Origin of the sequence: Streptomyces sp. NPDC102406 (genome assembly GCF_044765725.1) — a bacterium.
GTDB lineage: Bacteria > Actinomycetota > Actinomycetes > Streptomycetales > Streptomycetaceae > Streptomyces.
Genome location: NZ_JBIWKP010000001.1, coordinates 1,509,447 through 1,566,649, shown reverse-complemented (window position 1 = coordinate 1,566,649; position 57,203 = coordinate 1,509,447). Strand labels below are relative to the sequence as shown.

Genomic DNA, 57,203 nt, shown 5'->3' with positions numbered 1-57,203 from the left:
CGGCCGCCAGGAGGGCCTGGCAGCGGGCGAGTTGGGCCTGGCCCTGCGGGTCGTACCCACGCTCGGCCCAGATGGTGAACTCCGCGACCGCCGCCCCGGCCCCCTCCAGGTCACCGGCGGCCACGGCCGCCTCGACGAAGCAGGGCACGGCGAGCATGCGGACCGCGAAGTGCCCGCGCCGCGGCCCGGGCCGCACGAGCGGGCCGAGCCTGGCCGCAGCCTCGGCCGCCCGGCCGCGGGCCAGATCGGCGCGGGCCAGGGCCCACTGGGCGAGGGTCGCCGCCTGGACGAGGCCGTGCCGGGCGGCGATGTCCTGCGCGGCCCCGGCGTGCCGGGCGACCGTCTCGGCGTCGCTGTCGAGGGAGGCGACCAGCGCGAGGATGGCGTGCTGGTGGGCCGCGACGTTGCGCTGCCCAGAGGCGCGCGCGGCCCGCAGCCCTTCCTCGGCGTGGGCGCGGGCGCGGGCGTGCCGACCCGCGCGCAGTTCGCCGTACGCGAGCAGTTCGAGCGCCCGGGGCAGCTCGGATCCGGCGTCGACGGCACGGGCGGCGGCCAGGGCCCGGCTGCCGAGGCGGCAGGCGGCCTCGACGTCCCCGGCGACGAGGGCCGCGGCCCCGGCCCGCAGCAGGGCCTCCGGTCCGCCCGCGTCGGCCGTCTCGGCGACGACGCGGCGCAGCGCGGCACGCCCGGCCGCGTAGCGGTCGTCGAGGGCCGCGGCCATGGCGAAGCCGTAGAAGCGGGCGGTGGTGGCTCCCGCCCTCGGCTCCCCGACGGCCTCGCGGTAGGCCTCCGCGTCGCCGAGCGCCCAGGACGCCTCCGCCGCGGCGAGCCGGGCGTCGAGGGCGCGGGCGCGGGGGCAGAGCCGGCCGGCGAGCTGGAGCAGGGCGCGGGCGTCGGCCACCGGGCCGTCGCGCAGGGTGAGCAGACCGCGTACCAGGGCGGCGCTCCCGCGGACCTCGTCCGGTGGCAGCAACTCCCCTGCCCGGTCGAGCAGTTCGCGGGCGCGGTGCGGCCGGCCCGCGAGCCGGGCCTGGTCCGCCGCGGCGACGAGCCGCTCCGCGCGGACGGCCGGGTCCTGGGCGAGGGCCGCGGCGTGCGCGAAGGCGGTGGCGCGCTCCCCGTGCGAGGGGCCCGGGAGCTGGGCGGCGGCGGCGAGCTCGGTGCCGAGTCCGCTGTCCGGGTAGGGGGCGGCGAGCACCTGGTGCAGCAGTGCGGCGGGCCTGGGCCGCTCCCCCGCGGCGGCCTCGGCCAGCGACCGGTGGGCGGCCCTGCGGTGCGCGGGCCGCGCCGCCTCGTACACGGCGCGGCGGCCGGGCAGCCGCAGCCGTCCGTCCTGGCCACGTTCCAGGCCCGCGCGCTCGGCGGCGTCGAGGGCCGCGGCGTCGAGCCCGGCCGCCGCCGCGGCCCGCAGTACGAGGGCCGCGTCCACATGCGGTCTCTCGGGGTCGCTCTCGTAGGCGGCGGCGGTCAGCAACAGGACATGTCTCGCGCTCACCCTGATCACGGTACGGGCGAACCGGAACGGCCGCGACGCCGGTTGGGAAAAGACCCAACCGGCGTCGCGCGACGCTGTGCTCACGCACAGCGGGTCACCGCGTCACGAGGTGTGCGGGCAGTTGCCCCGGTACTCCGCGATGGTCAGGCTCGCCGCGGGCAGCGGGCAGAGGAACTGCTCGTAGCGGGTGTCATTGTCGATGAACCGCTTCAGCCACGAGATGCTGTACTTCGCGATCGTGGTGTTGGACGTGTTCGGCGTGAAGTGGGTGGCTCCCCGCAGCTCCAGGTACGCCTTGTCGAGGGAGCTCGGCAGGTTCCGGTAGAACGGCTCGGAGTGCGTGGCGACCGGGGCGATGGTGTCGCCGTCCGCGCCCACGACCAGCGTCGGCGTCTTGATCTCGGGCCAGGTCGTGTCGAGGTTCCAGCCGGTGAGCGGGATCGCCGCCTGGAGCGAGGGCCGGCTCTTGGCGGCTTCGAGGGTGCCACCGCCGCCCATGGAGTGCCCCATGACGCCGAGCCTGGTGGTGTCGATGCGGCTGCGCACCGAGCTGCGCTGCGTCAGGTAGTCCAGTGCCGCGAGGAGTTGGCGGCCCCGGCTGTCGGGCTGGTCGGCCGTGGTGTTCGTGTCGATGGTGAAGACGACGAAGCCCTGCGAGGCGAGGCGCGGGCCCAGCCAGGCGATGGACGACTGGTACGCGGTGAAGCCCGGGGAGATCGCGACGGCCCCGAACGTGCCGTCGGCCGTGGACGACGGGTAGTAGATCGTGCCGCCGCCGAACCCGGAGACGCTCAGGGACGACACGGTGGTCTGCGAGACGGCGTACGAGCCGCGCGCGGCCTCGATGCTCGACTGGGTGGGGGCCGGGCCGCGTTCGTAGGGGTTGTCGGCGGCCTGGGCGGTGACGGCCTGCGAGGTGGCGAGGCCACCCATGGCCAGCAGCGCGGCAAGTCCCGTACGGATCAGACGGGTTCGCATCTTCTGCACGATGCGTTCCTCTCGGGGGGAGGGGGGAGGCGGCACCCGTCCCGGGGTGCCACCGTGGTCCTGACAGCGACCACGGTGGGGTCCGACCCGCATTTGTGCATCGGCGAAATCACCGGTTCCGGCCGCACGGGGCGACGAAACGCTACCGTACGGGGTGTTCTGCCCGGCGCAAGGCGCCCTTGACGTCACCGATCCGCAGATCCCCGAAGTGGAAGACCGACGCGGCGAGGACGGCGTCGGCGCCCGCCGCCACGGCCGGCGCGAAGTGCTCCAGGCGTCCCGCGCCGCCGGAGGCGATCACCGGTACGGAGACGTGCTTGCGGACGGCCTCGATCATCTCGATGTCGTAGCCGTCCTTCGTGCCGTCCGCGTCCATCGAGTTGAGCAGGATCTCCCCGGCTCCCAACTCGGCGGCCTCGTGCGCCCACTCGACCGCGTCGATGCCCGCCGAACGGCGTCCGCCGTGCGTCGTGACCTCGAACGCGCCCGACTCGGTGCGCCGCGCGTCCACGGACAGGACGAGCACCTGCCGCCCGAACCGCTCCGCGATCTCCCGGATCAGTTCGGGCCGGGCGATGGCGGCGGTGTTCACGCCGACCTTGTCGGCGCCGGCGCGCAGCAGCTTGTCCACGTCGTCGGCGGTGCGTACGCCGCCGCCGACCGTGAGCGGGATGAAGACCTGCTCGGCGGTGCGGCGCACCACGTCGTACGTGGTCTCGCGGTTGCCGGAGGAGGCCGTGATGTCCAGGAACGTCAGCTCGTCGGCGCCCTCGGCGTCGTACACCTTCGCCATCTCGACGGGGTCGCCCGCGTCGCGCAGGTTCTGGAAGTTGACACCCTTGACGACGCGGCCGTTGTCGACGTCGAGGCAGGGGATGACGCGTACGGCGAGACTCACTGTGCTTCTCCTGTGCGCGGGCGGAACGCCTCGACCTCCACCTCGACCACCAGGCTGGGGTCGATGAACCCGGACACGATGATCATGGAGGCGGCGGGCCGGACGTCGTCGAACAGCTCCTTGTGGGCGCTGCCCACGTCGTCCACGTCGCGGGCGTGGGTGAGGTACATCCGGGTCCGCACCACGTGTTCGGGGCCGAGGCCGAGCTCCTTCAGCGCGTCGAGGGCGACCCGGAAGGCGTTGACCGTCTGCTCGTAGGGCGTGCCCGCGTCGATCACGCCGTTGACCACGGACGTGCAGCCGGAGACGAGGACCAGCCCGTTCGGCAGTTCCACCGCGCGCGAGTAGCCGATGGTCTCCTCGAAGGGGCCGCCCGAGGGGTGGCGCCTTACCTCGTCGGAGGTCATACGGAGACCGCCTCCAGTGCCGCTTCCAGCGTGAACGCCTTCGCGTACAGCGCCTTGCCGACGATCGAGCCCTCGACGCCGAGCGGGACGAGCTCGGCGATGGCGCGCAGGTCGTCGAGGGAGGAGACGCCGCCCGAGGCCACGACCGGGCGGTCGGTGGCCGCGCAGACGGTGCGCAGCAGTTCCAGGTTCGGGCCCTGGAGCGTGCCGTCCTTGGCGATGTCCGTGACGACGTAGCGGGCGCAGCCCTCGGAGTTGAGGCGCTCCAGCGTCTCGTAGAGGTCGCCGCCGTCGCGGGTCCAGCCGCGCCCGCGCAGCGTCGTGCCGCGCACGTCGAGACCGACGGCGATCTTGTCGCCGTGCTCGGCGATGACCTTGGCGACCCATTCGGGGGTCTCCAGGGCGGCGGTGCCGAGGTTGACGCGGGTGCAGCCGGTGGCGAGGGCGGCGGCGAGGGTGTCGTCGTCGCGGATGCCGCCGGACAGTTCCACCTTGATGTCCATCGCCTCGGTGACCTCGCGGATCAGGGCGCGGTTGTCGCCGGTGCCGAACGCGGCGTCCAGGTCGACCAGGTGCAGCCACTCGGCGCCGGCGGACTGCCAGGCGAGGGCCGCCTCCAGCGGGGAGCCGTAGGAGGTCTCGCTGCCGGACTCGCCGTGCACGAGGCGGACGGCCTGGCCGTCGCGGACGTCGACGGCGGGGAGGAGTTCGAGCTTGCTCAAGGTGCTCACAGCGTTGCGATCCAGTTCTTCAGCAGCAGGGCTCCGGCGTCACCGGACTTCTCGGGGTGGAACTGCGTCGCCCACAGTGCGCCGTTCTCCACGGCGGCGACGAAGGGCTCGCCGTGCGTGGCCCACGTGACCTGCGGGGCCCGCAGGTGCGGGTTGTGCACTTCCAGCTCCCAGTTCTGGACCGCGTAGGAGTGCACGAAGTAGTACCGCTCGTCGGCGTCGAGACCGGCGAACAGGCGGCTGTCCTCGGGCGCGCGGACGGTGTTCCAGCCCATGTGCGGGACGATGTCGGCCTTCAGCGGTTCGACGGTGCCGGGCCACTCGTCGAGGCCCTCGCTCTCGACGCCGTGCTCGATGCCGCGGGCGAAGAGGATCTGCATGCCGACGCAGATGCCCATGACCGGGCGGCCACCGGCGAGGCGGCGGCCGACGATCCAGTCGCCGCGGGCCTCGGTGAGCCCCTTCATGCAGGCGGCGAAGGCACCGACGCCGGGGACGAGCAGCCCGTCCGCGTCCATGGCCTTGTCGTAGTCGCGGGTGATCTCCACGTCGGCGCCCGCGCGGGCCAGGGCGCGCTCGGCGGAGCGAACGTTCCCGAAGCCGTAGTCGAAGACGACCACTTTCTTCTGTGTCATGGCAGTGTTCAGTTCCAGTAGTCGAGCCGCAGCACGCCCGCGAGCAGGCACATGGCCGCGCTGAGGGAGAGCAGCGTGATGAGGCTCTTGCCCATGCCCTGCTTGGCGAACGAGTAGACGCCGCCGAGCAGGAACAGTCCGACGACGATGAGGACGGTCGCGAGGCCGTTCATGGTCAGAGGGCCCCCTTCGTCGAGGGGAGGATGCCCGCCGCGCGCGGGTCGCGCTCGCTGGCGTAGCGCAGGGCTCGCGCGAGGGCCTTGAACTGGCACTCCACGATGTGGTGCGCGTTGCGCCCGTAGGGGACGTGCACGTGCAGGGCGATCTGCGCCTGCGCGACGAACGACTCCAGGATGTGCCGGGTCATCGTCGTGTCGTACTCGCCGATCATCGGCGCCATCTTCTCGGGCTCGGTGTGCACGAGGTACGGGCGGCCGGAGAGGTCGACCGTGACCTGCGCGAGCGACTCGTCCAGCGGGACGGTGCAGTTGCCGAAGCGGTAGATGCCGACCTTGTCGCCGAGCGCCTGCTTGAAGGCGGCGCCGAGGGCGAGCGCGGTGTCCTCGATGGTGTGGTGGCTGTCGATGTGCAGGTCGCCCTCGGTCTTGACCGTGAGGTCGAAGAGGCCGTGGCGGCCGAGCTGGTCGAGCATGTGGTCGTAGAAGCCGACGCCGGTCGACACGTCGACCTTGCCGGTGCCGTCCAGGTCGATCTCGACGAGGACGGAGGTCTCCTTCGTCTTGCGTTCGACTCTGCCGATACGCCCTTCGCGCGTCATGCGCCACGCTCCTGATCGTTCATCTGGGCCTTCTTCACTTCGCGGGCCGCGTCCAGGAACGCGTCGTTCTCTTCGGGGGTACCGACGGACACCCGCAGCCGGCCGGGCACCCCGTTGTCGCGGATGAGGACACCGCGGTCGAGGACGAACCGCCAGACGGCGTGCGGGTCTTGGAAGACACCGAACTGGACGAAGTTGGCGTCGGCGACGGTGACGTCGAAGCCGAGCCCCTCCAGCTCCGCGACCACGCGGTCGCGTTCGGCCTTGAGCTGCTCCACGTAGCTGAGCAGTGTGTCGGTGTACTCCAGGGCGGCGAGCGCCGTGGCCTGGTTGACGGCCGACAAGTGGTAGGGCAGGCGCACCAGTTGCACCGCGTCGACCACGGCCGGGTGGGCGGCCAGGTAGCCGAGGCGCAGTCCGGCGGCGCCGAACGCCTTGGACATGGTGCGCGAGATGACGAGGTTGGGCCGGCCCTCGATCAGCGGCAGCAGCGAGTCGCCATGGCTGAACTCGGTGTACGCCTCGTCGACGATCACCATGGCGTCCGGTCCGGCGGCCTCGTACAGAGCGAGGACGTCCGCGGCGGCGACCGCGTTGCCGGTGGGGTTGTTGGGGCTGGTGACGAAGACGACGTGCGGCCGGTGCTCCTTGATCGCCTCGATCGCGCCGGGCACGTCGAGGGAGAAGTCGGGCAGCCGGGGGGCGCTGACCCAGCCCGTGTTGGTGCCGCGGGCGAGCAGCGGGTGCATGGAGTACGAGGGCTCGAAGCCGAGGGCCGTGCGGCCTGGGCCGCCGAACGCCTGGAGGAGCTGCTGGAGCACCTCGTTGGACCCGTTGGCCGCCCAGACCTGGTCGCGGCCGACCTCGAAGCCGGTGGTGCGGGTCAGGTACCGGGCGAGTTCGGTGCGCAGCTCGATCGCGTCGCGGTCCGGGTAGCGGTTGAGGTGCCGGGCGGCCTCGGCGACGCGCTCGGCGATCCTGGCGACGAGCGGTTCGGGCAGCGGGTACGGGTTCTCGTTCGTGTTCAGCCGTACGGCCACGTCCAACTGGGGCGCGCCGTAGGGGGACTTGCCACGCAGCTCGTCCCGTACGGGAAGGTCGTCGATGCCGGTCACTTCGTGGGCACCTTCCAACCGAACCGCGCCTTCAGGGCGGCGCCGTGCGCGGGCAGGTCCTCGGCCTCGGAGAGGGTCACCACGTGGTGGGTGATCTCGGCGAGGGCGTCCCGGCTGTAGTCCACGACGTGGATGCCGCGCAGGAAGGACTGCACGGACAGGCCCGAGGAGTGGCAGGCGCAGCCGCCGGTGGGCAGGACGTGGTTCGAACCGGCCGCGTAGTCGCCGAGCGAGACCGGGGACCACGGGCCGACGAACACGGCGCCCGCGTTGCGTACCTTTTCGGCCACGGCGGCGGCGTCGGCGGTCTGGATCTCCAGGTGCTCGGCCCCGTACGCGTTGACGACGGCGAGGCCGTCCTCGACGGAGTCGACGAGGACGACGGCGGACTGCTCGCCGGTGAGCGCCGGGACGATCCGCTCCTCACGGTGCTTGCTGACCGCGACCTGCGCCTCCAGCTCCTTGGCGACCCCGTCGGCCAGCTCCTCGGAGTCGGTGACGAGGACCGAGGCGGCGAGCGGGTCGTGCTCGGCCTGGCTGATCAGGTCGGCGGCGACGTGCACCGGGTCGGCGGTGGAGTCCGCCAGGACGGCGATCTCGGTCGGTCCCGCCTCGGAGTCGATGCCGATGACGCCGGTGAAGTAGCGCTTGGCGGCGGCCACCCAGATGTTGCCGGGGCCCATCACCATCGGCGCGGCGGGGCAGGACTCGGTGCCGTAGGCGAACATAGCGACGGCGGTGGCGCCGCCGGCCGCGTACACCTCGTCGACGCCGAGCAGCGCGCAGGCGGCGAGGATCGTCGGGTGCGGCAGGCCGCCGAACTCCTTCTGGGCCGGTGAGGCGAGCGCGATCGAGGGGACCTCGGCCTCCTGGGCCGGGACCACGTCCATGATCACGGAGGAGGGGTAGACGGCACGGCCGCCGGGCGCGTAGAGCCCGACGCGGTCCACCGGGACCCACTTCTCGGTGACGGTGCCACCGGGGACGACCTGCGTGGTCTCGGTCGTGCGGCGCTGAGCGCGGTGGACGATCCGGGCGCGCCTGATGGACTCCTCCAGGGCGGCGCGGACGGCCGGGTCGAGCGTCTCCAGGGCCTCGGCGATCGCCTCGGCCGGGACCCGGACGCTGTCCAGCTTCACCCCGTCGAACTTCTCCGCGTACTCGATCAGCGCCGCGTCGCCGCGATGATGCACGTCCTCGCAGATCGGACGCACCTTTTCGAGGGCGGCCGTGACGTCGAAGTCGGCACGGGGCAGCAGCGAGCGCAGGGCCTGGCCCTCGGGGAGGGTGGCGCCGCGCAGATCGATTCGAGAGATCACACACCAATTCTCTCAGACGCGCGATCGCCGCCGGTGGCCCGTATCAGTGACTGATACACGTCCGGTTTCAGCCGTTGTTCCACGGGTGTCACCGTCCGCGTTCAGGCGGTCACACAGCGGGCATGAACGGTTGTACGAAACCCGCGAGTAGCAGGTGACCGCGGTGGTCGAGGTGGCCTGCGTGGCGGTGGGCGGTACGGGGAGGAGGAACGGTCGTGGTCGACGGCAGCGACACCGTGGACGTGCCGGACGGGCTGAGCGCGGCGGAGGTGGGCATGTGGCTCGCGTTCCGCAACGGCACGGTCTACGACCTGCGCAGCGGCGTCTTCGCGGTCGACGATCCGCACGGCGGGCAGCCCTGGGGCCCCGAGCGCAGTGTGCGCGCGCGCATCGTGGCCTGGCTGCTCCTCGACGGGCCGCCCGCTCTCGCCGGGCGGGTCTCGTCCCTGAAGCTCCAGGGGTTGCAGATCACGGACGTGCTCGATCTCGCGGGCGGCACGATCGACCCGTACGTGGAGCTGAAGCAGTGCCGCTTCGAGAAGGAGGTGCTGCTGCCCGAGGCGCGGTTCACGACGGTCCGGCTCGTCGACTGCTCCGTGCCGCGCCTGGAGGGCGCCCGGGTGCACACCGAGGGCGACCTGCATCTGCCGCGCTGCCGCTTCCACCACGGCATCCGGCTCACCGACGCCCACATCGGCACGGATCTCCTGCTCAACCAGGCCGTCGTCTTCCGCGACCGGCGCGGCAAGTCGCTCACGGCGGACGGTCTCACCGTCGGCCAGGACCTCCAGGCCGAGCTGGTGGAGACGCACGGGGAGATCAGCCTGCGCGGGGCCACGATCGGCGTCTCGCTCTCGCTGCGCGGCAGCCGGCTGAGCAACACCCAGGGGCGGCACGCCCTGAACGCCCCGCAGATGAGCGTCGAGCGCACCATGTACATGACTCCGGCGGGCCTGGGCAATCCGTGGCAGTTCAGCGGCTCCACGCCCGCGCGCGGCACGCGCGTGCAGCGCTTCCAGTGCGTGGGCGGCATCCGGCTCGACGACGGGCGCTTCGGTGACGCGGTCGACCTGGACTCGGCCCACTTCGTCCTGGCGAACGACCAGGAGATCTCGCTGCGCCGCATCCAGACGCCCGAGCTGCGCTTCCTCGGCGAGCGACCCCGGCGCGGGCGGGTCGTGCTGTCCGGCGCGAAGATCGTCAACCTCGTCGACAAGGCGGCGGGCTGGCCCGGGCCCGGTCAGTTGCGGATGGGCGGATTCGCGTACGAGAACCTGATCCCGCTCGGCCCCTTCCCGCTCACCCAGCGCCTGGAATGGCTGGCGGCGGCGACCCCCGAGTACAACCCGGAACCGTACGAACGGCTCGCCGCGGTGCTGCGCAACAGCGGCGAGGACGCCGACGCCCGCGAGGTGCTCCTCTCCAAGCAACGGCGCCGCCGCGAGACGCTGCCGCCCGCCGCGAAGGTCTGGGGCTACCTCCAGGACTGGACGGTGGCCTACGGATACCGGCCGGGCCGCGCGGCGGTCTGGATGGCGGTGCTCTGGGCGGTCGGCGCCTTCGCCTTCCACCACGCCCCCCACCCGCCCATGAAGCCCGGGGAGGGCCCGCAGTGGGACTCGACCCTGTTCGCCCTGGACCTCCTCCTGCCGGTGATCGACCTCGGCCAGTCCAGCAGTTGGTCGCTGCGGGGCGGCTGGCAGTGGGCCGCGGCGATCATGGTGATACTCGGCTGGATCCTGGCGACGACGGTGGCGGCGGGGGCGACCAGACTCCTGCGCCGCAATTAGCCGCCGGTTCGGCCACGACGCCGCTGGGAATGACGTCCGAGGGATCTGCCGAACCGTTATCACCGGGCAGGCAACCATCGGCCCCGCGCAGCCGTCATCCCAGCGCAGTCACCCGTTCCGTACGCGCGTAGAGGAGGCATCCGTGCCGTTCCTGCGTGCCTTCGTGCGGACCGTCCGCATGATCCGCCACACCGGCCCGCTCGCCGCGGGCCTGCCGCCGGACGACGCCGTGCTGCTCGACGCCCCGGACGAACACCTCGCCCCGGCCCTGGTCGCCGCGGGCCGCGGGGAGTACGGGCCTGCCGCCAAGGTCCTCGCCCACACGCGTGAGGCGGCCGAGTGGGAGAACCGGGACCGCTACGTGCTGCGCCTGGCCGCCTTCGCCGCCTCCCGCCCCGAATGGTTCGACGCCTGGCAGTACGCGTCCCCGCACGACCCGGACCTGCTCCTCGTCAAGGCCGAACTGGCGGTGGGCCGGGCCTTCGCCTCGCCCGCCCGCGCCGAACTGCTCCGCGAGGTCACCCCACTGATCCTCGCCGCCGCCGAGGCCGACCCCCGCGACCCGGTCCCCTGGCGCGTCGCCCTGGACCACGCCCGCGGCACCAACGCCCCGCACACCGCCTTCGAGGACCTGTGGGCCCAGGCGGTACGCCGCTCCCCGCACCACTACGGCTGCCACGTCGCGGCGCTCCAGTACCTGTCGGCGGCCTGGTACGGCTCGCACGCCGAGTGCCTGGACTTCGCCGAGCGCGCCGCGCAGGACGCCCTGCCCGGCTCCCTCCTCAAGGCCCTGCCGGCCCGCGCCGCCTTCGCGTACCTGACCGCGCGGTCCCCCCGGGGCGTCCCGCGCGCCCGCCTGGACGCGGCGGCCGACCTCGCCGTCGAGTTGTCCCGCGCCTACGACACGGCCGACCCGTGGCCCGCCGAGGTACGCAATCTGCTGGTCTGCGTCCTGACCGAGCTGGAGCGCTGGCCGGACGCCCTGGAGCAGTTGCGGCTGCTCGGCCCGTACGCGACCTCGTTCCCCTGGGACCGGCTCTCCGAGGACCCGCTGGGCCGGTTCCTGGAGCTGCGCGACGGGGTCCGCCTGGAGGTCGCGGCCACCCTGCCGCTGCGCGGCGGACCGGCCGGCTCCGGCGACCATTACGCTTGAGCGTCGTGACCACCGTCCGGCTTCCGCTCTTCCCGCTCAACTCGGTGCTGTTCCCGGGGCTCGTGCTTCCGCTGAACGTCTTCGAGGAGCGTTACCGCGCCCTCATGCGCGACCTGTTGAAGGCGTCCCCCACCGATCCGACCGCCGCCCCCGACGACGTGAACGCCGACCCGGCCGTCTCCGACGAGCCGCGCCAGTTCGTCGTCGTCGCGATCCGTGACGGCCACGAGGTGGCGCCGACCGCGTCCGGCATGCCGGACGACATCACGACCAAGGAGGCGGGCGCGGGCCCCGCGGCGGGCTTCGGCGACGACCCGCTGGCGTCGTTCCACGGCACCGGGTGCGTCGCGGACGCGGCGACGATCCGTGAGCGCCCCGACGGCGGCTTCGAGGTCCTGGCCACCGGCACCCGCCGGGTCAGGCTGCACTCGGTGGACGCCTCCGGCCCCTATCTGACCGCCGAGGTCGAGGAGCTGCCCGAGGAGGACGGCGACGAGGCGGGCGCCCTGGCCGAGGGCGTGCTGCGCGCGTTCCGTACGTACCAGAAGCGGCTGGCCGGCGCCCGCGAGCGGTCGCTCACGACCGGCGCCGAGCTGCCCGACGAGCCGTCGGTGGTGTCCTACCTGGTGGCGGCGGCCGCGGTGCTCGACGTCCCGACGAAGCAGCGGCTGCTCCAGGCACCGGACGCGGCGTCCCGGCTGCGCGACGAGCTGAAGCTGCTGCGCGCCGAGACGGCGATCATCAGACACCTCCCGTCGCTGCCCGCGACGGAGCTGACGAGACAGGCGACCAGCCGCAACTGAGCGAAGGAACGGGCACGGTGGCGAAGAAGGCCAAGAAGCAGCAGTCCGCGGGCACCCCGGCGACGGTGGCGCTCACCGCCGCGGGCACCACGTTCACAGTCCACGCCTATGACCACGACCCGTCGCACCCCTCGTACGGCGAGGAGGCCGCCGAGGCGATGGGCGTCTTGCCCGACCGCGTCTTCAAGACGCTCGTCGCCGACGTCGACGGGCACCTGACCGTCGCCGTCGTGCCGGTGGCGGGCCGGCTCGACCTCAAGGCGCTGGCCGCCGCGGTCGGCGGCAAGCGGGCCGCGATGGCCGACCCGGCGCTCGCCGAGCGCACCACCGGCTACGTGCGCGGCGGGATCTCCCCCCTCGGCCAGCGCAAGAAGCTGCGTACGGTCATCGACTCCTCGGCCGGGCTCCACGCGACGATCTGCGTCTCCGCGGGCCGCCGCGGACTCGAAGTGGAGCTGGCCCCGGGCGACCTGGCGGCGCTCACCGACGCGGTGCTCGCTCCGGTCGGACGTGCGTGACCCCTCGACGCGGCACGGCGCTTCGACTAAGCACCAAGGACATGTCGAAGAAGACGCGCAAGCGCAAGTGGCGGATCAAAAAGAGCAAGGCCAACCACGGGCACCGGCCCGCCTGAGAACCTGTCCTTCGACCCGGGCCCCCGGCTGACCGCACGGCCGCCGCACCGTCCAGGACGACCCACGTCCTACGTTCGATCCGCCGATGCCCCTGGGAGGCCACCGCCATGCCGCTCCGCACCCCGTTCCCCGCCCCCCTGCGCGGCATCGTCCCGCCCCTGCTCACGCCGCTCACACCGGAGGGCGAGGTCGACGTCGACTCGGTGCGGCGGCTGGTCGGACACCTGATCGGGGCCGGGGTGCACGGCCTGTTCCTGCTGGGCTCCAGCGGGGAGGCGGCCTACCTGACCGACCACCGGCGCCGCACCGCCCTGGAGGCAGCGGTGGAGGCGGCGGCCGGCCGCGTCCCGGTGCTCGCGGGTGTCATCGAGACGACGACCGCGCGGGTCCTCGACCGGGCGAAGGACGCGGTGAAGGCGGGCGCGGACGCGCTGGTGGCGACCGCGCCGTTCTACACCCGCACCCACCCGGCCGAGATCGCCGACCACTTCCGGCGGCTGCGGGACGGCGCCGACCTGCCCGTCCTCGCCTACGACATCCCCTCGGCCGTGCACACCAAGCTGAGCCGCGACACGGTTCTCGCGCTGGCCGCCGACGGCACGCTCGCCGGGCTCAAGGACTCCAGCGGCGACGAGGGCTCCCTGCGCCGCCTCCTGCCCGCCCTGCGATCGGCCGCGCCCGCCTTCTCCGTGCTCACCGGCTCCGAACTCACGGTGGACGGCGCCCTCCTGGCGGGCGTCGACGGCGTCGTCCCGGGGCTCGGCAATGTGGACGCGCACGGTTACGTCCGCCTCTACGAGGCCGCCCGCGCCGGCGACTGGGAGAGCGCGCGGCGCGAACAGGACCGGCTCGCCGCGCTGTTCTCGATCGTCGACACCGGGGACCCGGCCCGGATGGGCGGCTCGTCCTCGGCGCTCGGCGCGTTCAAGGCGGCCGTCCACCTCCAGGGCATCATCGACTGCCCGGCGACCGCGGCACCGCAGACCCCGCTGAACGAGACCGAGACCGCCCGGGTACGCCGCCTCCTGGAGGAGGCGGGCCTGCGCTGAGCCGTGGGCATCTCAGAGCCTCACGCCCCGGGCGCTTCCTCCGCGGGGCGTGGGGCGTGCTCGTAGTAACCGGCGTACGGGTCGGGGTCCCGGGGCCCGAACAGGCCCGTGAGGCCGAGGTGGACCACCATCGCGGCCAGCGGCCAGGCGAGCAGCGCCCCCTTGGCCTTGAGCTGGAGCGGCGCGTCGAAGACGACCCCCTTGCCGACCTCCTTGGCGTGCGCGGCCACGTCCCGGGCGGGGCCGAGCCAGATCCCGAACCGCCAGGCGAGCACGCCGCCGAGCAGACTCCCCAGGGCGAGGCCGGCGACGAGGGGGACACCGCCGCGCTTGCGCCACAGGAAGACCACCAGCGCGCTGACCACGCCGAACGCGAGACCGAGCAGGGTGAACGTTCCGTCGACCCCGATGGCCTGCTCCCCCTCGGTGTCCTTGAGGTAGACCGCCGTGCTGTCCGAGACGAGCGGGATCCGCGGGGCGAGCCACAGCCACAGCGCCCCGAGCAGCAGACCGACGAGGGCGACGCCGACCGTCACGACGACGGCCTCGCGCAGCTCGGCCCGCAGCCCGGGACCGCTATCCTCGGGCGCGGGAGCGGGCGGCAGATGTCCCGTCCTCGGGTCGGGGGCCTGCCAGGGGTCACTGTGCCCGTTGTTGTGCGGGGGCTGATGGGGCGGCGGCGTCAGCGGTGCGGTCACCCTGCCATCGTGCCAGGCGTGCCTGGCGGGCGCGTCACCGGACGGCTGCCCGGCGATAGGCCCATGTGGCCACCGCGAGGGAGGCGGCGCCGACCGCCGCGCAGACCCCCAGGTCGAACAGGACGGCGGCCCAGTCGGGGTGGCCCCCGAAGGTCCGGGCGAACGCCTCGACGCCGTACGTCGAGGGCAGCAGGTCACGCGCGTACCGCACGATCTCCGGCATCCGGCCGGCCGGCAGCACGCCGAGCAGCAGCGCCGCCGACATGCCCAACTGGCCGAGCAGTGTGGCCAGTTCCGGCCGGGGCGCGAGCAGGCCGAGGGCGGCGCCGAGCCCGGCCAGGGCGGCGCCCGCCAGCGGGATCACGGCGCCGAGCACCCACAGGTGCGCCAGCGGCAGATCGAACATGGCGCAGCCGACGACCGCGGTGATGACGGTGCCGGGCACGGTGAACGAGGCGTAGGCGCCCGCGGCGCCGAGCACCACGGAGGCGGGCGGCACGGGCAGCGTCGCGTAGTGGTCGAGTCCGCCGGCCGCGCGCAGTTGCCCGAAGTACTGGGCGAGCAGGTTGAGCGCGACGAACGCGACGACCAGCACCGCGGAGCCCGCCACGACGGCCCGTGCCTCGCTGCCGCCCCGGTCGACCACGCCCCGCATGAGGATCATGATGCCGATGGACTGGAAGGTCGCCACGAACAGCAGCGGGATCCGGGCGACGCGGGCCCGGGAGAGCTGGGCGCGGTAGACCGCGGCGAGCGACGGCAGGAACCGGGCGCGGGGCGCGAGCCCGTCGTCGGCGGCCAGGGCCGGCGCCAGGTGTTCGCCGGTGCGCTGCCGCACGGCTTCCGCGGATACGGCACTCATGCCTTCACCAGGCCCTTCACGCTGCTGCGGCTGCCGCCGAGTGCCAAGTACACGTCCTCCAGGCTCGGGGTGGCGAGCGTGAAGTCGTCGAGGGAGTCGAAGGCCGGGCCGCCGGTGACCGCGGCGACGGCGGCGCGGGCCGCGTCCGGGGGGAGCCTGAGCGACCAGCGGCGTCCGGCCTCCACGGCGTGCTCGCGCAGCCGGGCGACCTCGGGGAGCCGCACCGGGGCCGTCTCGCGCCACACCAGTTCCACCCGCACCTCGCCGGCGACGCGGTCCTTGAGCCCGGCCGGGGTGTCGCAGGCGATGACGCGGCCCGCGTCGAGGACGGCGACGCGGTCGAGGACGGTCTCGGCCTCGATGACGTTGTGGGTGACGAGCAGGACGGTCGTGCCGCGCTCGGCACGCCTGCGGTCCACCGCGGCCCACACGGCACGCCGGGCGACGGGGTCCATGCCGGTCGTCGGCTCGTCGAGCACGAGCAGGGGCCGCTCGCCGACCAGCGCGGCGGCGAAGCACGCGAGGCGCCGCTGTCCGCCCGAGAGCTTCTTGAGGGGGCGCGCGGCGAGCGGGGTGAGCCCCAGTTCCTCCAGGACGTCGTCGCGCTCGGCGCGGGCGGCCTTCAGGGGCAGGCCGCGCAGCCGCCCGGTGGTCTCGGCGGCGAGGGAGACGGTCAGCTCGTCGAGGGCGGTCGACTCCTGGCCGAGGTAGGCGAGGATGCGCGCGGCCCGCTCCGGGTGGCGCACGATGTCGTGGCCGAGGATCTCCACGCTTCCGGCGTCGGGCCGCATCAGCCCGGTGAGCTGGCGTACGAGGGTGGACTTGCCGGCGCCGTTCGGCCCGAGCAGCCCGAAGATCTCCCCGCGCCCGATGTCGAGGCGTACGTCGTCGGTGGCCCGCACCTCGGGGGTCGCGGGGGCCCCACGCCGGCCGCGCACGGCGGGATAGGTCTTGCGCAGTCCCCGCACCGCGCACACGACAGCGTCCCGTACAGGGGCCGGGGCGGCGTCAGCGGTGCGCGTACTCACGAGGAACGAGGGTACGGGGTCCGGCCCGCCCCATTGCGCGCGGGGCCGGACAAATGAGGCGGGGTGTCGCCGGGTGCGCGGGCCCCCGCGCGGGAGGCGTCAGTCCGCCGCGGCGGCGTGTTCGGCGGTCCGTACGTCGATCTCGCGCCAGAATCCGGCCCGGATCGCGTACCGGTCGTGCTCGTCGATCTGGTCGTCCTTGTGGGCGAGGAGACCGAAGCGTGCCGCGTACCTGAGCAGCTCGCCGTCGATGCGGTGCGGCACGCGCGGGTACATGGTGGCCAGCTTCTGGAGCTGGCCGGGGTCGGCGAGGCGGGCCATCCACCGGCGCGCGAAGACCTGCCCGACCTCGTACGGGTCGCCGCTGACGGTGGTGATGTCCTCCTCGCGGTCGGCCCAGCGCTGCTCGGCGGTGGTGAGCTGCGCGAGCGTCGGCAGGGAGGCCGCCTCGGGGGGCTCACCGCCGCCGCCCGGGCCGCCGGGGCGCTCCACCCAGCCCTTGTCTGAGGACCAGCGCAGGGTCGCGTTCGTGGGGTGCTGGGGGGCCGGCGCCGCGCCCGTGGCGGGTGCGCGCAGCGCGGCCAGGTCCTTGGGCGTGGGGACGACCTTGTGGGCGCCGGCGCGGTCCTCGGCGTCGCCCTCGGCCGGGACGGCGGGCGGATGCCGCTCGGGCTGGGCGTCCACCCCCTCGTCCACCGGGCGGGCGGTGGCGGCCGGTGCGGATTCGGGCAGCGGGGCGGAGAGGATCGCGGCGATCTCGGGGCGCGGCACCGGCTGGGGGGCGCAGATGCCGCCGAGTTCCTTGGCGCGGACGGCCTTGGTGATCCAGGTGCGGTCGAGCACGCGCCGCTCGTCGGCCTCGGCGACGAGGTCCTCGGACTGGTTGTAGTCGCCGTCGGCGGCCTGCACGGCCCACAGGTGGACGGCGACGCCGTGTTCCTTGGCGGCCATCATGCCGGGCAGCAGGTCGCCGTCGCCGGTGACGAGGACCACGTCGGAGCAGGCGCGGTTGCGGGCCAGCTCGGTCAGCTCGGCGTGCATGGCCGCGTCGACGCCCTTCTGGGCCCAGCGTCCGTCGCTGCGGGTCAGGGCGCCGAGCCGGACGGTGACCCGGGGCATGACGCGCAGCCTGCGGTGCTCGGGCTGGGGGACGCGGTCGGGGGCGCCGTCGAACCAGTAGATGCGCAGGAGCTGGCGTTCGGTCTCGGTCTCGGCGCGTTCGCGCAGGCCCTGGATGAGGGCGGTGTGATCGACGTGGATCCGGGAACGGGAGGGTTCGCCCGCGAGGAGGCTCGCGGCGGCCCCCAGGAGATATCCGGCATCCACCAGGACGATGCAGCGGTCCACGCGGTCCACCCTCTTTCGCCGACTTCCGACAGTCCGGACGCGCTCACGGGGCGGCGCCCGCGGGTTCGCTTCGGGTTTCCTTCGAGTCTGCCCGACGGCGCGGGGGTTAACGGCCCGAACTCGATCTTCGGCGTGGCGGATGGGGTGAAGGGGGTGGGCGTGCGCCCCGATCCCCCGCGTCACGGACGGTAATTGCCCGATATGCGATCTTTGTCCGCCCGTGTGAATCTGAATCCGAAGTTGGCCCCCAGATCTCCCAATCTCCCCCATAGGAGGCAGATCACCATGGCCAAGAACAAGAATCGCAAGCAGGGCGGCGACCAGAACCGCGCCTCCCTGGCCGACCAGGCGCCGGAGCAGTCCAAGTCGGCGGCCGAGACCCAGTCGGCGATGGAGCCGCAGGTCATGGGCAACCCGTCGGACGTCGCGCGCAAGCACCAGAAGCGCTTCGGCCACAACTGAGGCCCTGCTTGAGACAGTTGGTATGTGACGAGGGACGCACCCAGGATCCGGGGTGCGTCCCTCGCGTGCGTACGGCGGCGGCTCAGCCCGCCAGGCAGGCCGGACCCAGCAGCACCTTCAAGTCGCCGTAGAGCGCCGGGTCGGGCTTCACCCGGTGCCGGTCGAGCCGCAGCACCGTGGTCTTGCGCGGCCCCTGGAGCTTGATCCGCACCTCGCTGTCGCCCCGGTGGTTGGAGAGGATCTCGCCGAGGCGGCTGACCATCGGCGGGGTCACCTTGAGCGCCGGGATGGTGAGGACCACCGGCGCGTTGGTGCCCGCGTTCGACAGGTCGGGGACCTGCATCTCCATGGCGACCAGGCGCGGCACGTCCTCGCGCTTGTCGAGGCGCCCCTTGACGAACACCACGGCGTCCTCGACGAGTTGGGTCGAGACGAGCTGATACGTCGCGGGGAAGAACATGCACTCGATGGAACCGGCGAGGTCCTCGACGGTCGCGATCGCCCAGGCGTTGCCCTGCTTGGTCATCTTGCGCTGGAGGCCCGAGATGATGCCGCCCACGGTGACGACGGCACCGTCGGAGAAGTCGCCGCCGGTGAGCTGGCCGATGCCCGCGTCCGCCTTGTCGGACAGCACGTGCTCCAGGCCGAACAGCGGGTGGTCGGAGACGTAGAGGCCGAGCATCTCCCGCTCCTGGGCGAGCAGGTAGGTCTTCTCCCACTCGTCGGTGGAGAACTCGACGTCGAGTCCGAAGCCGGGTTCGCTGCTGTCCTCGTCGCCCATGCCGCCGAAGAGGTCGAACTGACCCTCGGCCTCCTTGCGCTTCACCGCGACCACGTTGTCGATCATCGGCTCGTACTGCGCGGTGAGGCCCTTGCGGGTGTGCCCCATCGTGTCGAACGCGCCCGCCTTGATGAGCGATTCGGTGGTCCGCTTGTTGCAGGCGGCGGCCTCGACCTTGTCGAGGTAGTCGGGGAACGACTCGAACTTCCCCTTCGCCTTGCGCGAGCGGATGATCGAATCCACCACGTTGGTACCGACGTTGCGCACGGCCTCCAGGCCGAAGAGGATCACGTCGTCGCCCTGGGCGGCGAAGTTGTGCATCGACTCGTTCACGTTCGGCGGGAGCACCTTGATGCCCATGCGGCGGCACTCGTTGAGGTAGATCGCCGACTTGTCCTTGTCGTCCTTGACGGAGGTCAGCAGCGCCGCCATGTACTCGGCCGGGTAGTTGGCCTTGAGGTACGCGGTCCAGTAGGTGACCAGGCCGTACGCGGAGGAGTGCGCCTTGTTGAACGCGTAGCCGGCGAACGGCACAAGGACGTCCCACAGGGCCTGGATCGCCTCGTCGGAGTAGCCGTTCTTCTTCGCGCCCTCCTGGAACAGGACGAAGTTCTTCGCCAGTTCCTCGGGCTTCTTCTTGCCCATCACGCGGCGCAGGATGTCGGCCTCGCCGAGCGAGTACCCGGCGATGATCTGCGCGGCCTTCTGCACCTGCTCCTGGTACACGATGAGGCCGTAGGTCAGGCCGAGCGTCTCCTTCAGGGGCTCTTCGAGCTCCGGGTGGATCGGCGTGATCTCCTGGCGGCCGTTCTTGCGCTCCGCGTAGTTCGTGTGCGAGTTCATGCCCATCGGGCCCGGCCGGTACAGGGCCGAGACGGCGGAGATGTCCTCGAAGTTGTCGGGCTGCATCTGGCGGAGCAGCGAGCGCATCGGGCCGCCGTCGAACTGGAAGACGCCGAGCGTGTCACCGCGGCAGAGCAGTTCGAAGGTCTTGGGGTCGTCCAGCGGGAGCGAGAGCATCTCCAGGTCGATGCCCTTGTTGGCCTTCACCATCTTGACGGCGTCGTCCATGATGGTCAGGTTGCGCAGGCCCAGGAAGTCCATCTTCAGCAGGCCGAGCGACTCGCACTGCGGGTAGTCCCACTGCGTGATGGTGACGCCGTCGGTGTGCCGCACCCAGATCGGGGCGTGGTCGACGATCGGCTCGCTGGACATGATCACGCCGGCGGCGTGCACGCCCATCTGCCGGACCAGGCCCTCGACGCCCTTGGCGGTGTCGATGACCTTCTTCACGTCCGGCTCGTTCTCGTACATCCCGCGGATCTCGCCGGCCTCGCTGTAGCGGGGGTGCGAGGGGTCGGTGATGCCGGAGAGGTCGATGCCCTTGCCGAGGACGTCGGCGGGCATGGCCTTGGTGAGGCGGTCGCCCATCGCGTACGGGTAGCCGAGCACGCGCGCGGAGTCCTTGATCGCGTTCTTGGCCTTGATCTTGCCGTAGGTGCCGATCATGGCGACCTTGTCGGCGCCGTACTTCTCCGTCACGTACCTGATCACCTCGACGCGCCTGCGCTCGTCGAAGTCGATGTCGACGTCGGGCATGGAGACGCGCTCGGGGTTGAGGAACCGCTCGAAGATCAGACCGTGCGTGATCGGGTCGAGGTCGGTGATGCCCATGGCGTACGCGACGATCGAACCGGCCGCGGAGCCACGCCCCGGGCCCACCGCGATGCCGTTGTTCTTGGCCCACATGATGAAGTCGGCGACGACCAGGAAGTACCCCGGGAACCCCATCTGGATGATGATGTCCATCTCGTACTCGGCCTGCTTCTGCCGGTCCTCGGGGACACCGCCCGGGTAGCGGCGCTCCATGCCGCGGCGGACCTCCTCCTGGAACCAGGTGACCTCGGTGTAGCCCTCCGGGATGTCGAACTTCGGCATCAGGTCGCGCTTCTCGAACATGCCGGTGGTGTCGATCTGCTCGGCCACCAGGAGGGTGTTGCGGCAGCCCTCCTGCCAGGCGTCCGAGGAGTCCACGGCGTACATCTCGTCGGTGGACTTCAGGTAGTAGCCCGTCCCGTCGAACCGGAAGCGGTCCGGGTCGGAGAGGTTCTTGCCGGTCTGGATGCACAGCAGGGCGTCGTGCGCGGTCGCCTCGTGCGCGTACGTGTAGTGCGAGTCGTTCGTCACAAGAGGCGGGATGCCGAGCTTCTTGCCGATCTCCAGGAGCCCGTCGCGCACCCGGCGCTCGATCTCGATGCCGTGGTCCATCAGCTCCAGGAAGTACCGGTCCTTGCCGAAGATGTCCTGGTACTCGGCGGCCGACTTCAGGGCCTCGTCGAACTGGCCGAGGCGAAGACGCGTCTGGAGCTCACCGGAGGGGCAGCCGGTGGAGGCGATCAGGCCCTCGCTCCACTGCGAGATCGTCTCCTTGTCCATGCGCGGCCACTTCTGGAGCCAGCCCTCGGCGTACGCGTCCGAGGACAGCTTGAAGAGGTTGTGCAGGCCCGTCTTGTTCGCCGCCCAGATCGTCTTGTGCGTGTAACCACCCGAACCGGACACGTCGTCGCGCTTCTGGTGCGGCTGGCCCCACTGGATCTTGCGCTTGTTGCGCCGCGACTCGGGGGCCACGTACGCCTCGATGCCGATGATCGGCGTGACGCCCGCCTTCTGGGCCGAGTGGAAGAAGTCGTACGCCCCGTGCAGGTTGCCGTGGTCGGACATCGCGATGTGCGTCATGCCCATCTCGTTGCACGCGTTGAACATGTCCTTCAGCCGCGCGGCCCCGTCCAGCAGCGAGTACTGGGTGTGGACGTGCAGGTGCGTGAAGGGCGGTTTCGACACGGTCGGTGCTCCAATGGCGGGCGGTCGGCGACAGGGCGGGGACAGCTTGGAAGTCTACGACCGGCGAGTGACAACCGACGGGCACTCCGGAGTACGGTCGGGCGTTGGACAGGACACAAGACCCGTCCTGCGTGTCACACAAGCCCACGCACCACCCGTACCAGGAGGCACCCGGCGATGTCGGTCCCGCAGCCCACCGCTGAGCAGCGCGGCGAGGAGATCCTCGCCGTCTTCGACACCGCGTTCGGCGAGCTCCTCGCCGCGGACCCCGCCGCGTTCCGGGTCAAGTTCCGCAAGATGGCCGCCTCGGCGTTCGCCTTCTACCGGGGCACGGCCTGCCTGTTCTACCGCGACGTGGAACGCGAGCAGCACGGCGGCCCGTACCTGGACGACCGCACCAGCCGGGTGTGGATCCACGGGGACCTGCACGCGGAGAACTTCGGCACGTACATGGACGCGACGGGCCGGCTGATCTTCAATGTGAACGACTTCGACGAGGCGTACGTCGGCCCGTTCACCTGGGACCTCAAGCGGTTCGCCGCCTCGGTGGCGCTGATCGGCTACTCGAAGGCGCTGAGCGACGAGCAGATCACCGACCTGGTGCGCACGTTCGCGGGGGCCTACCGCGAGCGCATCCACGCGCTGGCCACGGGCGCCAAGAGCGACGAGGTGCCGCCCTTCACCCTGGACACGGCCGAGGGCGCGCTCCTGGACGCCCTGCGGGACGCCCGTTCGCTGACCCGGTTCGGGCTGCTCGACTCCATGACGGAGATCCGCGACTTCGAGCGCCGCTTCGCCGAGGACGGCGGCTCCATCGAGCTGGACGCGGCGACCCGCTACAAGGTGCTCGCGGCCTTCGACGGCTACCTGGAGACGCTGCCCGAGTCGTCGCTGACGCGCCCGGACTCGTACCGCGTGAAGGACGTGGTGGGCCGCCGGGGCATCGGTATCGGCTCCGCGGGCCTGCCCTCGTACAACATCCTCCTGGAGGGCAACAGCGACGCCCTGGAGAACGATGTCGTGATCTACATGAAGCAGGGCCAGACCCCGGCCGTCTCGCGGCACATCACCGACGAGGCGATCCGCGGCTACTTCCAGCACGAGGGCCACCGCACCGTCATCTCGCAGCGCGCCCTCCAGGCGCACGCCGACCCGTGGCTCGGCTGGACCGAGCTGGACGGCTCCGGCCAGCTCGTCGCCGAGGTGTCGCCCTACGCGGTGGACCTGGACTGGAGCGACATCGACGACCCGGAGGAGATCACGGCGGTCGTCGCCGACCTCGGCCGGGCCACGGCGGCGATGCACGCGGCGGCGGACGACCTCTCGGGCCAGTCCCTCGTGCCGTTCTCCACGGAGCGCGCCATCGACGCGGCGATCGCCGCCGACGAGGACGGCTTCGCGGGCCTCCTGGTCGACTTCGCGCACACCTACGGGGCACGCGCGCGTGCGGACCACCAGATCTTCGTCGACCTGTTCCGCAACGGCAGGATCCCGGGCCTGACCGCCTGAGACACCGGCCCGCACGATTCCATAACGCACAGCCACCCTTTAGGCACCGCCTACCGAAACCCATGGCACACTCTGCCGCGATGGACGACATATCCGGGGCCGTATCCGGGGCCCAGCTCAGAGCCGTGCGCGCGGCACTCTTCACGGCGCTCGTCGTGACGCTCTCCGCCGCGTCGCACGTCCTGCTGTCCCGGGTCCCGCTGCCGCTCACGACGGTCGCCGCGATCAGCGCGGCCGTCTTCGTGATCGCCTACGCGCTGGCGGGCCGCGAGCGCGGCTTCGGCCGGATCGCGGCTCTGCTCGTCCCGCTGGAACTGGCCGCCGACACGGTCTTCACCACCGGCCAGCACGTCTGTTACGGCGAGGCGGGCGGCCCGGTCGCCGGTCCCCTGCGCTCCTTCGGCCTCGACGTGCTGTGCGGCGGGACCGTCGGCACACCGCTGGCCCGGATGACCGGCACCGGCTCCGACGAGGCCGCCGCCCTTCTCGCCCACAGCGACCCGGCGGCGTCCTGGCTGCTGCTCGGCGCGCACGTCACGGTCGGCCTGCTCGCGGCCGGCTGGCTGCGCCGCGGGGAGCAGGCCCTGACCCAGGTGCTGCGCGCGGTGGCCGCGTTCGCGTTCCGCCCGCTGCTCATCGCCTTCGCCGCGGTCACCGCCCACCCGGCGCCCGGCCCGCGACGGCCGCGCCCCGCCTTCCGCGCGCGGGCCGTGCGCCCGCCGATCCTCCTGCACTCCGTGGGACGCCGGGGACCGCCGTGCCGGGCCGCCCGAGCCTGAGCACGACAGTCCCCGAATCACTGACTTCACACTTCACGGAGCAACAGATCATGAGCAAGCGCAACAGCCAGCAGGCGAAGACGGCGGCCCGCGAGCGGCTGCGGATCGAGCGGGAGCGCCAGGCCAAGAAGGACAAGGCGAAGCGGCAGGCGATCGTCGCCGGCTCGATCGTCGGTGTCCTCGCGATAGCCGGCGTCGCCAGCTACCTGGTGCTCCAGGGCAACAAGCCCTCCTACTGGGAGGCCGCCAAGGACGACGCCCTGGTCGCGCCCAAGAACACCAGCGGCAAGAACAACACGACGGTGATCCTCGGCAAGGACTCGGCCAAGAAGACGATCATCGCGTACGAGGACTCGCGCTGCCCGGTCTGCGCCGCCTTCGAGCAGGCCGTCGGCCCGACGCTCAAGAAGGACATGGACGCCGGCAAGTACAAGATCCAGTACGTCGGCGCCACCTTCCTCGACACCAACCTCCAGGGCGAGGGCTCGAAGAACGCGCTGAGCGCGCTCGGCGCCGCCCTGAACGTGTCGAAGGACGCCTTCTGGGACTACAAGGAAGCGCTCTACTCCGCGAAGTGGCACCCGGAGGAGACCGACGACAAGTTCAAGGACGACGCGTACCTCATCAAGATCGCGAACACCGTCCCGGAGCTGAAGGGCGACAAGACGTTCCAGAAGAACGTCAAGGACGGCACCTTCGACAAGTGGGCGCTGGAGATGTCGAAGCTGTTCGACGACAACAAGTACGGCGTCCAGGGCACCCCGTCCTTCGTCCTGGACGGCAAGAAGCTCACCGGCTCCGACGGCGAGAACGCGCCGGGCTCGGTCGCCGACTGGAACGCCGCGGTGGACAAGGCCCTCAAGTCCTAGAGCGAGTCCAGGAAGCCGAGCGCCACCCGCCAGGTGGCCTCGGCGGCCTCCTCGTCGTAGTCGGGCAGCTCGGGGTCGGTGTAGAGGTGACCGGCCCCGGCGTACCGGTAGACCTCGACGTCCGCGCCCGCGCGCCCCATCTGCAGGTACCAGGCGGTCAGCCAGTCGTCCGTCTCGTACGGGTCGGGCTCGGCGACGTGGAGCTGGACGGGGAGTTCGTCCACGGTCGCGTTCGCCGCGAGGTCGGACGTGCCGTGCAGCAGCAGCAGCCCCTTCGCCTTCGCGTCACCGAGGGCGAGGGTCTGCGCGGTCGCGGCGCCGAAGGAGAACCCGGCGTAGACCAGGCCCCGGTCGGAATAGGGCGCGGCGGCCAGCACGGCGCGCTTGAGCAGTTCGTCCTTGCCGACCTCGTCCCGGTGCGCCATGCCCTCCTCGACGGTGTCGAAGGTGCGGCCCTCGAAGAGATCAGGGGTCCACACCTCGTGTCCGGCCCCGCGCAGCCGGTCGGCGGCGGCCTCCACAGCGGGCCGCAGTCCGTACGTCGAGTGAAAAAGCATGATGTTCATGGGGCCCATGGTGCCAGGAACGCCGCAGGTTAGAGGTGCGCGATCCCGGTTACCGTCGAGGGATGGAGAACGTACTGCGCCCGCTGATCGTTGTGGGTGGCTCGGTCGTGCTCACGCTCCTCATCGGGTGGGCCGTCGACCGACTGCTGCAACGTGCCGACCGACGCCATCACGAGACTCCACTGTGGGGACTGCTGCGCCGCTGCCGCCTGCCACTGCAACTGGTGCTCTGCGCGGGCTTGTTGCAAGGCTCCTACGATCAAGCACAGATCACCGAGGAACACTCCGCCGCGGTCGGCAGGACGCTGGCCCTGGTGCTGATCGGCGCCACCGCCTGGCTGATCGTCCGGATCGCCACCGCCGTCGTCGAATCGACCTACGCCCGCTACGCCACCAGCCACCACGACGCCGCCCGGGTCCGCCGGGTCCGCACCCAGGTCACTCTGATCCAGCGCATCGTCACAGCCGTCGTCGGCGTCATGGCGGTCGCCGCGATGCTGCTGACCTTCCCCGCGTTCAAGGCCGCCGGCGCCTCCCTGCTGGCCTCGGCCGGAATCCTGGGCATCGTCGCCGGTGTCGCCGCCCAGTCGACGCTGGGCAACCTCTTCGCGGGGTTCCAGATCGCGTTCGGCGACATGGTGCGGATCGGCGACACCGTCGTCGTGGACGGCGAGTGGGGCACCGTCGAGGAGGTCACCCTCACCTTCCTCGCCGTCCGCACCTGGGACGAGCGCCGGATCACGATGCCCGTGTCGTACTTCACATCGAAGCCCTTCGAGAACTGGTCGCGCGGCGGCTCCCAGATGACCGGCACCGTCTTCCTCCACCTCGACCACACCGCGCCCGTCCCGCAGATGCGCGAGAAGCTGCACGACATCCTGCTCGACTGCGCCGCCTGGGACGGCCGCGACTGGAGCCTCGCCGTGACCGACACCACCCCCAGCACCATGCAGGTGCGGGCGGTGGTCACGGCCAAGGACGCGGACGACATATGGACGGTCCGGGTCACGGTCCGCGAGCAGTTGCTGCGCTGGCTGACCGAGCGGCACCCGTACGCGCTGCCGCGGGTCAACACGGCGACGGCCCTCATAGGCCCGGAGGAGATCGGCACGTCCCTGCCGGACCATCATGTCCTCATGCGGGACGGCCGCGCCCCGCGCACCGGCCGCGGCTGACCCGGCGCGCCTACCGCAGGCTGCGCACGTCCAACTGGCGCAGCACCCGGTCGACGACCTCCGGGTCGGCGCCGGGTTCGCTGCGCGCGGCCAGCACCTCGTGGCGGGCCGCCGACAGCATCTCGTTCTGGATCCTGCGCACCCGCTTGATCCGGGCGAAACGCTTCGCCTGCGTGGCACGCCGCTCCTCCGCGCCCATCTCGGGGTTGATGCGCAGGCCGATGTCGTACGCGCGCCGCAACATCTGCTCCTGCACGTCCTCGGGCAGCTCCTCGACCTCCTCGATCTCCTTGAGGCGCCGTTTCGCGGCCTTGGCGGCGCGCAGGGCGAGGTCCTGCTCGTACTTCTGCTCCAGCTCGGTGTCGGCCCGCACCCCGAGCTTCTTCACGAGCCAGGGCAGGCTGAGCCCCTGGAGGATCAGGGTCGCCATGATCACCCCGAAGGCGATGAAGATGATCTCGTCGCGTTTCGGGAAGGGCGACTTGTCGTCCATGGTCAGCGGGATGGCGAGGGCCAGGGCGACAGAGGCCACCCCGCGCATCCCCGACCACCACATGATGACGGTCTCCCGCCAGCTCACCGGGATCTCCTCGGCGACGTCGCGCCGCGCGTGCAGCCGCTGGGTCACCCAGGTCATCGGCAGCAGCCACAGCAGGCGTACGACGATGACGACCCCGACGACGGCGGCCGACCAGCCCAGCATCTCGCCCCAGTGGCCCTCCGCCGTCCGTACGACGTTGTGGACCTCCAGACCGATGAGGCCGAAGGCGACGCCGGTGACGAGGGTGTCGACGACGTCCCAGAACGCGCGCCCGGTCAGCCGCGTGAGCACGTCGTCGGCGTCGAAGGCGCGCTCGGCCAGGAACATGGCGACCGTCAGGACGGCGAGCACGCCCGAGCCCTTCAGCTCCTCGGCCAGCACGTAGGACGCGTACGGGACCAGGAGCGTCAGGCCGATCTGGAGGGTGGCGTCACCGAGGTAGCCCATGAGGCGGTTGGCGGCCCAGCCGAGCGCCACGCCGACGACGATGGCCACGACCGCGGACAGGACCAGTTGGAGCGCGGCGTGCGGCAGCGAGAAGCTGCCGCTGACGGCGGCGGAGATCGCGACGTGGTAGAGCACGATCGCGGTCACGTCGTTGAACAGGCCCTCGCCCTCCAGGATCGACACCAGGCGCCGGGGCAGCCCGAGTTGACCGGCGACGGCGGTCGCGGCGACCGGGTCGGGGGGTGCCACGAGCGCGCCGAGCGCGACGGCGGCGGCGATCGGCAGCCCCGGCACGACCGCGTTGGCGACCCCGGCGACCGCGGCCGTGGTGACGAAGACGAGCGCGACGGCCAGCAGGAAGATGGGCCGCTTGTTGGCCGCGAACTGCCGCCACGAGGTGCGGTGCACGGCCGCGTAGAGCAGCGGGGGCAGAACCAGCGGAAGGATGAGGTCCGGGGGGATGTCGACGTTGGGCACGGCACGGATCAGCGCGAGGACGATACCGAGCAGCGTCATCAGGACGGGTGCGGGCAGCTTGAGCCGGTCGCCGAGCGGCACGCTCAGGACGGCCCCGAGCAACAGCACGAACAGCAGGGCCAATTGATCCACGGGGGCTCCGACCAGAGTCGACGATCAAGGACTTCCGGTCTCAAGAGTGCCACGCGAATCCGGGCAAACCCCCTCGGCCCGAGCCGCGCTCCGCCACAAGGGCCCCAGAAGCACCGCAAGCCCGGGAGGCCGGGCCCCCGCGCGTCAGCCCAGGCTCTTGCGCATCGCCCGGTGCGGGATCCCGGCGTCCGGGAACTCCGGCCCGTACGCGACGTACCCCAGCCGCTCGTAGAAGCCCAGCGCGTGGGTCTGCGCGTGCAGATCGACCGCGGCGAGCCCCCGCTCCCGGGCCGCGTCCTCGATGGCCCGCACGAGGGCCGCGCCCACGCCGAGACCCCGGGCGGCCTTCGTCACGGCCAGCCGGCCGAGGGCTCCGACGTCCTCGGCTCCCCCGTTCTTCGCGGTGGCGGCCGGGCCGGTCAGCAGCCGGCCCGTCCCGAGCGGCAGCCCGTCTCGCCGGATCGCCAGCACATGGACGGCCCCGGCGTCGTACGCGTCGTACTCGATGTCCTCGGGAACACCCTGCTCACCGACGAAGACGTCCTTGCGCACGGCGAAGCACGCGGCACGGTCCTCGTCGGCCCCGGCCACGCGCACGACGTAGGAACCGGCACTCACTCGCTCTCCGCCCGGACCCGGTCGAGCGCGACCTGCAGGTCCTCGGGGTAGTCGCTCTCGAACTCGACCCACTGCCCGTCGGCCGGGTGCTCGAAGCCGAGCCGCACCGCGTGGAGCCACTGCCGGGTGATCCCGAGCCGCTTGGCGAGCGTCGGGTCGGCGCCGTAGGTCAGGTCGCCGACGCACGGGTGCCGGTGGGCGGACATGTGCACGCGGATCTGGTGCGTACGGCCCGTCTCCAGCTTGATGTCCAGCAGGGAGGCTGCCCGGAACGCCTCGATGAGGTCGTAGTGCGTGACCGAGGGCTTGCCCTCCGCCGTCACGGCCCACTTGTAGTCGTGGTTCGGGTGGCGTCCGATCGGCGCGTCGATGGTGCCGCTCATCGGGTCGGGGTGCCCCTGCACGAGCGCGTGGTAGCGCTTGTCGGGCACGCGCTCCTTGAACTGCCGCTTCAGCGACGTGTACGCACGCTCGGACTTGGCGACGACCATCAGCCCGGAGGTGCCGACGTCGAGGCGGTGCACGATGCCCTGGCGCTCGGCGGCGCCGGACGTGGAGATCCGGTACCCGGCGGCGGCGAGGCCGCCGATGACGGTCGTGCCGGTCCAGCCGGGGCTCGGGTGGGCGGCGACCCCCACGGGCTTCACGATGACCACGATGTCGTCGTCGTCGTGCACGATCTCCATGCCCTCGACGGGCTCGGCGACGATCTGTACCGGAGCGGGTGCCTGCGGCATCTCCACTTCCATCCAGGCCCCGCCGTGCACCCGCTCGGACTTGCCCACGACCGAACCGTCCACCGTGACCTTCCCGGCGGCGGCGAGCTCGGCGGCCTTGGTACGGGAGAAGCCGAACATGCGGGAGATGGCGGCGTCGACACGCTCGCCCTCCAGGCCGTCGGGCACGGGCAGGGTGCGGAGTTCGGGAATGGTGCTCACGCATCGAGTATGCAGGAGGGCACCGACAGCCCCGTACCGCAGCCCTGTCACCTGGGCCGCGGCCTCAGTCCTTGTGGACGGTGCCGTCCGGGTCGATCCCGCGGAAGGACAGCAGCACGATCAGGATGCCGCCGCACACGATCGCGGAGTCGGCGAGGTTGAAGACGGGGTAGTTCTTCGGCGCGATGAAGTCGACGACGGCGCCCTCGAAGACGCCCGGAGCACGGAAGATCCGGTCGGTGAGGTTGCCGAGCGCCCCGCCCAGCAGCAGCCCGAGCGCGATCGCCCACGGCGTGCTGTAGAGCTTCTTCGCCAGCCGCGCGATGACGACGATCACCGCCGCCGCGATCAGCGTGAAGACGATCGTGAAGGCCTCGCCGATGCCCCAGGCGGCCCCGGGGTTGCGGATCACCTCGAGCTGGAGCCAGTCCCCGAGCACGCGGATGGAGTCGCGGTGCTCCAGCTTCGCGACCACGATCAGCTTGCTGACCAGGTCCAGGGCGTACGCCAAGGCGGCCACGGCGAAGAGCACGACGATGCGCCGCCTGCCGCGGGAGGGCACGGCGGCGGCCTCCTCGGGTGACGGGTCGGCCGGTGATGCGGCCCCGGCCGCCTTTTCCGGCTTCTCCGGCTCCGCTGCCCCCGCCTCGGGGGAATCCGGCGTACCGATGATGCGCTCCGCCTCTGTCACGTGAGTCCCTCAACCTAGTACCTGACTGAGGACGAGAGTACGGCACACACGCGCGGCCCCCCAGGGACGGTGCGGCCCCGGGGCCCTCAGTAGCGGCGCTCCTGCTTCTGCTTGCACTCCACGCACAGGGTCGCCCGGGGGAACGCCTGCATCCGCGCCTTGCCGATGGGGTTGCCGCAGTTCTCGCAGAGCCCGTACGTGCCCGCGTCCAGCCGCTCCAGGGCCCGCTGGGTCTGGGACAGCATCTCGCGGGCGTTGGCGGCCAGCGACATCTCGTGCTCGCGCGTGATGTTCTTCGTCCCGGTGTCGGCCTCGTCGTCCCCCGCCCCGTCCCCCGAATCCCGCATCAGACCGGCCAGCGCCGCCTCCGCCGCCTCGATCTCGCTGTCGAGGCGCAGCGACTCGCTCTGCAGCTCGGCCCGCGCCTCCTCGACCTCGTCCGGGGTCCAGGGGTCCTCCCCGGGCCTGACGGCCAGCTCACCGGGGTCCACGTCGGAATCCCGCGCCTTGGGAACCGCGCCGGGCTCCTGCGCCGCCGTGGCCGTGCCCTGAGTCTTCTTCGCAACCACTGTCGTGGCTCCCGTCTTCTTCGCGGCCTCTGCCGCGCCCTCGGTGCCGGCCTTCCCGGCCGTACCGGTCGCCTTCTTTGTCGTACGTTTCCCCGCCGAGGCCGCTCCGGCACCGCTTTTGCCCGCCGCCTTCTCGGACTCTCGCCTCGCCACCATGGCCGCGGCCCCTTCACATATTGTGATCTTGCACGTGAATCGTGCTGGGACGATAAATCGACTCGGGGCCCGCGGCAACGGGGCGCGCACCGCCATCCGGCCCCCTCCCCCGCGCTCCACGGCCGGTGGGCGCTCCTGGCGCCGTCCGGGATCGGTCACCGTACGTATCGCCATTCGGGTCACGACGCGCAGGCGCACGCCGCGCCGCGCGCCCCCGGGAAAACCGGTCCTGGGCCTCGCCCCCGGCGCCGTACACTGGGCGGAGCGAGAGGCGTGGATGGGGCCGAGTAGCGGCGTACGCAGCCAAGAGCGATCCGGGGACGGTGGGAGCCCGGAGGCGAGCGCGGCGTGAAGATCACCCCGGAGCTGCCGGAAGAAAGCCGCGAGGCGAGTAGACCCGGCGTCGCGACCCCAATGAGGGGGCTCACCGGAGCACACCAGGCACCGGAGGGCCAAGGAGGGTGGTACCGCGGGAGCGCGCCGCACACGGCGCGGCATTCTCTCGTCCCTCCGACGGAAGGAAGCACGTCCGCCGGAGGAAGACTGATGACGCAGTACCGTCAGGTGCCCGCCCAGGTCGATCTGCCCGCCCTCGAGCACGCGGTGCTCGACTTCTGGCGCGAGCAGAAGATCTTCGCCAAGACCCTGGAGCAGTCCGAGGGACGCCCCGAGTGGGTGTTCTACGAGGGCCCGCCCACGGCCAACGGCATGCCGGGCGCCCACCACATCGAGGCCCGCGTCTTCAAGGACGTCTTCCCGCGCTTCCGCACCATGCGCGGCTACCACGTGGCCCGCAAGGCGGGCTGGGACTGCCACGGCCTCCCCGTGGAGCTCGCGGTCGAGAAGGAGCTGGGCTTCAGCGGCAAGAAGGACATCGAGGCGTACGGCATCGCCGCGTTCAACGACAAGTGCCGCGAGTCCGTGCTGCGGCACACCGACGCCTTCGCCGAGCTCACGACCCGCATGGGGTACTGGACCGACCTCGACGACCCCTACGTCACGATGGACCCCGAGTACATCGAGTCGGTCTGGTGGTCGCTGAAGGAGATCTTCGGCAAGGGGCTGCTGGTCCAGGACCACCGCGTCGCCCCCTGGTGCCCGCGCTGCGGCACCGGCCTCTCCGACCACGAGCTGGCGCAGGGCTACGAGACGGTCGTCGACCCCTCGGTCTATGTCCGTTTCCCGCTCACCTCCGGTCCGCTGGCGGGCCAGGCGTCGCTCCTGATCTGGACGACGACCCCCTGGACCCTGGTCTCCAACACGGCGGTCGCCGCCCACCCCGAGGTCCGCTACGTCGTGGCGACCGACGGCGAGCAGAAGCTGGTCGTCGCCGAGCCGCTCGTCGGGAAGGCGCTCGGCGAGGGCTGGGAGACGACCGGCGAGTCCTTCACCGGCGCCGAGATGGAGCGCTGGAAGTACCAACGTCCGTTCGACCTCGTGGAGTTCCCGGCGGAAGCCCATTTCGTGGTGAACGCCGAGTACGTGACGACCGAGGACGGTACGGGCCTGGTCCACCAGTCCCCCGCCTTCGGTGAGGACGACCTCAAGGTCTGCCGCGCGTACGGCCTGCCGGTGGTCAACCCGGTCCTGCCCGACGGCACCTTCTCCCCGGACGTCCCCCTCGTGGGCGGTGTCTTCTTCAAGAAGGCCGACGAGGCGCTCACGGAGGACCTGAAAAACCGCGGCCTCCTCTTCAAGCACCTTCCCTACGAGCACAGCTACCCGCACTGCTGGCGCTGCCACACGGCGCTGCTGTACTACGCGCAGCCGTCCTGGTACATCCGCACCACGGCCGTCAAGGACCGCCTCCTCCAGGAGAACGAGAAGACCAACTGGTTCCCGGAGACCGTCAAGAACGGCCGCTTCGGCGACTGGCTCCAGAACAACATCGACTGGGCGCTCTCCCGCAACCGCTACTGGGGCACCCCGCTGCCGATCTGGCGCTGCGAGGAGGACCACCTCACCTGCGTCGGCTCCCGCGCGGAGCTGACCGCCCTGACCGGCACGGACCAGTCGTCCCTCGACCCGCACCGCCCGTACATCGACGACATCACCTTCACCTGCACCCACGAGGGCTGCTCGGCGACGGCGGTGCGCGTGCCCGAGGTCATCGACGCCTGGTACGACTCGGGTTCGATGCCGTTCGCGCAGTGGGGCTACCCGCACAAGAACAAGGAACTGTTCGAGTCCCGCTACCCGGCGCAGTTCATCTCCGAGGCCATCGACCAGACACGCGGCTGGTTCTACACGCTGATGGCGATCGGCACCCTGGTCTTCGACGAGTCGTCGTACGAGAACGTGGTGTGCCTCGGCCACATCCTCGCCGAGGACGGCCGCAAGATGTCCAAGCACCTGGGCAACACCCTGGAGCCGATCCCGCTGATGGACCGGCACGGCGCGGACGCGGTGCGCTGGTTCATGGCGGCCGGCGGCTCCCCGTGGGCGGCCCGCCGCGTCGGCCACGGCACGATCCAGGAGGTCGTCCGCAAGACGCTCCTCACGTACTGGAACACGGTCGCCTTCCAGGCCCTGTACGCCCGTACGTCGAACTGGGCGCCCAGCGCGGCGGACCCGGCCCCGGCCGACCGCACCGTCCTGGACCGCTGGCTCCTGTCCGAGCTGCACCAGCTCACCGACGAGGTCACCAAGGCCCTGGACACGTACGACACCCAGCGCGCCGGCAAGCTCCTCTCGGCGTTCGTCGACGACCTGTCGAACTGGTACGTGCGCCGCTCGCGCCGCCGCTTCTGGCAGGGCGACAAGGCCGCGCTGCGCACCCTGCACGACGTGGTGGTGACGGTCACGCAGCTCATGGCGCCGCTGACGCCGTTCATCACGGAGCGGGTCTGGCAGGATCTGGTCGTCCCGGTCACCCCGGACGCCCCGGAGTCGGTGCACCTGTCGACGTGGCCCGAGGCCGACCGCTCGGCGATCGACCCGACCCTGTCGACGCAGATGGACCTGGTCCGCCGCCTGGTGGAGCTGGGCCGCGCCACGCGCGCGGAGTCGGGCGTCAAGACCCGGCAGCCGCTGTCGCGGGCGCTGATCGCGGCGTCCGGCTTCGACGCGCTGAGCCCCGAACTGCACGCGCAGATCACCGAGGAGCTGAACGTCTCCTCCCTGGCCTCGCTCGCCGAGGTCGGCACCTCCCTGGTCGACACGACGGCCAAGGCGAACTTCCGGGCGCTGGGCAAGCGCTTCGGCAAGCGCGTCCAGGACGTCGCGAAGGCGGTCGCCGCGGCGGACGCGGCGGCGCTCTCCCTCGCCCTGCGTGAGGGCACGGCCTCGGTGGAGGTCGACGGGGAGACCGTCACGCTCGCCCCCGACGAGGTCATCATCACGGAGACCCCGCGCGAGGGCTGGTCGGTGGCCTCCGACTCCGGCGCGACCGTCGCCCTCGACCTGGAGCTGACGGAGGAGCTGCGTCAGGCGGGCCTGGCCCGCGACGCGATCCGCCTGATCCAGGAGGCCCGCAAGAACAGCGGCCTGGACGTCGCGGACCGGATCGCCCTGCGCTGGACGTCCACGGACCCGGCGGTGATCTCGGCGCTGTCCGAGCACGCCGGTCTGATCGCCGACGAGGTCCTCGCCCCGGACTTCGCGCAGGGCGAGGCGGACGACACGTACGGCGCCCCGTTCACGGACGAGGGCCTGAGCCTGGAGTTCCGCCTCCGCAAGGCGTAGGCAGCACGCCGAACACGGCGAAGGGCCGGTCCCCCGGAGATGTTCCGGGGGACCGGCCCTTCTTCGGTGCCCGCTCCGCCGCGTGCCCGGGCGTGAATAAAGGCCTTGGCCCGGATCGAGGAAACGATCCGGGCCAAGGCCTGAATGAACGCCGACGCCTGACTCAGGCGCAGAGGGCGCCCCTTAGTTGTCGTCCTCGTCGATGAGGAATCCGCGCATCGGCGACGGGGCCTGCTGCATCGGCTGCGGCGCCTGGGGCCGCACCGGTGCCATCGGCTGCGTCATCGCGGGCGACATCTGCTGCTGTCCGCCCCCGTACGAGGGGCCGCCGCTCTGCTGGTTGCCGCCCATGCCCTGGTTGCCACCGTAGGACGGGGCACCCGCACCGGCCGGAGCCATCGAGGGCGCCGGGGACGGCGGCAGGGAGGCGGTCGCCGGGGTACGCGGCGGGGCCAGCGAGTCGTCGGCCTGGGTCTCCAGTTGACGGAGCTGCGACTCCAGGTAGGACTTCAGGCGCGTACGGTACTCGCGTTCGAAGCCGCGCAGGTCCTCGACCTTGCGCTCCAGCGTGGCGCGGGCGGACTCCAGCGAGCCCATCGCGACGCGGTGCTTCTCCTGCGCGTCCCGCTCCAGGGCGTCGGCCTTGGCACGGGCGTCACGCTCAAGCCCCTCGGCGCGGCTGCGGGCCTCGCCGACGATCTTGTTGGCCTCGGAGCGGGCCTCGGCGATCGCCTGGTCGGCGGTCTGCTGGGCCAGCGACAGGACGCGCGCGGCGCTGTCGCCGCCGGGACCCTGACCGGGCTGCTGCATCTGCGGGGGACCACCGTGGCCGCCCATGGGGCCACCCATCGGGCCGCTGAGCTGACCCTGCTGGCCCATGGGGCCCTGCCCCATGGGGCCCTGCCCCATCGGACCCTGACCCATGGGGCCCTGGCCCATCGGACCGGGACCCTGCGGGCCAGGTCCCTGGGGACCGTGGCCACCAGGACCGGCCGGGAGCTGCGGAGCACCGCTCGGCAACTGCGGCGGGCCGCCCATGGGGCCGCCCATCTGCTGCTGCTGCGGCGGGCCCGATATCCCGGCGGGTACCGGCTGGCCGGGGCCTCGCATACCCTGCGGGGGTCCCTGCTGGTGGCCTTGCTGATGGCCCTGCTGGTCCTGCGGTCCGCCCTGGCCCTCGGGGCCACCGGGACCGCCGGGGCCCTTGCGCATTCCGCCCTGCTGCTGGTTCTGCGCGGCGGCGCGGGTCGCCGCGGCCAGCTTGGCGCGCAGGTCCTCGTTCTCGCGGAGCAGGCGGGTCAGTTCGGCTTCGACCTCATCGAGGAAGGCATCGACCTCGTCCTCGTCATAGCCTTCTCGGAGGCGGACGGTCGTGAACTGCTTGTTCCGCACGTCCTCGGGGGTCAACGGCATCTCTTCACCTCAACGTAGTCGTCGGCATTCGGCAAGAACGTAGTTGACATCGCGCTCACAGCCGGCTCACGACGGAGATCAGGATGTAGACGATGATCATCAGTACGAAGAAGGACAGGTCGAGCGCCACGCCCCCGAGACGCAGCGGCGGGATGACCCGCCGCAGAAGCTTGAGCGGTGGATCAGTGACAGTGTAGGTGGCCTCAAGAACGACCACCATCGCCTTGCCGGGTTGCCACGAGCGGGCGAACTGGAAGACGTAGTCCATGACCAGCCGGAAGATCAGCACGATGAGGAAGCACATCAGCGCGATGTAGACCACATCCAAAACCACGCCCATGTCGGCGGTTCCCTCTCCCCTGTGTCTCGTGCCTCTGACTGGTTGGCCAGTCGTCGAACTGGTGCTGCGTCTCAGCTCTGGTTGAAGAACCCGCCCTCTGCGATACGGGCCTTGTCCTCCGCCGTGACATCGACGTTAGCAGGAGACAACAGGAACACCTTCTGGGTCACCCGCTCGATGCTGCCGTGCAGACCGAAAACGAGACCGGCGGCAAAGTCGACAAGTCGCTTCGCGTCGGTGTCGTCCATCTCCGTCAAATTCATGATCACCGGAGTGCCCTCACGGAAGTGTTCCCCGATGGTACGGGCCTCGTTGTAGGTCCGCGGGTGCAATGTGGTGATGCGGTAGGGCTCCCGCTCGGACACGACCTTGGGCATGATCACCGGTGCGTTCTTCTCCAGGCTCTGACGTTCAGGTGTGATGGATGCCACGGGGGCGATTCGCGCCGGACGTCCGGATTCAGCGGGGAGCGAAGTGGGCTGGCGCGTCGGCTCACGCTGTGCCGGCGGCTGCACCACCCGTACCGATTCGTCCACTTCTGCGGCACGGGAGCCGTGTGACTGATGCGACGATTCATGCCGGTCGTGCCGTCGAGGGGGACGCTCGGGTTCCGGGTCCAGCTCGGGTTCGAAGTCGTCATCGGGGTCGAACCCCCGGCCGTCGTACCCATCGTCCTCCACGAGGCCGAGGTAGACCGCCATCTTGCGCATCGCGCCGGCCATGCTCTGAGTCCTCCGCTCTGTGGTGGATCGGCTGACGTCAACCAACATGCCCGCGATCCACGTGATCTCCCCGCCCATCAGCGAGAATGACCATATTTTCTGCTGTGGTCCGACTTCTTGGCGACGTTACCCGAGCTTGGGTCGGACTCCGAGTACCGCCGTACCGACGCGCACATGTGTCGCTCCGGCCGCCACGGCCTGTTCGAGGTCCGAACTCATCCCTGCCGAGACCATGTTCGCAGCCGGATGGGTCGCGCGCAGGGCAGTCGACAAATCCATGAGCCGTTCGAACGCCGCCTGTTGCCGTCCCGCGTAGCTCCCGGTGAGCGGCGCGACGGTCATCAGTCCGTCGAGCCGCAGCCCCGGAGCCTCGGCCACGCGCGCGGTCAACTCCTCGATGCCGCCGGGGCCGATGCCCCCGCGCTCGCCCCGGCCGTCCTCCTGCGCGTCGAGCGCGACCTGGATGAGACAGCCCAGCTCGCGCCCGGCCCGCTCCGCCTCCTTGGAGAGCGCCGTGACGAGCTTGGCCCGGTCCACGGACTGCACCAGATCGGCATAACCCACCACGGAACGGACCTTGTTGGTCTGGAGCTGGCCGACGAAGTGCCAGGTGAGCGGGTAATCCGCGCACGCATCCGCCTTGGGGGCGGCGTCCTGGTCGCGGTTCTCCGCCACGTGCCGCACGCCGAGTTCGGAGAGGATCCGCACATCGCTCGCGGGGTAGGTCTTGGTGACCACGATCAGGGTCACCTCCTCGCGCTTGCGCCCGGCCGCCGCGCAGGCGGCGGCGATGCGCTCCTCCACCTTGGCCAGGTTCGCGGCGAGTTCTTCCCTGCGCCCCTGAAAGCCCTCAAGGTCCTGAAGGTCCGTCATGTCGTATCAGTCCAGCCAGACATAGCCCGCAAGACGACCGGTGGTCCGGTCGCGGCGGTACGAGAAGTGGTCGTGCGACTCCCGCGTGCAGACCGGCGACTGCTGCCGGTCACGCACCCCGAGCCGCTCCAGTTGGGCATGGACCCCGGCGCTCACGTCGACGGCCGGGGTGCCCCAGCTCGTCTCGGCGTACGCCGCGGGCTCCACCGCGGCGACCTCCGCGCGCATCTGCTCCGGCACTTCGTAGCACCGGCCGCAGACCGCGGGGCCGGTGCGGGCCACGATCCGGGCGGGGTCCGCGCCGAGTTCCACCATCGCCCGCACGGCGGCGGGGACGACTCCGGCGATCATGCCCGGACGTCCCGCGTGCGCCGCGCCCGCGACACCGGCGACCGGGTCGGCGAGCAGAACGGGGGTGCAGTCCGCAGTGAGCACGGCGAGCGGGAGGCGGCGCCGGGTGGTGACGAGCGCGTCGACGTGCGGGATGTCGGCGTCCGTGGCCCAGGGCCCGTCCACCACCGCGACGTCGGGTCCGTGCACCTGGTTCATCCAGACGACCCGGGAGGGTTCGAGGCCGAGCGCCTCGGCGGCCAGTTCCCGGTTGCGCAGCACGGCTTCGCGGTCGTCGCCGACCGCGCCGCCGAGATTGAGCTCCTCGTACGGAGCGGCGCTCACCCCGCCCCACCGGTCGGTGAAGGCGAAGTGCGCGCCACTCGTGGAGGTCGAAGCGTCCTGCTGTCCTATCACTGCCGCGCGGTCCCCATCGGGCTCAGGAACGTCACTTCAGGAAGTCCGGGACGTCCAGCTCCTCGGCCTGGCTGTCCGGGTAGGACGGCCGGGGCACGTGGGGCGTGCTGACCGGGGCGGCCGGGGCCTCGCTCACCGGGGCGGGCGGCTCGGTCGGCTCCGGGGGCTTCGACTCCTCGCGCTGCGTGACGCTGCCGAGGTTGCCGAAGGTCGGGCGCGCGGGCTCGGGGGCCGGCGCCGGACGGGAGGCGGGTACCGGTTCCTCGCGCTTGGCGGACGACGAGCCGATCACGTTGTCCCGCTTGGCCGGTGGCTGTCCGCCGTCGAACCCGGCGGCGATGACGGTGACCCGCACCTCGTCGCCGAGGGCGTCGTCGATGACCGCGCCGAAGATGATGTTGGCCTCGGGGTGCGCGGCCTCGCTGACCAGTTGGGCCGCTTCGTTGATCTCGAAGAGGCCGAGGTCGCTGCCGCCGGAGATGGACAGCAGCACGCCGCGGGCGCCGTCGATGGACGCTTCGAGGAGCGGCGAGGAGATCGCCATCTCCGCCGCGGCCACCGCGCGGTCGTCGCCGCGGGCCGAGCCGATGCCCATGAGGGCCGAACCGGCCTCGGACATGACGGACTTGACGTCCGCGAAGTCGAGGTTGATCAGGCCGGGCGTGGTGATGAGGTCGGTGATGCCCTGGACACCGGAGAGCAGGACCTGGTCCGCCGACTTGAAGGCGTCGAGGACGGAGACCTGCCGGTCCGAGATGGACAGGAGCCGGTCGTTCGGGATGACGATGAGGGTGTCGACCTCTTCGCGGAGCTCGGCGATGCCGTCCTCCGCCTGGTTGGCCCGGCGCCGTCCCTCGAAGGTGAACGGGCGGGTGACCACGCCGATCGTCAGGGCACCCAGTGAGCGGGCGATGTTGGCCACGACGGGCGCGCCGCCGGTGCCGGTGCCGCCGCCTTCGCCGGCGGTGACGAAGACCATGTCGGCCCCCTTGAGGACCTCCTCGATCTCCTCACGGTGGTCCTCGGCCGCCTTGCGCCCGACTGCCGGATTGGCTCCGGCGCCGAGTCCGCGGGTGAGTTCACGGCCGACGTCGAGCTTGACGTCCGCGTCGCTCATCAACAGGGCTTGCGCGTCGGTGTTGATGGCGATGAACTCGACGCCCTTGAGACCGACCTCGATCATCCGGTTGATGGCATTGACACCACCGCCGCCGACACCGATGACTTTGATGACTGCGAGGTAGTTCTGCGGTGCTGCCACGTCGAAGGCCTCTCGCCTCGAGTTACGTGTCGCCGCCTCGCGTTCTGCCGATGCGACGACTGATGTCGAATGGGGACGGTCCGGACTACTAGTCGACTGCCGACCCGAACCCTAACGGTGAAGTTTAGGGTTACCAGTGTGTCTGTTCCCTGGACTCTTCCGAACCTGACACTAAGTCGACAAGTGGCGCCCGTTCAACGAACACGCCGAACCTCCCGTTTTTCTTTTCACCCTATGTGATCAGCCGTAGCGCCGCTAAACCAGGGTGCTGGCCTGCGCCGATGTGCGTCAACTCCTGGACGAGGCAGGGGCGGTGGGAACACTCACGTCGAAGTGGCGGGCCTTGGGAGCGGCTTTCATGAGGGCGGTGAGGACCCGCGCCTTCGTCTCACCCTTCTCGGCGCTTCCCCATACGACGACCCGTTCGCCGGAGAGTTCCAGCGAGATGTCGTCGTACGAACGCACCCTGACGGTACGGGTGTCGCGGGCGACCTCCGCCGGGAGGCGCCGCGCGACGCGGACCGCTTCGCGGACCAGGCGGCCCGGGCCGAAGCGTCGCAGGCTCGCCGCCGCGCCGGACTGATCCGGCGTCAATTCCAGCCGGGGCACGCCTTTGGGCGCATGGTCGACCGTCGCGAAACGAACGCCTTTGCGGTCCACTTCGACGAACTTGCCCGCATTTCTGGCCTCTTCGACAATCAGGACCGGTTTACGTTCCGTCACTTTCAGCGTGACCCCGTGCGGCCACGAACGCTCGACGTCCACCGAGTCGACCCGGGGCAGTTTCCGGCGCACACGGTCCTCGACGGCGTCGGTGTCCAGGGAGATCAGCGGGGCGCCGATCGGCGCCGCGGCGGCCTCGCGCACCTGTGCGGGCGTGAGCACGTCCGTCCCCGAGGCCGTGACGCGCTCCACCCGCAGCCAGTGCGATCCGTACAGGAGCCAGACGCCGCCCGCGCCGATCGCCACCAGCAAGACTCCGGTGACGATCAGGGCGCGCAGGCTCGGGACGCGGGGCCCGCGGAGCGGGGGCGGGCCGGATTCGGACACCTCGGCTTCGTCTCGTTCGCCGCGGTCCGCGGTGGTCGCTCCGGCCACGCTGCTCCCTCTCTCGGCTCGGTTCGCCTCCGGGGCGTCCCTAGTGGCGTGCGTTGATCGCCTCGTACACCATCCCGACGAGCAGGTCGTCGGCGTCCCGCCGGCCGAACTCCGAGGCGGCGCGGGACATCTCGTACAGCCGGTGCGGGTCGGCGAGCACGGGCAGGACGTTGCCCTGGACCCACTCGGGGGTCAGTTCCGCGTCGTCGACCAGCAGTCCGCCACCGGCCTTGACCACCGGCTGGGCGTTGAGCCGCTGTTCGCCGTTGCCGATGGGCAGCGGGACGTACGCGGCCGGGAGCCCGACGGCGGAGAGTTCGGCGACGGTCATCGCGCCCGCGCGGCACAGCATCATGTCGGCGGCGGCGTACGCGAGGTCCATCCGGTCCACGTACGGTACCGGGATGTAGGGGGGCATTCCCGGCATCTGCTGCACGTGCGGCAGTTCGTTCTTCGGGCCGACCACGTGCAGGATCTGGATGCCGGACTGCTGGAGCAGCGGGGCGACGCGCTGCACGACCTCGTTCAGGTGGCGGGCGCCCTGCGAGCCGCCGGAGACGAGCAGCGTCGGCAGGTTCGGGTCGAGGCCGAACGCGGCGCGGGCCTCGGGGCGTACGGCCGCCCGGTCGAGCATGGCGATGGTGCGGCGCAGCGGGATGCCGATGTAGCGGGCGCCGCGCAGCTTGCTGTCCGGGGTGGAGACGGCGACCCCGGCCGCGTACCGGGAGCCGATCTTGTTGGCGAGGCCGGGCCGGGCGTTGGCCTCGTGCACGACGATCGGGACACCGGCGCGCTTGGCGGCGAGGTAGCCGGGCAGCGCGACATAGCCACCGAAACCGACGACGCAGTCCGCCTTGGTCCGCTCCAGGATCTGCTCGGCCGCCTTGATGGTGCCGCGCAGCCGCCCGGGAACGGTGATCAGTTCCGGGGTGGGCTTGCGGGGCAGCGGTACGGCGGGGATCAGCGCCAGGTCATAGCCGCGCTCCGGTACGAGACGGGTCTCCAGGCCGCGCTCCGTGCCGAGCGCCGTGATCCCCACGGTCGGGTCCTGCCTGCGCAGGGCGTCCGCGAGGGCGAGCGCCGGCTCGATGTGGCCGGCGGTCCCCCCACCGGCGAGTACGACATGCACCGAAATTCACCGCTCTCCGGACGTACGCACCGTGGCGCGCCGTCGCATCGTGTTCCATCTCATCCGTGGCTGCCGCATGGCCAGGGCCGCCCGTGCCGCCGGCTCGTCCCGCGCGAACGCGATCAGCAGGCCTACGGCGAACATGGTCGGCAGCAGCGCGGACCCCCCGTACGAGAACAGCGGGAGCGGGACCCCGGCGATCGGCAACAGGCCGAGCACCGCACCGATGTTGACCACGGCCTGCGCCGTGATCCAGGTCGTCACGCCTCCCGCGGCATATCTCACGAAGGGGTCCTCCGTGCGTCCGGCCACGCGGATACCCGCATAGCCTAGAGCCGCGAACAGGGCGAGCACCGACAGCGTCCCCGCCAGGCCCAGTTCCTCACCGGTGATGGCAAAGATGAAGTCCGTGTGCGCCTCGGGAAGTTGACCCCATTTTTCCACACTCGCGCCGAGCCCGGAACCGAAGAATCCGCCGGAGGCCAGCGCGTAGATCCCGTGCAGTCCCTGCCAGCACATGTCGTCGGGTCCGGCGTCGGCGCGGCCCAGGCAGGCGAGCCTGGCCATGCGGTTGGGGCTGGTCTTGATGAGCATGATGCCGATGGCGCCGGCCACCGACAGGACGCCCACGAACAGCCGTGTGGGGGCGCCCGCGAGCCACAGCAGGCCGAAGAGGATGGCGGTGAGCAGGATCGCCGTGCCCATGTCGCCGCCGAGCATGATCAGGCCGAGCAGCAGGAACGCCATCGGGACGAGCGGCACCAGCATGTGCTTCCACTGCGTGAGCAGCCGCTTGTCGTGCTTGCGGGCGAGCAGGTCGGCGCCCCACAGGATGAGCGCCAGCTTCCCGAACTCGCTGGGCTGGAGCATGAACGGGCCGCCGAGGGAGATCCAGTTCTGGTTGCCGTTGATCGACACCCCTATCCCCGGCACCTGCACCAGGACCATCAGGAAGACGCTGACGGCGAGGATCGGGTAGGCGAGGGCGCGGTGCAGCTTCACCGGCATCCGCATCGCGAGCACGAGCAGGATCGCGCCGATGACGGCCGCGACGAACTGCTTGCGGAAGAAGTACGAGCTGGACAGGCCCATCTGGAGGGCCGTGATCATCGAGGCCGAGTAGACCATCACCAGGCCGAGGCCGGTGATGAGCAGCGCGGAGCCGAGGATCAGGTAGTACGCGGTGAGCGGCCGGTCCCAGGCGCGGCGGGCCTGCGTGTACAGGCGGCGTACCGGGTTGGCGCGCGCCCGGTAGACGCGGCTGGTCCTTCTCGGCGGGGCCGCGGGGCGCTTGGTGGTGCGGGCGCTGCTACCGGGCATTGCCGCTCCCCCACGGTGAGCCGTACGGCTTTACCTGTCGCGCTGCCACGTTCCCCTCCCGAGGGTGCCCGGCGTCACCGGGCACCCGAAGGTACCGTCAGACGCTGGTGGCGCCCAATTCGCGGACTGCTTCCGCGAACGCCTCGCCACGCTTGTTGTAGTTGGTGAACATGTCCATCGACGCACAGGCCGGGGCCATCAGCACGGTGTCCCCCGGGCGGGCGAGCCGTGTCGCCTCCCGGACCGCCGCGGACATCGCCCCAGTGTCGGTCCGGTCGAGGTCGACGACCGGTACTTCCGGGGCGTGTCGTTGCAGGGCTTCGCGGATCAGGGCGCGGTCCGCGCCGATCAGGACGACGCCGCGCAGCCGCTTCGCAGCGCCCGTGACGAGGTCGTCGAAGGTCGCGCCCTTGGCGAGCCCGCCCGCGATCCAGACGATCGACTCGTAGGCCGCCAACGAGGCTTGCGCCGCGTGGGTGTTGGTGGCCTTGGAGTCGTCGACGTAGGCGATCCCGTCGACGTCGGCGACGTGCGCGATGCGGTGGGCGTCGGGGGTGAAGGCGCGCAGTCCGTCGCGGACGGCGGCCGGCTCGACGCCGAAGGCGCGGGCGAGGGCCGCCGCGGCGAGGGCGTTGGCGATGTTGTGCGGGGCCGGCGGGTGCACGTCGGCGACCTCGGCCAGTTCCTGGGCGTTCTTCTGCCGGTCCTCTACGAAGGCCCGGTCGACCAGGATGCCCTCGACCACGCCGAGTTCGGAGGGGCCCGGCGTGCCGAGGGTGAAGCCGATGGCGCGGCAGCCCTCCTCCACGTCGGCCTCGCGGACCAGGTCCTCGGTGGCCTTGTCGGCGGTGTTGTAGACGCAGGCGACCTGGTTGCCCTCGTAGATACGGCCCTTGTCGGCGGCGTACGCCTCCATGGAGCCATGCCAGTCGAGGTGGTCGGGCGCGAGGTTGAGGACGGCCCCGGAGTGGGCGCGCAGCGAGGGAGCCCAGTGCAGTTGATACGAGGACAGCTCCACGGCGAACACGTCGTAGGCGTCGTCGCCCTCGAGGACGACGTCGATGATCGGGGTGCCGATGTTGCCGACGGCCGCCGTGCGCAGGCCCGCCGCCGTCAGGATCGAGGCGAGCATCTGCACGGTGGTGGTCTTGCCGTTCGTGCCGGTGACGGCGAGCCAGGGCGCCGCGCCGGGGCCGCGCAGCCGCCAGGCGAGCTCCACGTCGCCGATGACGTCCACACCCGCCTCGGCCGCCGCCGCGAAGAGCGGTGAGGTCGGCGCCCAGCCGGGCGAGGTGACGACCAGTTCGGTGCCCTCGGGCAGCGTGGCCGCGTCCTTGAGACGTACGGAGATGCCCTCTTCCTTAAGAAGGGCGGCCTTTTCGTGGTGGGCGGGGCCGTCGCCGCCGTCCACCACGGTGACCGACGCGCCGAGGCCGGCCAGGGCGCGGGCGGCGCTGAGGCCGCTCACGCCGAGACCGGCGACGGTGATGCTCATCCCCTGCCAGGAACCCTGACCAGATGTCACTTCTTGGCTGCCCATCCTGCGTAGAAGAGGCCGAGTCCGACGATCACGCACATGCCCTGGATGATCCAGAAGCGGACCACGACAAGGACTTCGGACCACCCCTTGAGTTCGAAGTGGTGCTGGAGCGGCGCCATCCGGAAGACGCGCTTGCCGGTCATCTTGAAGGAGCCGACCTGGATGACCACGGACATCGTGATCATCACGAACAGACCACCGAGCAGCGCGAGCAGCAGCTCGGTGCGCGAGCAGATCGCGAGACCGGCGAGGGCGCCACCGAGGGCCAGGGAGCCCGTGTCACCCATGAAGATCTTGGCGGGCGAGGTGTTCCACCACAGGAAGCCGAAGCAGGCGCCCATGAGGGCCGACGCGACGACGGCCAGGTCGAGTGGGTCTCTGACCTCGAAACACGCCGCCGGGTTGGTGAGGGTCTGCGCGTTGGCGCAGGACTCCTGGAACTGCCAGACGCCGATGAAGGTGTACGCGCCGAAGACCATGACGGAGGCGCCGGTGGCGAGGCCGTCGAGGCCGTCGGTCAGGTTCACGCCGTTCGACATCGCGAGGATCATGAACAGCGCCCAGACGACGAAGAGCACCGGGCCGATCGTCCAGCCGAAGTCCTCCACGAAGGAGAGGCGGGTCGAGGCCGGGGTCTGCCCGCGGGCGTCCGCGAACTGGAGGGACAGCACCGCGAAGGCGATGCCGACGGTGAGCTGTCCCGCCATCTTCGCCTTGGCCCGCAGGCCGAGCGAGCGCCGCTTGACGATCTTGATGTAGTCGTCGAGGAAGCCGACCAGGCCCATGCCGGCCATCAGTCCGAGCACGAGCAGACCCGACAGGGTCGGGGTCGCGCCGGTGATCAGCTTCGACAGGAAGTACGCGATGAGGGTCGCCAGGATGAAGGCGATACCACCCATGGTCGGCGTACCGCGCTTGGCGTGATGCTCGCGCGGGCCGTCGTCACGGATGTACTGCCCGTAGCCCTTGCGCGCGAGGAGCTTGATCAGCAGCGGCGTTCCGATCAGGGTCAGGAAGAGCCCGATCACGCCCGCGAAGAGGATCTGCTTCATCATCGGGCATCGACCTCGCCCTCGAGCAGCGCCTGTGCCACGCTCTCCAGGCCCACCGACCTGGATGCCTTCACGAGCACGACGTCACCCGGGCGCAGCTCGCTGCGCAACAGGTCGATCGCCGCCTGTGCGTCGGACACGTGCACCGACTCCTCACCCCACGAACCCTCGTTATAGGCGCCCAGTCGCAACCAGGACGCTTCCCTGCCCCCGACTGCCACGAGCTTGCTGACGTTGAGCCGGACGGCCAGCCGTCCGACCGCGTCGTGCTCGGCCAGCGACTCGTCGCCGAGCTCGGCCATGAGCCCGAGCACCGCCCACGTACGGCCCCCCGTTGCCCGTCGGGCCCCGCCCATTGCGACGAGCGCGCGCAGGGCCGCTCGCATGGACTCGGGGTTCGCGTTGTAGGCGTCGTTGACGATCGTGACGCCGTCCGAACGCTCGGTGACCTCCATCCGCCAGCGGGACAGGGAGCCCGCCTCGGAGAGCGCGAGCGCGATCTCCTCCACGGACATGCCAAGGTCGTGGGCGACGGCGGCCGCGGCGAGCGCGTTCGACACGTGGTGCTCACCGTACAGGCGCAAGGTCACTTCGCTGCACCCGGTGGGTGTGTGAAGGCGGAAGGCCGGCTGCCCGTTCTCCGTGAGCCGGACATTCTCGGCACGTACGTCGGCTTCGGCGGCCTCTCCGAAGAACAGCACCTTGGCCTTCGTACGGGACGCCATGGCGCGTACGAGGGGATCGTCGGCGTTGAGGACGGCGGTGCCGTCGGCGGGCAGCGCCTCGACCAACTCGCCCTTCGCTTCCGCGATCTGCTGCTTGCCGCCGAACTCGCCGATGTGGGCGCTGCCGACGTTGAGGACGACGCCGACGCGCGGGGGCGTCAGGCCCGTCAGGTACTGGATGTGGCCCTTGCCGCGGGCGCCCATCTCCAGGACGAGGAAGCGGGTCTCGTCGGTGGCGGACAGGGCGGTGAGCGGCAGGCCGATCTCGTTGTTGAACGAGCCCGGCGTGAAGATCGTGGGCGCCTTGCGGCGCAGCACCTGGGCGATCAGGTCCTTGGTGCTGGTCTTGCCGGCCGATCCGGTCAGCGCGACCAAGGTGGCGCCGAGCCGTTCGACGACGTGCCGGGCGAGTGCGCCGAGCGCCGCCTTCACGTCGTCGACGACGACGGCGGGTACGCCGACGGGGCGGGACGCCAGGACGGCGACCGCGCCCTTTTCCACGACATCGCGCGCGTAGTCGTGGCCGTCCACGTGTTCACCCGCGAATGCGGCGAACAGGCTGCCGGCCTCGACCTTGCGCGAGTCGATGACGACCGGCCCGGTGACCTGGATCCGCGGATCCGGTATGTCGTACGTCTGCCCGCCGACGACTGAGGCGATCTCGGCGAGGGAGAGGGCGATCACAACTTCATCCCTGGGTCTGCTCGATGGCTTCGCGAAGCACCTGGCGGTCGTCGAAGGGACGCACCACCCCGGCGATGTCCTGGCCCTGCTCGTGGCCCTTGCCCGCGACGAGCACCGTGTCGCCGGGCTCGGCGCGTGCGACGGCGGCGGCGATGGCGGCGGCCCGGTCCTCGAAGACGGCCACGTCGCCGCGCTCGTGCGCGGGCACGTCGGCGGCGCCCGCCAGCATCGTGGCGAGGATCGCGAGGGGGTCCTCGCCGCGCGGGTTGTCGGAGGTGAGGATGGCCGTGTCGGCGAACCGGGCGGCGGCGGCGCCCATCGGCATCCGCTTGGTCCTGTCCCGGTCGCCGCCGCAGCCGAGCACGATGTGCAGCTTGTTCTCGGTGACCTTGCGCAGGGCCCGCAGGACGGACTCCACGGCGTCGGTCTTGTGGGCGTAGTCGACGACGGCGAGGTACTTCTGACCGGCGTCCACGCGCTCAAGTCGACCCGGCACACCGGGGACGGCGGCGACGCCGTCGGCCGCGGTCTGCGGGTCGATCCCGGCGACGGCGAGGGTGACGATCGCGGCGAGGGTGTTGGCGACGTTGAAGGCGCCGGGCAGCGGCGCCTTGGCGGCGATCCGCTCGCCCTGGGGACCGACGACGGTCAACGTCGAGCCGAGCGGCCCCACTTCGACGTCCTCGGCGCGCCAGTCGGCGTCCGGGTGGCCCTCGGCGGAGAAGGTGACGACGGGGTAGCCCGAGGCCGCGGACTCGGTGACGAGGCGGCGCCCGTACTCGTCGTCGATGTTCACGACGCCCTGTTTGCTGCGTGCGTGTGTGAACAACTGCGCCTTGGCCCGGAAGTAGTCCTCCATGTCGGAGTGGAACTCCATGTGCTCCGGGCTGAGGTTGGTGAAGACGGCGACGTCGAAGACGCAGCCGTCGACCCGGCCGAGCACGAGGGCGTGGCTGGAGACCTCCATGGCGACGGCCTCGACGCCGCGCTCGCGCATGACCGCGAACAGGGCCTGCAGGTCGGTGGCTTCGGGGGTGGTCCGCTCGGACTTGATGCGCTCGTCGCCGATGCGCATCTCGACGGTGCCGATGAGCCCGGTGGAGCGGACCGCCTTCAATCCGCCCTCGACGAGGTACGCGGTGGTGGTCTTGCCGGACGTGCCGGTGATGCCGAGCTGGAGCAGGTCCTTGCCCGGGTGGCCGTAGATCGTGGCGGCCAGCTCGCCCATCCGGGCGCGCGGGTCCTCCACGACGAGGGGCACGAGCCCGGCCTCGCTGACGCGTTCGGCGCCCGTCGGGTCGGTGAGGGCGGCGACCGCGCCGAGGGTGGCGGCCTGCGCGGCGTAGTCGGCGCCGTGGGCGCGGGCGCCGGGCAGGGCCGCGTACAGGTCGCCGGGGCGGACCGCGCGGGAGTCGTGGGTGATGCCGCTCACGCGGGGGTCGGTGTCAGCCGCGCCGGCCGCGCGGGGCACGGGGACGCCGAGCTGATCTGCCAGTTCCGCGAGGGGGATGGCGGAGACCTCGACCGGTCGCGGCGGCCCGGGATATGTCACGGGTGCGCCCTTCTGGGGGGTTTGGGACTGATCAGCGTGTGGCACGGCGGTGAGCGTACCGGGCGCACCCCCCGGGGAGCGAAGCGAGGGGCGTGGCGGCCGGTGGTTCCCGGAGTCGGAGGTGATGGTTGTCACGAGCTCTTCACGGTGTCTTCAGCGTCTTCACTGAGTGGGGTGATCATGGTCACGGCGCGGACCGGCCGTCATGGCTTGAACGTGACGGGCAGCCTCGCCGACTTGGTGCCGGTGGGCGGCACTTGGAGGGTCTTCAGGGCGAACTCCATGACCTGCTTGTAGATGGGCCCGCAGATCTGGCCGCCGAAGTAGCTGCCCCTGGTGGCGTTCTGGATGGCGCAGTAGACGGTGATCCGCGGCTTGTCGGCGGGCGCGAACCCGGCGAAGGACGACGTGTACCCCTTGTAGCGGCCGGTAGCCGGGTCCACGCGGTTGGCCGTGCCGGTCTTGCCGGCGACGCGGTAGCCGGGGATGCGGGCCTTGGTCCCCGTGCCTTCCTCGTCGTCGACCACCGACTCCAGCATCCGGGCGACGGTCTTCGCCGTCTTGTTGCTGACGACCCGGGTCTCCTTGGGCCTGGGGGCGGGCGTGAACCGGCCGTCGGGGCCCTTCGCGCCACGCACCAGCGTCGGTTCGATCCGTACGCCGCCGTTGGCGATGGTCGAGTAGACGGAGGCCGCCTGCATGGCGTTGATGGAGAAGCCCTGCCCGAAGGGGATCGTGTACTGCTGCGACGTCGACCACTTGTCCGGCGGCGCGAGGATGCCGGAGGTCTCGCCGGGGAAGCCGAGCCCGCTCTGCCGGCCGATGCCGAACTTGCGCAGGTACGAGTAGAGGGTCCGGTTGGCCTTGGGCTGCGTGGCGCCGAGTTCGCCGGAGGCGAGGATCGTGCCGATGTTGCTGGACTTGGCGAGCACGCCGTTGAGCGTGAGGTGCCAGGTCTCGTGGTCGATGTCGTCCTGGAAGAGCCGGTCGCCGCGGTGCAGCCGGTTGGGCACGATGACGTGGGTCAGGGGCGTGGCCGCGTTCTCCTCCAGGATCGCGGCCATGGACATGACCTTGGCGGTGGAGCCGGGCTCGTAGGCGTCCTGGAGCGCGGCGTTGCCCAGGGCCGTCGCGTCGGCCCGCGACAGGTCGTTCGGGTCGAAGCCGGGCGCGTTGGCCATGGCCAGGACCTCGCCGGTCCGCGTGTCCTGCACTATCACGTAGCCGCGGTCGGCCGCCGACTTCCGCACCTGTTCGGTGATCGCGTTCTGCGCGGCCCACTGGATGTCGCGGTCGATGGTCAGTTCGACGTCGGAGCCGGCCACGGCGGGCTGCTCGGTGCTGCCCGCGGTCGGCACCTGCCGGCCGCCGGACTGGGCGTAGCGGATCTTGCCGTCCTTGCCCGCGAGATCCTTGTCGAGCTGCTGCTCGACGCCGCCGCCGCCCTTGCCGTCGGCGTTGACCCATCCCAGTATCCCGGCGGCGAGGTCCCCGTTGGGGTACACGCGCTTGCTGCTGGGGTCGGCGAGCACCCCGGACAGCACGCTGGCTTCGCGGCCCTCGGCGTTCGCCTTCTCGTTCAGCGTCGACCTGAGGTCCTTGATCTGCTTCCAGACCTGCGGTGTCTGCCGGGCGGCGAGCCGCACGTACCGCGTGTTCTCGGTCCTGAGCCGCTTGGCCAGCGTGTCCGCGTCGACTCCGACGATCGGCGACAGGAGCGCCGCCGCCTGCTCGGGCGCGTCCTTGGTCCCGGTGGCCTTCTCGGTGAACAGCGTGGGGTCCGCGGTGATGTCGTACGCGTCGACACTGGTCGCCAGGGAGACACCGCTGCGGTCGGTGATGCCGCCGCGCTCGGCGGCGATGGTGTGGCTGACGTACCGATTCAGCGAGGCCTTGGCGGCGTACGCGCTCGCGTCGACACCCTGCACTTGGAGGAGACGGACGACGAAGACCATGAGGACGAGGGTGAGGCCCAGGCTGACCATCCGCAGGCGAGGCCGCGGGCTGCCCAGGCGCAGTGGGGTGTGGGCCTTCGACGACGTGGGGCGCCGGCGCCGTGCGGCGGGGCGCGCGCCGGACCCTGGGCGCCGCTGTGGGACGCGGGGGGCCGTCCCGGCGGAGCGTGCCGGTCCTGGGACGCGGCGGCGCGGGGGCTCCCTGTCGGTCATGGCGTCACCTGCCGGGGTTCGAAGGAGCGAGGGCCGTGGGCGTCGCCGAGCCGGGCTGCTGCGGTGCGCTCGTCAGGGCGGGGACCGTCTCCGGCGGGAGCACCGGCTGATACAGCGGCGCGAACAGCGCGGCCGGGCTCGGCTTCCCGCGGACGGTGCCGTTCGGGGAGAGGAACGCCGGGTCGCCGCCCTCGACCATGCCGAGCTCGCGGGCGCGGCGCTGGAGGGCGTCGGGCGCCGCGTAGGAGTCGACGTCGCGCTGGAGCTGCTGCTCGTCGTCGGTGAGTTCGGTGGTCTGTTTCCTCAACTTGCTGAGCCTGAACGATCCTTCGTTGAGCGAGGAGTTCAGCAGCAGCAGCATGATGAGCCCGCCGCCGAGGAGCAGCACGACGAGGAGGACGAACGGGGCCCGGGCGGCCTGGGCGCCGCCGGACGGAGTGACCGGGAAGATCCGGGCGAAACGGGCGGCCCGTCCGCGTGGTCCGCCTCCCGAGCCTCCCCGGGGACCGGTGGCCCGCTGGGGGCCGGTGGCTCCCTTGGGGCCTTTGGCCGCCTTGGAGCCCTGGGCGTCCCTCGCGTCCTTCGGGCCGCTCCTGGCGGTCATGACCACCCCTCCACGCGCGCGTGCCTCACTCGGCGACCTCCTCGCGGATGCGCTGCGCACCCCGCAGCCGTGCCGGCGCGGCCCGGCGGTTCTCGGCGACCTCTTCCTCCGTGGGAAGTTCGGCGCCACGCGTGAGCAGCTTGAGCCGGGGCTGGTACTGCTCGGGGACGACCGGCAGCCCGGCCGGGGCCGTGGTGGCGGCACCGGCCGCGAACACCTGCTTGACCAGCCGGTCCTCCAGCGAGTGGTAGGACAGGACGGCGATCCGGCCGCCGACCGCGAGCGCCTTGACCGCGGCGGGGACGGCCCGCTCCAGGACGCTCAGCTCTCCGTTGACCTCGATGCGCAGGGCCTGGAAAGTGCGCTTGGCGGGGTTGCCGCCGGTGCGCTTGGCGGCCTGCGGCAGGGAATCGCGGATCAGTTCGACGAGCCGCGCACTGTTGCTGAACGGCTCCTTCTCCCGCTCGCGCACCACGGCCGAGACGATGCGCTTGGCCTGCTTCTCCTCGCCGTACTGGCGCAGGATGCGCACCAGCTCGCCCGGCGCGTACGTGTTCAGGACCTCGGCGGCGCTCACCCCGGTCGTCTGGTCCATGCGCATGTCGAGCGGCGCGTCCTGCGCGTACGCGAAGCCCCGGTCGGCCTCGTCGAGCTGCATGGAGGAGACACCGAGGTCGAACAGGACGCCCTGGACGCGGGGGATCTCCAACCGGTCGAGCACCTCGGGCAGTTCGTCGTAGACGGCGTGCACGAGGGTGGCGCGGTCACCGAAGCGGGCGAGGCGCTCGCCGGACAGGCGCAGCGCCTCCTTGTCGCGGTCGAGGGCGACGAGGCGGCACGCGGGGAACGTGGAGAGCAGGGCCTCGCTGTGCCCGCCGAGGCCGAGCGTGCAGTCGACGACGATCGCCCCCGGCTGGGCGAGGGCCGGGGCCAGCAGGTCCAGGCAGCGCTGGAGCATCACCGGAACATGTCGCTGACTCAAGAGGCCCTCTCAGGTCCGGCGGGCGGTCGCACGCACTGCCGGGTCCCCGCCCGCTCGTGAAGGGGATGATGGTCCGTCGGCGCCGGGGAAGTGACGCCGGCCGACCGGAGCGGGAGGAGGCCGAGCCGTACGTACGCGCCGCGCACGCGGGGAGCGTCCGGCAGCGCCGGGATCTCCGTGTTGCTTCGTCAATGGGGTTCGGCGTCACTTTAGTCCACAGTGCTCCCCGGTCAATCAACCGGCCTGCGCGTCGCGAGGCGCGTCCGGACCGCTCCCGCGTCCGATGCGTTCACCCGTTCGGCCCAGGCCCGGCCGTACCTGTGGATTAGCTCACAACAAGGTCCGATGACGTTCTTTGTCCCTTCCCGCAGCAGGCCACGGCCGTGTGCGGCGGCTAACGTCGTCACCATGACGACTTCCGCTTCTCGCCCGTCCGAAGACGCCATAACCGTGGACGGCTCCGTGACCGATCGCCTCGTCGAGTCGAACGCCCGGTACGCCGACGCGTTCACCGACCCCGGCATGGACGCGCGCCCCGTGCTGCACGTCGCCGTCGTCGCGTGCATGGACGCGCGCCTCGACCTGCACGCCGCCCTCGGCCTGGAACTCGGCGACTGCCACACCATCCGCAACGCGGGTGGCGTGGTCACCGACGACGTGATCCGCTCGCTCACCATCAGCCAGCGTGCGCTCGGCACCCGCAGCGTGGTCCTCATCCACCACAGCGGCTGCGGCATGGAGGGGCTCGGCGACGAGTTCCGCCAGGAGCTGGAGCTGGAGGTCGGGCAGCGCCCCACCTGGGCCGTCGAGGGGTTCAAGGACGTCGACCAGGACGTGCGCCAGTCCATCGAGAAGGTGCGCACCTCTCCCTTCCTGAAGCACACCGACGACGTGCGCGGCTTCGTCTTCGACGTGCAGACGGGCCGGCTGCGAGAGGTCCAGCCCCGCTGACCCTCCGCTCGGGCCCGCCCGGCATGCCCACAAAAGGCGCTAAGCCCCGACATATCGCGGCCAGTTATCCACAGGCGAGTGACACGAACCGGTAACGCCAACAAGAATGCGTACGTGACACCCCGCGCGAGCGACGGAACTCCTCGCGCGTGGTGTCCGTATTTCGGGGTGGGCCGGTCCGCATCGCAGAGCGTCGGCCCGGGAAAGTAAGGCCGAGGAGGGCCGGGTGACGACCTATGACGATCGAGCGAGCCTCACTGATCTGACCACCACCGCGGAGCGTGTCCGCAGGTCGGTGGAGGGTGTGATCGAGGGCAAGCCGGAGGTCGTACGGCTTTCGCTGACAGTACTGCTGGCGGAGGGGCACCTGCTCATCGAGGACGTGCCGGGCGTCGGCAAGACCATGCTCGCCAAGGCGCTCGCGCGGTCCATCGACTGCTCGGTGCGCCGCATCCAGTTCACGCCCGACCTGCTGCCCTCGGACATCACCGGGGTGTCCATCTGGGACCAGCAGCGCCGCGACTTCGAGTTCAAGCCCGGTGCGATCTTCGCGCAGATAGTCATCGGCGACGAGATCAACCGGGCCTCCCCGAAGACGCAGTCGGCGCTCCTGGAGTCCATGGAGGAGCGCCAGGTCACCATCGACGGCAAGACCTACGAACTGCCCAGCCCCTTCATGGTGGTGGCCACGCAGAACCCGGTCGAGATGGAGGGCACGTACCCGCTGCCCGAGGCCCAGCGCGACCGCTTCATGGCCCGCGTCTCCATCGGCTATCCGAACCCTGAGGCCGAGCTCCAGATGCTCGACGTCCACGGGGGCGCCTCGCCCCTGGACGACCTCCAGCCGGTGGCACACGCGCACGACATCGTGAAGCTGGTCGACGCCGTGCGCACGGTCCATGTCGCCGACGCCGTACGGCGCTACGCGGTCGACCTGGTGGCCGCCACGCGCAACCACCCGGACCTCAGACTCGGCGCGTCCCCGCGCGCGACGCTGCACCTGGTGCGGGCGGCGAAGGCCTCGGCGGCGCTCAGCGGCCGTGAGTACGCGCTCCCCGACGACGTGCAGGCCCTCGCCGTCGCGGTCCTGGCGCACCGTCTGCTGCCCACCGCGCAGGCCCAGTTGAACCGGCGCACCGCCGAGCAGGTCGTCCTCGACATCCTCCAGCGCATCCCGGTCCCCGCGGCCGACTCCCGCGCGGCCCAGGGGTACGGCTCGGCGCCGCCCCTGTACGGCCACCAGCCGCCCGGCCCCCGGAGGCTCTGATGGCGGCGGGGGGGTACTACGCGGCCGACGCCGGGGGCGGCTTCCCGGACGGTGGCGGCGCGACGAACGACAAGGGCGACAAGAGCGGCCTGCGCACCGCGCTCGCCGGGCTGACCACACGCGGTCGCTCGTTCCTGGCCGCCGGTATCGCCGCGGCGATCTGCGCGTACGTCCTCGGCCAGAGCGATCTGCTCCGGGTCGGTCTGCTGCTCGCGGCCCTGCCGCTGCTCTGCGCGGGTGTCCTGTACCGCACCCGCTACCGGGTCGCGGGCAGCCGTCGCCTCTCCCCCGCGCGCGTGCCCGCCGGTTCGGAGGCGCGCGTCCACCTGCGGATGGACAACATCTCGCGGCTGCCCACCGGTCTGCTGATGCTCCAGGACCGGGTGCCGTACGTGCTCGGCCCCCGGCCCCGCTTCGTCCTCGACCGCGTCGAGGCGGGTGGCCGCCGCGAGGTGTCCTACCGGGTCCGCTCGGACCTGCGCGGCCGCTACCCGCTGGGGCCGCTGCAACTCCGGCTCACCGACCCCTTCGGCATGTGCGAGCTGACCCGGTCCTTCGCGACGTACGACACCCTGACGGTGATCCCGCGCGTGGAGCCGCTGCCACCGGTGCGGCTGACCGGTGAGGCCAAGGGGTACGGGGACGGGCGGCAGCGCTCGCTCGCGCTGGCCGGCGAGGACGACGTGATCCCGCGCGGCTACCGGTACGGCGACGATCTGCGCCGTGTCCACTGGCGTTCCACGGCGCGCTACGGCGAGCTGATGGTGCGCCGCGAGGAGCAGCCGCAGCGGGCCCGCTGCACGGTGCTGCTCGACACGCGCGGTGCGGCGTTCCAGGGCGCGGGCCCGGACTCGGCCTTCGAGTGGGCGGTGTCCGGCACGGCCTCCGCCCTGGTCCACATGCTGGAACGAGGCTTCTCCGTGCGGTTGTTGACCGACACGGGCAATGCGGTCCCGGGCGAGGGCACGGACGGCTTCGCGGGCGCCAGTCAGGAGTCGGCGGACGCGGCCGGTCTGATGATGGACACGCTCGCCGTCGTGGACCACTCCGACGCGGACACGCTCTCGGCGGCGTACGACGTGCTGCGCGGCGGCAACGAAGGGCTTCTGGTCGCCTTCTTCGGCGACCTGGACGAGGAACAGGCCGCGGTGGCCGCCAAGATGCGGCAGCGCAGTGGTGGCGCGGTCGCCTTCCTGATGGACAGTGCCTCCTGGGTCCAGGGGCCGGGGGCGCCCGTCTCGCGGCAGTGCGCCGAGCGGCTGCGCATGCTCCAGGAGGCCGGATGGACGGCGGTGGTCGTACCGGCCGGCGCGTCCGTCGTGGACGTGTGGCGGCAGGCGGACCGGGAGCGGACGGGGACTTCGGTCCCGAGCGTCACGGGAGGTTGGTCATGAGCGGCGGTGCCCGTCTGTCGACCTGCGCGACGCTGGCCACGTTCCTGGCGTCGACCGCGCTGCTGCCGCTGGTCGACAAGTCCACCTGGATCATGCAGGCCGCGATCCTGCTGGTGATCCAGGCGGCGGTGGGCGCGGCGGCGCGCAGGGTCCCGCTCGCCCGCCCGCTGACGGTCGCCTCCCAGGCCCTGGTCTCCCTGCTGCTGCTCACCCTGGTCTTCGCGCACGAGCAGGCGCTGGGCGTCATCGTGCCGGGCCCGGAGGCGTTCCGGCACTTCGGTCTGCTGCTTGAGGCCGGCGGCGACGATGTCGGGCGGTACATGATCCCGGCGCCCCTGTCCGACGGCATCCGGCTGATGCTGGTCGGTGGCGTACTGGTGATCGGGCTCTTGGTGGACGCGCTCGCGGTGACGTTC

Annotated in this window: 52 protein-coding genes (2 of these 52 cut by a window edge); 15 read left to right on the top strand and 37 right to left on the bottom strand. The window is 71.4% G+C overall.

Annotation, left to right across the window (positions count from 1 at the left end; genetic code table 11):
* From ACIRF8_RS07190 to hisD, 10 genes are all read right to left on the bottom strand, one after another.
* On the bottom strand, positions 1–1,495 hold the 5' portion of the coding sequence (locus ACIRF8_RS07190; protein WP_404211688.1) for a LuxR C-terminal-related transcriptional regulator. The gene continues 482 nt to the left of window position 1, outside the view; only the first 1,495 of its 1,977 coding nucleotides appear in the window; it begins with the start codon at positions 1,493–1,495; its stop codon lies off the left edge, out of view.
* A 102-nt stretch (positions 1,496–1,597) separates the two neighbouring features.
* Positions 1,598–2,473, bottom strand: coding sequence for an alpha/beta hydrolase family protein (locus ACIRF8_RS07185; RefSeq protein ID WP_404212333.1), 876 nt, complete (start codon positions 2,471–2,473; stop codon positions 1,598–1,600).
* A gap of 151 nt (positions 2,474–2,624) precedes the next feature.
* Entirely contained in the window at positions 2,625–3,380 is a 756-nt protein-coding gene (gene hisF, locus ACIRF8_RS07180; protein ID WP_404211686.1) for an imidazole glycerol phosphate synthase subunit HisF, read from the bottom strand.
* Complete coding sequence (locus tag ACIRF8_RS07175) at positions 3,377–3,787, bottom strand: RidA family protein (protein WP_404211684.1); 411 nt, start codon at positions 3,785–3,787, stop codon at positions 3,377–3,379. The genes hisF and ACIRF8_RS07175 overlap by 4 nt, the downstream gene beginning before the upstream one ends.
* The gene (gene priA / locus ACIRF8_RS07170; RefSeq protein WP_404212331.1) at positions 3,784–4,509 is read right to left on the bottom strand and encodes a bifunctional 1-(5-phosphoribosyl)-5-((5-phosphoribosylamino)methylideneamino)imidazole-4-carboxamide isomerase/phosphoribosylanthranilate isomerase PriA; all 726 of its coding nucleotides are present in this window, start codon (positions 4,507–4,509) and stop codon (positions 3,784–3,786) included. The genes ACIRF8_RS07175 and priA overlap by 4 nt, the downstream gene beginning before the upstream one ends.
* A gap of 5 nt (positions 4,510–4,514) precedes the next feature.
* Positions 4,515–5,153 carry an imidazole glycerol phosphate synthase subunit HisH gene (hisH, locus tag ACIRF8_RS07165; RefSeq protein ID WP_404211682.1) on the bottom strand — a complete coding sequence of 213 codons (639 nt, stop codon included), beginning with the start codon at positions 5,151–5,153 and terminating at the stop codon, positions 4,515–4,517.
* Between the two features lie 8 nt (positions 5,154–5,161).
* The gene (locus ACIRF8_RS07160) at positions 5,162–5,326 is read right to left on the bottom strand and encodes a hypothetical protein (RefSeq protein WP_404211680.1); all 165 of its coding nucleotides are present in this window, start codon (positions 5,324–5,326) and stop codon (positions 5,162–5,164) included.
* Between the two features lie 2 nt (positions 5,327–5,328).
* The gene (hisB, locus tag ACIRF8_RS07155) at positions 5,329–5,931 is read right to left on the bottom strand and encodes an imidazoleglycerol-phosphate dehydratase HisB (protein WP_404211678.1); all 603 of its coding nucleotides are present in this window, start codon (positions 5,929–5,931) and stop codon (positions 5,329–5,331) included.
* Positions 5,928–7,046 carry a histidinol-phosphate transaminase gene (locus ACIRF8_RS07150; RefSeq protein WP_404211676.1) on the bottom strand — a complete coding sequence of 373 codons (1,119 nt, stop codon included), beginning with the start codon at positions 7,044–7,046 and terminating at the stop codon, positions 5,928–5,930. The genes hisB and ACIRF8_RS07150 overlap by 4 nt, the downstream gene beginning before the upstream one ends.
* Positions 7,043–8,365, bottom strand: coding sequence for a histidinol dehydrogenase (gene hisD / locus ACIRF8_RS07145; protein WP_404211674.1), 1,323 nt, complete (start codon positions 8,363–8,365; stop codon positions 7,043–7,045). Before hisD ends, ACIRF8_RS07150 begins: the two co-directional genes overlap by 4 nt.
* A 275-nt stretch (positions 8,366–8,640) precedes the next feature.
* On the opposite strand from hisD, the gene ACIRF8_RS07140 reads away from it, so the two are divergent.
* From ACIRF8_RS07140 to ACIRF8_RS07120, 5 genes are all read left to right on the top strand, one after another.
* A complete protein-coding gene (locus ACIRF8_RS07140) occupies positions 8,641–10,155 on the top strand; it encodes an oxidoreductase (RefSeq protein WP_404212329.1) in 1,515 nt (504 codons plus the stop codon).
* A gap of 178 nt (positions 10,156–10,333) precedes the next feature.
* Positions 10,334–11,308: a hypothetical protein gene (locus ACIRF8_RS07135; RefSeq protein ID WP_404212327.1), complete on the top strand. Its 975-nt coding sequence runs from the start codon at positions 10,334–10,336 to the stop codon at positions 11,306–11,308.
* A gap of 5 nt (positions 11,309–11,313) precedes the next feature.
* On the top strand, positions 11,314–12,111 hold the full coding sequence (locus tag ACIRF8_RS07130) for an LON peptidase substrate-binding domain-containing protein (RefSeq protein ID WP_404211672.1): 798 nt from the start codon (positions 11,314–11,316) through the stop codon (positions 12,109–12,111).
* A gap of 17 nt (positions 12,112–12,128) precedes the next feature.
* Complete coding sequence (ybaK, locus tag ACIRF8_RS07125; protein ID WP_404211670.1) at positions 12,129–12,629, top strand: Cys-tRNA(Pro) deacylase; 501 nt, start codon at positions 12,129–12,131, stop codon at positions 12,627–12,629.
* 224 nt (positions 12,630–12,853) lie between these two features.
* The gene (locus ACIRF8_RS07120) at positions 12,854–13,795 is read left to right on the top strand and encodes a dihydrodipicolinate synthase family protein (protein ID WP_404211668.1); all 942 of its coding nucleotides are present in this window, start codon (positions 12,854–12,856) and stop codon (positions 13,793–13,795) included.
* Between the two features lie 20 nt (positions 13,796–13,815).
* On the opposite strand, the gene ACIRF8_RS07115 is transcribed toward ACIRF8_RS07120, so the two are convergent.
* The 4 genes from ACIRF8_RS07115 to ACIRF8_RS07100 all read right to left on the bottom strand — a co-directional run bounded on the left by ACIRF8_RS07115 (position 13,816) and on the right by ACIRF8_RS07100 (position 17,730).
* Positions 13,816–14,493 (bottom strand): DUF2567 domain-containing protein, encoded by a 678-nt coding sequence (locus tag ACIRF8_RS07115; RefSeq protein ID WP_404211666.1) that lies wholly within the window; start codon positions 14,491–14,493, stop codon positions 13,816–13,818.
* Between the two features lie 34 nt (positions 14,494–14,527).
* Positions 14,528–15,355 (bottom strand): ABC transporter permease, encoded by an 828-nt coding sequence (locus ACIRF8_RS07110; protein ID WP_404211664.1) that lies wholly within the window; start codon positions 15,353–15,355, stop codon positions 14,528–14,530.
* Positions 15,352–16,332: an ABC transporter ATP-binding protein gene (locus ACIRF8_RS07105; protein WP_404212325.1), complete on the bottom strand. Its 981-nt coding sequence runs from the start codon at positions 16,330–16,332 to the stop codon at positions 15,352–15,354. Before ACIRF8_RS07105 ends, ACIRF8_RS07110 begins: the two co-directional genes overlap by 4 nt.
* 150 nt (positions 16,333–16,482) lie before the next feature.
* Positions 16,483–17,730, bottom strand: coding sequence for an NYN domain-containing protein (locus ACIRF8_RS07100; RefSeq protein ID WP_404211662.1), 1,248 nt, complete (start codon positions 17,728–17,730; stop codon positions 16,483–16,485).
* 285 nt (positions 17,731–18,015) lie between these two features.
* Between ACIRF8_RS07100 and ACIRF8_RS07095 the strand changes: the two genes are divergently transcribed.
* Positions 18,016–18,192: a hypothetical protein gene (locus ACIRF8_RS07095; protein WP_404211660.1), complete on the top strand. Its 177-nt coding sequence runs from the start codon at positions 18,016–18,018 to the stop codon at positions 18,190–18,192.
* 82 nt (positions 18,193–18,274) lie between these two features.
* Here ACIRF8_RS07095 and dnaE read toward each other — a convergent pair whose 3' ends face one another.
* Positions 18,275–21,814, bottom strand: a complete 3,540-nt coding sequence (gene dnaE / locus ACIRF8_RS07090; RefSeq protein ID WP_404211658.1) for a DNA polymerase III subunit alpha — start codon at positions 21,812–21,814, stop codon at positions 18,275–18,277.
* Between the two features lie 177 nt (positions 21,815–21,991).
* On the opposite strand from dnaE, the gene ACIRF8_RS07085 reads away from it, so the two are divergent.
* From ACIRF8_RS07085 to ACIRF8_RS07075, 3 genes are all read left to right on the top strand, one after another.
* A complete protein-coding gene (locus ACIRF8_RS07085) occupies positions 21,992–23,323 on the top strand; it encodes a DUF2252 domain-containing protein (protein ID WP_404211656.1) in 1,332 nt (443 codons plus the stop codon).
* Positions 23,324–23,403: 80 nt separating this feature from the next.
* On the top strand, positions 23,404–24,102 hold the full coding sequence (locus tag ACIRF8_RS07080) for a hypothetical protein (protein ID WP_404211654.1): 699 nt from the start codon (positions 23,404–23,406) through the stop codon (positions 24,100–24,102).
* A 50-nt stretch (positions 24,103–24,152) separates the two neighbouring features.
* Positions 24,153–24,971 carry a thioredoxin domain-containing protein gene (locus ACIRF8_RS07075; RefSeq protein WP_404211652.1) on the top strand — a complete coding sequence of 273 codons (819 nt, stop codon included), beginning with the start codon at positions 24,153–24,155 and terminating at the stop codon, positions 24,969–24,971.
* On the opposite strand, the gene ACIRF8_RS07070 is transcribed toward ACIRF8_RS07075, so the two are convergent.
* The gene (locus ACIRF8_RS07070) at positions 24,968–25,537 is read right to left on the bottom strand and encodes a dienelactone hydrolase family protein (RefSeq protein WP_404211651.1); all 570 of its coding nucleotides are present in this window, start codon (positions 25,535–25,537) and stop codon (positions 24,968–24,970) included. The genes ACIRF8_RS07075 and ACIRF8_RS07070 overlap by 4 nt on opposite strands.
* Before the next feature lie 62 nt (positions 25,538–25,599).
* Here ACIRF8_RS07070 and ACIRF8_RS07065 point away from each other — a divergent pair, with 62 nt between their 5' ends.
* Positions 25,600–26,712, top strand: a complete 1,113-nt coding sequence (locus ACIRF8_RS07065; RefSeq protein ID WP_404211649.1) for a mechanosensitive ion channel family protein — start codon at positions 25,600–25,602, stop codon at positions 26,710–26,712.
* Positions 26,713–26,722: 10 nt separating this feature from the next.
* On the opposite strand, the gene ACIRF8_RS07060 is transcribed toward ACIRF8_RS07065, so the two are convergent.
* From ACIRF8_RS07060 to ACIRF8_RS07040, 5 genes are all read right to left on the bottom strand, one after another.
* Positions 26,723–28,309, bottom strand: a complete 1,587-nt coding sequence (locus ACIRF8_RS07060; RefSeq protein ID WP_404211647.1) for a Na+/H+ antiporter — start codon at positions 28,307–28,309, stop codon at positions 26,723–26,725.
* A 144-nt stretch (positions 28,310–28,453) separates the two neighbouring features.
* The gene (locus ACIRF8_RS07055) at positions 28,454–28,927 is read right to left on the bottom strand and encodes a GNAT family N-acetyltransferase (RefSeq protein WP_404211645.1); all 474 of its coding nucleotides are present in this window, start codon (positions 28,925–28,927) and stop codon (positions 28,454–28,456) included.
* Entirely contained in the window at positions 28,924–29,865 is a 942-nt protein-coding gene (locus ACIRF8_RS07050) for an RluA family pseudouridine synthase (protein WP_404211643.1), read from the bottom strand. The genes ACIRF8_RS07055 and ACIRF8_RS07050 overlap by 4 nt, the downstream gene beginning before the upstream one ends.
* Before the next feature lie 64 nt (positions 29,866–29,929).
* Positions 29,930–30,556 (bottom strand): signal peptidase II, encoded by a 627-nt coding sequence (gene lspA / locus ACIRF8_RS07045; RefSeq protein ID WP_404211641.1) that lies wholly within the window; start codon positions 30,554–30,556, stop codon positions 29,930–29,932.
* Positions 30,557–30,642: 86 nt separating this feature from the next.
* Entirely contained in the window at positions 30,643–31,281 is a 639-nt protein-coding gene (locus ACIRF8_RS07040) for a TraR/DksA family transcriptional regulator (RefSeq protein WP_404211639.1), read from the bottom strand.
* 546 nt (positions 31,282–31,827) lie between these two features.
* Here ACIRF8_RS07040 and ileS point away from each other — a divergent pair.
* Positions 31,828–34,965, top strand: coding sequence for an isoleucine--tRNA ligase (ileS, locus tag ACIRF8_RS07035; RefSeq protein ID WP_404211637.1), 3,138 nt, complete (start codon positions 31,828–31,830; stop codon positions 34,963–34,965).
* Positions 34,966–35,148: 183 nt separating this feature from the next.
* Here ileS and ACIRF8_RS07030 read toward each other — a convergent pair whose 3' ends face one another.
* The 16 genes from ACIRF8_RS07030 to rsmH form a co-directional block, all read right to left on the bottom strand.
* On the bottom strand, positions 35,149–36,378 hold the full coding sequence (locus tag ACIRF8_RS07030; RefSeq protein WP_404211635.1) for a DivIVA domain-containing protein: 1,230 nt from the start codon (positions 36,376–36,378) through the stop codon (positions 35,149–35,151).
* Between the two features lie 55 nt (positions 36,379–36,433).
* Positions 36,434–36,718, bottom strand: coding sequence for a YggT family protein (locus tag ACIRF8_RS07025; RefSeq protein WP_164301119.1), 285 nt, complete (start codon positions 36,716–36,718; stop codon positions 36,434–36,436).
* Between the two features lie 71 nt (positions 36,719–36,789).
* Positions 36,790–37,440: a cell division protein SepF gene (locus tag ACIRF8_RS07020; protein WP_404211632.1), complete on the bottom strand. Its 651-nt coding sequence runs from the start codon at positions 37,438–37,440 to the stop codon at positions 36,790–36,792.
* Between the two features lie 126 nt (positions 37,441–37,566).
* Positions 37,567–38,313, bottom strand: a complete 747-nt coding sequence (locus tag ACIRF8_RS07015; RefSeq protein WP_404211630.1) for a YggS family pyridoxal phosphate-dependent enzyme — start codon at positions 38,311–38,313, stop codon at positions 37,567–37,569.
* Positions 38,314–38,319: 6 nt separating this feature from the next.
* Complete coding sequence (gene pgeF, locus ACIRF8_RS07010) at positions 38,320–39,060, bottom strand: peptidoglycan editing factor PgeF (protein WP_404211628.1); 741 nt, start codon at positions 39,058–39,060, stop codon at positions 38,320–38,322.
* 31 nt (positions 39,061–39,091) lie between these two features.
* Positions 39,092–40,321, bottom strand: coding sequence for a cell division protein FtsZ (gene ftsZ, locus ACIRF8_RS07005; protein ID WP_404211626.1), 1,230 nt, complete (start codon positions 40,319–40,321; stop codon positions 39,092–39,094).
* Between the two features lie 288 nt (positions 40,322–40,609).
* Positions 40,610–41,419 carry a cell division protein FtsQ/DivIB gene (locus ACIRF8_RS07000; RefSeq protein ID WP_404211624.1) on the bottom strand — a complete coding sequence of 270 codons (810 nt, stop codon included), beginning with the start codon at positions 41,417–41,419 and terminating at the stop codon, positions 40,610–40,612.
* A 40-nt stretch (positions 41,420–41,459) separates the two neighbouring features.
* Complete coding sequence (murG, locus tag ACIRF8_RS06995) at positions 41,460–42,548, bottom strand: undecaprenyldiphospho-muramoylpentapeptide beta-N-acetylglucosaminyltransferase (RefSeq protein ID WP_404211622.1); 1,089 nt, start codon at positions 42,546–42,548, stop codon at positions 41,460–41,462.
* A 6-nt stretch (positions 42,549–42,554) separates the two neighbouring features.
* The gene (gene ftsW / locus ACIRF8_RS06990) at positions 42,555–43,868 is read right to left on the bottom strand and encodes a putative lipid II flippase FtsW (RefSeq protein ID WP_404211620.1); all 1,314 of its coding nucleotides are present in this window, start codon (positions 43,866–43,868) and stop codon (positions 42,555–42,557) included.
* 97 nt (positions 43,869–43,965) lie between these two features.
* Positions 43,966–45,408: a UDP-N-acetylmuramoyl-L-alanine--D-glutamate ligase gene (gene murD / locus ACIRF8_RS06985; RefSeq protein WP_404211618.1), complete on the bottom strand. Its 1,443-nt coding sequence runs from the start codon at positions 45,406–45,408 to the stop codon at positions 43,966–43,968.
* Entirely contained in the window at positions 45,390–46,463 is a 1,074-nt protein-coding gene (gene mraY / locus ACIRF8_RS06980; RefSeq protein ID WP_399063009.1) for a phospho-N-acetylmuramoyl-pentapeptide-transferase, read from the bottom strand. Before mraY ends, murD begins: the two co-directional genes overlap by 19 nt.
* Positions 46,460–47,869, bottom strand: coding sequence for a UDP-N-acetylmuramoyl-tripeptide--D-alanyl-D-alanine ligase (gene murF / locus ACIRF8_RS06975; protein WP_404211615.1), 1,410 nt, complete (start codon positions 47,867–47,869; stop codon positions 46,460–46,462). Before murF ends, mraY begins: the two co-directional genes overlap by 4 nt.
* Positions 47,870–47,873: 4 nt before the next feature.
* The gene (locus tag ACIRF8_RS06970) at positions 47,874–49,556 is read right to left on the bottom strand and encodes a UDP-N-acetylmuramoyl-L-alanyl-D-glutamate--2,6-diaminopimelate ligase (protein ID WP_404211613.1); all 1,683 of its coding nucleotides are present in this window, start codon (positions 49,554–49,556) and stop codon (positions 47,874–47,876) included.
* 68 nt (positions 49,557–49,624) lie between these two features.
* Entirely contained in the window at positions 49,625–51,589 is a 1,965-nt protein-coding gene (locus ACIRF8_RS06965) for a peptidoglycan D,D-transpeptidase FtsI family protein (RefSeq protein WP_404211611.1), read from the bottom strand.
* Between the two features lie 4 nt (positions 51,590–51,593).
* Complete coding sequence (locus tag ACIRF8_RS06960; protein WP_404211609.1) at positions 51,594–52,193, bottom strand: septum formation initiator family protein; 600 nt, start codon at positions 52,191–52,193, stop codon at positions 51,594–51,596.
* Positions 52,194–52,218: 25 nt separating this feature from the next.
* Positions 52,219–53,175: a 16S rRNA (cytosine(1402)-N(4))-methyltransferase RsmH gene (gene rsmH / locus ACIRF8_RS06955; protein ID WP_404211607.1), complete on the bottom strand. Its 957-nt coding sequence runs from the start codon at positions 53,173–53,175 to the stop codon at positions 52,219–52,221.
* A 345-nt stretch (positions 53,176–53,520) separates the two neighbouring features.
* On the opposite strand from rsmH, the gene ACIRF8_RS06950 reads away from it, so the two are divergent.
* The 4 genes from ACIRF8_RS06950 to ACIRF8_RS06935 all read left to right on the top strand — a co-directional run.
* Positions 53,521–54,126, top strand: coding sequence for a beta-class carbonic anhydrase (locus ACIRF8_RS06950; RefSeq protein ID WP_404211605.1), 606 nt, complete (start codon positions 53,521–53,523; stop codon positions 54,124–54,126).
* Positions 54,127–54,352: 226 nt separating this feature from the next.
* Positions 54,353–55,393, top strand: a complete 1,041-nt coding sequence (locus ACIRF8_RS06945) for an AAA family ATPase (RefSeq protein ID WP_404211604.1) — start codon at positions 54,353–54,355, stop codon at positions 55,391–55,393.
* Complete coding sequence (locus tag ACIRF8_RS06940; protein ID WP_404211602.1) at positions 55,393–56,787, top strand: DUF58 domain-containing protein; 1,395 nt, start codon at positions 55,393–55,395, stop codon at positions 56,785–56,787. The genes ACIRF8_RS06945 and ACIRF8_RS06940 overlap by 1 nt, the downstream gene beginning before the upstream one ends.
* Positions 56,784–57,203, top strand: the 5' portion of a protein-coding gene (locus ACIRF8_RS06935; protein WP_404211600.1) for a DUF3488 and DUF4129 domain-containing transglutaminase family protein. Its footprint extends 2,004 nt past the window's final position; only the first 420 of its 2,424 coding nucleotides appear in the window; its start codon is at positions 56,784–56,786; its stop codon lies beyond the right edge, outside the window. Before ACIRF8_RS06940 ends, ACIRF8_RS06935 begins: the two co-directional genes overlap by 4 nt.

Excerpts from the sequence above, each read along its gene's own strand:
- ACIRF8_RS07075 (WP_404211652.1), top strand. The coding sequence starts at position 24,153 with ATGAGCAAGCGCAACAGCCAGCAGGCGAAGACGGCGGCCCGCGAGCGG.
- ACIRF8_RS07025 (WP_164301119.1), bottom strand. The coding sequence starts at position 36,718 with ATGGGCGTGGTTTTGGATGTGGTCTACATCGCGCTGATGTGCTTCCTC.
- ACIRF8_RS07135 (WP_404212327.1), top strand. The coding sequence starts at position 10,334 with ATGATCCGCCACACCGGCCCGCTCGCCGCGGGCCTGCCGCCGGACGAC.
- ACIRF8_RS06950 (WP_404211605.1), top strand. The coding sequence starts at position 53,521 with ATGACGTTCTTTGTCCCTTCCCGCAGCAGGCCACGGCCGTGTGCGGCG.
- hisB (WP_404211678.1), bottom strand. The coding sequence starts at position 5,931 with ATGACGCGCGAAGGGCGTATCGGCAGAGTCGAACGCAAGACGAAGGAG.
- ACIRF8_RS07080 (WP_404211654.1), top strand. The coding sequence starts at position 23,404 with ATGGACGACATATCCGGGGCCGTATCCGGGGCCCAGCTCAGAGCCGTG.
- ACIRF8_RS07120 (WP_404211668.1), top strand. The coding sequence starts at position 12,854 with ATGCCGCTCCGCACCCCGTTCCCCGCCCCCCTGCGCGGCATCGTCCCG.
- ACIRF8_RS07070 (WP_404211651.1), bottom strand. The coding sequence starts at position 25,537 with ATGAACATCATGCTTTTTCACTCGACGTACGGACTGCGGCCCGCTGTG.
- ACIRF8_RS07030 (WP_404211635.1), bottom strand. The coding sequence starts at position 36,378 with ATGCCGTTGACCCCCGAGGACGTGCGGAACAAGCAGTTCACGACCGTC.
- ftsW (WP_404211620.1), bottom strand. The coding sequence starts at position 43,868 with ATGCCCGGTAGCAGCGCCCGCACCACCAAGCGCCCCGCGGCCCCGCCG.
- ACIRF8_RS07185 (WP_404212333.1), bottom strand. The coding sequence starts at position 2,473 with ATGCGAACCCGTCTGATCCGTACGGGACTTGCCGCGCTGCTGGCCATG.
- ACIRF8_RS07160 (WP_404211680.1), bottom strand. The coding sequence starts at position 5,326 with ATGAACGGCCTCGCGACCGTCCTCATCGTCGTCGGACTGTTCCTGCTC.
- ACIRF8_RS07015 (WP_404211630.1), bottom strand. The coding sequence starts at position 38,313 with ATGACGGACCTTCAGGACCTTGAGGGCTTTCAGGGGCGCAGGGAAGAA.
- ACIRF8_RS07175 (WP_404211684.1), bottom strand. The coding sequence starts at position 3,787 with ATGACCTCCGACGAGGTAAGGCGCCACCCCTCGGGCGGCCCCTTCGAG.
- ACIRF8_RS07095 (WP_404211660.1), top strand. The coding sequence starts at position 18,016 with ATGGCCAAGAACAAGAATCGCAAGCAGGGCGGCGACCAGAACCGCGCC.
- mraY (WP_399063009.1), bottom strand. The coding sequence starts at position 46,463 with ATGATGAAGCAGATCCTCTTCGCGGGCGTGATCGGGCTCTTCCTGACC.
- ACIRF8_RS07110 (WP_404211664.1), bottom strand. The coding sequence starts at position 15,355 with ATGAGTGCCGTATCCGCGGAAGCCGTGCGGCAGCGCACCGGCGAACAC.
- ACIRF8_RS07140 (WP_404212329.1), top strand. The coding sequence starts at position 8,641 with ATGTGGCTCGCGTTCCGCAACGGCACGGTCTACGACCTGCGCAGCGGC.
- hisH (WP_404211682.1), bottom strand. The coding sequence starts at position 5,153 with ATGACACAGAAGAAAGTGGTCGTCTTCGACTACGGCTTCGGGAACGTT.
- ACIRF8_RS06960 (WP_404211609.1), bottom strand. The coding sequence starts at position 52,193 with ATGACCGCCAGGAGCGGCCCGAAGGACGCGAGGGACGCCCAGGGCTCC.
- ACIRF8_RS07040 (WP_404211639.1), bottom strand. The coding sequence starts at position 31,281 with ATGGTGGCGAGGCGAGAGTCCGAGAAGGCGGCGGGCAAAAGCGGTGCC.
- murD (WP_404211618.1), bottom strand. The coding sequence starts at position 45,408 with ATGGGCAGCCAAGAAGTGACATCTGGTCAGGGTTCCTGGCAGGGGATG.
- ACIRF8_RS07020 (WP_404211632.1), bottom strand. The coding sequence starts at position 37,440 with ATGGCCGGCGCGATGCGCAAGATGGCGGTCTACCTCGGCCTCGTGGAG.
- ACIRF8_RS06940 (WP_404211602.1), top strand. The coding sequence starts at position 55,393 with ATGGCGGCGGGGGGGTACTACGCGGCCGACGCCGGGGGCGGCTTCCCG.
- ACIRF8_RS07065 (WP_404211649.1), top strand. The coding sequence starts at position 25,600 with ATGGAGAACGTACTGCGCCCGCTGATCGTTGTGGGTGGCTCGGTCGTG.
- ACIRF8_RS07085 (WP_404211656.1), top strand. The coding sequence starts at position 21,992 with ATGTCGGTCCCGCAGCCCACCGCTGAGCAGCGCGGCGAGGAGATCCTC.
- ACIRF8_RS06965 (WP_404211611.1), bottom strand. The coding sequence starts at position 51,589 with ATGACCGACAGGGAGCCCCCGCGCCGCCGCGTCCCAGGACCGGCACGC.
- ileS (WP_404211637.1), top strand. The coding sequence starts at position 31,828 with ATGACGCAGTACCGTCAGGTGCCCGCCCAGGTCGATCTGCCCGCCCTC.